Origin of the sequence: Chryseobacterium sp. SIMBA_038, from assembly GCF_046535115.1 — a bacterium.
Taxonomy (GTDB): Bacteria; Bacteroidota; Bacteroidia; order Flavobacteriales; family Weeksellaceae; genus Chryseobacterium.
In genome coordinates this window covers 288357-346027 of sequence record NZ_JAWRXH010000002.1, presented here as the reverse complement: position 1 = coordinate 346027, position 57671 = coordinate 288357, and the positions used below count along the sequence as shown (strand labels likewise).

Genomic DNA, 57671 nt, shown 5'->3' with positions numbered 1-57671 from the left:
TTGGCTGTCTCAATTCATCTACAATAGACATATACATCGGATCTCCGATTACAGGAACTTCACCACCGTTCCAGATTCTTCCGGTTGTTAAGAAGAACTGAACAGCATCTTCGAAGCCAGGATTAACAGTTACGATCACTCTCGCCATACCTGCTTGTAAGAAACTTCTGAATAATGGATCTGTACTGTTTGACAAATACATTTTCTGCCACTCGGTACGATTTGCCCAATAATAAGGATAGAATGTATAATCCATAATGCTCCATTCAAAAGCCTGCTCCATAAACTTGGCTAATGCTGTGTATTGATCAAGATTATCATCTAAAATGACACTGAAATCCTGCATTGTTTTCGCACTGTTTGTCATGTTTTTACCCAAAGCAGAATAGTCCTGAAGTAAGAAAGCAATACAGTTATGCTTAAGAATCACATTCTCCATATCACGATAGAAAATAGATACTTTTTCCTGGTTTTCTGCTTCCTGCTCTTTAAGAGCTGCTTCTAATTCTTTTTGCTTTTCTAAAAATGCAGCATATGCATCTTGATATGCTTTAATAATTGCATCAAAATTTTCCTGTTTCCAAACAGCCATATATGCATCGGAAAGCTTACATGTGACTTCAAAATTGAAGTTGATAGAATCTATATTATGCCCTTGATATACAAAATCATAATCTCCTGTTACATTTTGAGGATCATAATCTACAATGAAATCATCAGAATCAGAATAAGTTTCAAGAAGTAAAGGCATAGAGCCGGTAAAGTTGCTTGCATATATTTTTGCGATACCTCTTACGTCCTTTTCATATCCATACCACATTTTTATATGGCTTGCCTGATAATTTGTTGGAATACTAATTGTAATGTGTTGATATTGATTATTTCCATCTAACTTCAGCCAATGAACACCAGTGGTAAACTTCTTTGTGGCTTCAACAAGTTCGGTCAATTTTACATTGTAATAACTTGCCCAATATTGTAGTTGATCTAAAGTTGCAGTTTTAGCATCTTTCATTGTTTGTGGAGAAGGTGCTGTTCTTGGGTCGATTGGTGCGGTTAGTGTTTCTGTAGCTGTAGCTGCCATTGCTAAGCGGTGAAGTTGTGCAGGTTCAGGAATCATGAATTCAAACATGGTACGTTTCCCATAGTTGTAAATCTGATTCTTCATCTTTTTATCAACCCATCTGTAAACTCCTGTAATATGCTGTGGTGCAGCTCCACCTTCTTTACCTCTGTTATCAAACTCATGAACATTAGTTTCAGTAAACTCTCTGATAACTTTCTGAATACGTTCTTTATTAATTTTCGTCAAAACTCGCTCCATAGCACGCTCAGTAAGTTCTTGAGATTTAGAAACGGCTTGTCTGGTACTATCATGCTGAGCGGAGTTATTAGCGTAGCTTCCCCCAACTTCAAGCGTCCAAGCTTTACCACCCGCTGTAAACGATGTATGTGCTTCAATACTTTGTTGTTTCTCTAGTTCTTTTGCAACTTCTGTCTGCATTTCATTCCTTTCAGTTTTTGTAGTATCTGAAATTTTTTCAGTTTCAATTAATTCTGAAGTAGTATCGGTGATCTCTGAATAATCTCTTGCGACAGAAGACTTATGACGAAGTTCGCTTGCCATGACGTTTTCAATATTAGAAACTTCGCCCGGAACATATGCGTGAACACTTTGTTCAACTTTCAAATAATCTGCAATACCCAATCTTTTCACCCCGAAATGTTTAGGGAAGAAAGTTCCAGGCTGAGGAGTTTCACCTCCTTCTCCAGGATTTTCAGGTTCTTCAACGGTGATTTCTTCTGAATATAAAATACCGGTATAGGGTGAGTCGATAAGTATATCTGTATGCTCTACAGTTGCTTGCTTACCATTATTGAAGAAGATTTGAATTTTTAATGATCGAATTAATTTTCCAAATTTATTAACTAAGATAGGAGGGAACGTTACCTTATTATCTACAATTGGAATATTAGAATATGTTTCTTCAAAAGTTCCAAAATCTGTAATACCCGTTACTTTTGCCGAACCTAAGCCATAAGAATTACTTTCTGCCTGATAATAGAATGTAAGGGAAGCAGGCGCTCTGGATGCAATCGAATCATAACTTGCTTTTAGATAATATGTTCTTGAAATAATTTGTGAAAGATTACTTCTGGAATTACTTACAGGAACTAAAACATTTCCAAGGTTAAGATATTTCTGTTCTTGAAGTGGTGATTTTTGAAATAATAATTGCGTGTTTGCTGATGATTCTTCATCTAATTTTTCGAAAACCTCAACATAAGTGTCGTAGAAATCAATCATCTCGACGGTCACATTTCCTAATTTTAATTTTCTGTCGGATAATACTGTAATATTTGAGAAATCAAATCCATCGGTAGGTATTTCTCCGCTTTCAAGTTCTGTGAAAATATTTACAAATAATTTTAAAGAATCTAATGAAAGTTTTGCTTTAAAATCTCCAAAGTTAAGTTGATCTTTATACACAAATTCAAAGGGTGGAATTTCTAATGGCTGAAGTGCTTCATACAATTCATCAATTTGTTCCTGCGTCATTCCTTCTGTGATCTGAGATTTTATTTGTCTCAGCTGCGAATTGTAAGCATCGATCTCATCTTTGTATTGTTCTTTGTAAGCTGCATAAGCTGTTTCATAAGCTTTGTTTTTCGATTTGACATAAACAACTTGAATTTTTTCTAATTCAGCCTTTAATTTTGTAAGACCTTCTTTTTCGAAATTCAGCCTTGATAATTCTGTAATTTTATCACCTTCGGCGGTTAACTGATGTTGAATTGAAAGTGGAAGGGCAGTCCCATTTATTACACCATCTGTAATTTTAGATACATTTACTTGGAATGCATTCTTTGTAGAACCAGATCCTGATCCTGGATTAGAACTTACACCTTCATATCCGTCGCCAAAAAACTCCATAGGTAATACAACTCTTGCTTCCAAAGCCTTAGCTTTTAAATCTTCTCCATTAATCTTTATTAATTCGGGAGTTACTGGTAAATCACAAGCATATCCAAAATGAAGCGCTTTTAAGATATGAACCAAGGCTTCTTTTACATAAAAATTGTTTTCTGTGACCGTTTGATACATTAAATTATCCCAGATTGCAGGAACTTTAGCCTGAATACTTGCAGTATTATATAGGCTTTTTGCAGTATTTTCGTCAGCAGTAGAAATTATTTCTCTTTTTGAAATTTTTCTACCAATTTTTAAAGCTTCTGATAAATCTCCTTCCTCAATTTGCAATTCAGTTTTATAATTTGTAGTGTCAAAATTTTTTGAAGCACGTTCAACGGCTTGAAATTTCGCAAGTGCCGTATCATTAGGATTAACGACTGAACTAAACGCACTTGGAAGTTGAGAAGATCTTAAAATAAATCCTAAGTTATCTTTTTTAGTTTCTGTTAATTGTGGATTTCTTAAACTTACAAATCTAAAAAGAGTTTGTGAAGCGTTATTTTTTGTTTCGTTTGTTATCATTTTATATTTGTGATTTTTATTGATTAATCTGTTGTTTTGGTATATTCAAGAGTAAGGGTAAATGAGTCAATTTGAGAATAATCTATGGCATTGACATCTTCAAATGCAACCATATTTGATTTTAAAGTAATAAAGGTTACTCCTCTCCAATGGTTTCCTGCAAAAGCGAAATCTCTAGCCCACCATTCTGTAAACATCTGATTAGAAACGATTACTTCAATATCAGGAAAGTCCGTTGTAATATCAATTTCCCCATTTGAAGGTATTGTATCAAAAACAACGGTCTTTCTATAGATGGGTTTATCATTGATCCATGTTCCTCCTGTCTTCTCTTCATGAGTAGAATAAGAATGTTTTTTATCTACATATTTCTTTTGAACATAATCAAGCTCTTCCAAGTTTTTCGTATGATCAAACTGTCCTATGATACCCCTTCCATCAGGTTTATAACATGCAATAGTAAATTCACCTTCAAGAGTTGTAATACCTGTCTTAGTCATGCCTGCTGCGCCTGCTGCTCCTTCCATAAACTTTATTGATGAGCTACTCATAACAGTTTCGTTGCCTGTGGCATCTGAAACAAATACATATCCGGCTGAAAGTCTTGTGCTACCAGAATTGTCTTTTATAAGGATATTTCCTGTAACAGGTTTTGTATCTTCTGTTCCTGTTAGTGCAATATACTCTACCTTGTTTTCCCACCCAAAAGTTCCATCGGGCTTTGCTACAATGTTTTTGGTGTAATTGCTATCTGCAGAAGGCATTTTTCCTGAAGTAACTGAAAATACACCATTGATATTTACATATCTGTCAACAAAATCTCCTGAGATTAAGGCGTCAGAAACAGTTACATTAGGAGTTGAAGATGAAGAGTGGATATATAATTTGTTTGAGAAAATAGAACCGGAAAAATTTGAATTATTTCCTAATATTAAATTATTATTGGATCCTGACCCAAGAACTCGTCCTGCGCTATATCCAATAATATTATTAAAATTTATTGAGTTACCTGAACCTGTACCTGCGTTAGTCCCAATCACGTTATTCCCCTGAGCGTATAAGGAATTATTAAATGTATTAAACCCAATAGCAATATTTTCATTTGCACCTAGTGCGTCTTGCATTGCATAGTGTCCTAATCCTATATTACCTAACCCACTTGAATCAGAATTATTCATAACTCCTTTTCCTATTCCAATATTGTCAGTGCCCAGTGGTGTAGCATAAGCTCCGATTGCAATAGTATTTGTAGCATTGAGGTTTACATCTTTTGATTGATTTCCGATCACGATATTCTCAGAAATATCATTTCCTCCAAAATATATTCCCTGAATTTTAATATTCTCTGATGTTTCACTTCCTCTTTCAGTAACTTTTTGTAGTGTGCCAACATCACCTTGAGTAATATCAACATATCTGGTTCCCGTCCATCTATAAAGCTTGTCATTGTCTGTAGTAATATAAATTTTTCCGGCTTCACCCTGTGCAGGTAATGCAGAAAGAGAATTAAATTCTAGTACATCATCAACATAACTAGGAAGCTGTGCTGCAGGAACTTTTCCGTTCACTAAGTCTGCTTTTTGAGATAAATCAATGTCAATTTTATCTGAAGATATTTTTTCGTATTTATGCCAATAAGAATCTTGCCACTCCCAAAATTGTTCCTGATTAGGGATGTCTCCGTTCTCGAAGTATTTTTTTAATTCTTGTTTTGTTTTCATTTTAATATAATTTATCTGTATGTGATTATTGCTGTTTCTGGTATACCTGCATTGTTTAGATCTAATCCTATTGGCGCAGAAACGGTTTGTAATGATGGAATCGTAAATGCTCCCTGACCAACAGAAATAACAGAGCTAGGAATAAATAATTGCTTAATGATAGTTGCTCTAGGACAACTAAATGCATAACTTCCAATTGTTTCCAATCCGTCATTCAGCTTAATGCTTTCTAAAGAATCTGTTCCATTAATAGTGTTTGCTTGATTACTAAAAGCGGAGGACTCAATAGTTTTCAGTGTTGATGGTGTTATAATGTTTTTAATATTTTGGCTATTGAATGCTCCTAGTCCGATTTCTTCGAGTCCCTCATTAAATGTAACTTCGGTGATTTGATATGACATTCCAGTAAAAGGATATGCCCCGCTTCGAATTTTTTTAGTATTAGTAGGGATATTTAAAGATATAGATGAACCTAATAATTCATCATTAATCATAAATGGGATGATTTTTTCAATAGAATCAACAGAATTTTGAGATATTTTTTCCTCTTTATGCCAATAAGAATCTTGCCATTCCCAGAAATGATTTTGTGTCGGTATATCTCCGTTTTCGAAATAAAGTTTTAATTCTTGTTTTGTTTTCATTTTAAGATAATTTATCTGTATGTGATTATTGCTGTTTCTGGAATACCTGCATTGCTTAGATCTAATCCACTAGGAGCCGAAATGGTTTCAAGAGAAGGGATATAAAATGCATTTAGTCCCACAGATTTTACGGAACTAGGAATGTATAAATTCTTTAAACTTGAACTGTTAAATGCATAATCTTCAATTATTTCTAATCCTTCGTTTAAAATAATCTCATCTAGAGAATCAGAAGAATTGTTGATATTCGCCTGTCCACTAAAAGCACCATATCTAATAATTTTTAATGTCAAAGGCATTTTGACTTTTTTTATACATTGAGCCCCAAAAGCAGATCTACCGATTTCTTCAAGCCCTTCATTTAAAACAACTTCTCGTACTTGATATAAAAAACCTTGGTAGTTGTATGCATTATTTGCTATTTTTTTTATAGTATCTGGAAATGTAACTGATAAGAAAGATCCCATAAATTCGTCGTTGATAATTAATGGAACTACCTTTTCAATATACTCAATAGAATCTTGAGTAATTTTCTCCTCTTTATGCCAATAAGAATCCTGCCATTCCCAGAAATGATTTTGTGTCGGTATATCTCCATTTTCGAAATAGAGTTTTAATTCTTGTTTTGTTTTCATTATTTTTGATTTGGTTAATTAAATATTTGAAGGCTCTTTTTATTAGAGTTACTTCAGATTGTGCCTTGTTTTTTAAGTGGTTTCTGGCGAAATTTCCCACATGGATTTTTAATTTTTCATCTTTATTGTAATTTTTAGTTCATTAGGTTGTTTTTTAAACACAGTTCTGGCTGTTCAACATTTTGTGAATGGTGAATTCAAAGGCGTTTTGCGAATTTTAATTGATTATTTGCTTGTGTTTTATTGTTACTTCAAAAGTAGTGTTGAGAAGCGACAGAACTTGACGTGTTTAAAGTTTTTATTAATAAATTTCTTCTTCTAAAATATCATTTTCGAAATCTTCTCTGAAAAAATTTTCAATATCATCGAGATAGTTTTCATAGTCTATCTCTGCGTTTTCGATGTCGCTCCATTCTACGGTGTAGAGCTCTTCATCAAAGGGTATATCTGGATTGTGATTTGGTGCTTCCATGTCTTGTGTTTTGGTAATTTGATTAAAATTTGAACATATTTCTGGCTGTCCAGCATTTATAAATGTTGAATTCAAAGGCGTTTAAAAGTTTTTAAATGATTATGTTTTGTGTCTTTGTTTATACTTCAAAAGTAGTTCTCAAAAGCGACAAAACTTGACGTGTTTAAAATATTTTCGAAAAATTTATGATTTTCTTTTTAGATATTTTCTGATCAGAATAAAAAACAAAATTGAAATAAAAAATGTAATTATTCCTGAATATAAAACATTTCCAATCGGCATGTATTTATGTCCGTCATCTGTAATTGGAGGATTTAAAAAATCAAATAATAAATATAAAATGACATAACCAAAAATGAAAAATAATGTACTCATAAGAAGAGATGCGAATGTTGCTTTCATTTTGTTATTCATTTTTAATTTAAAATCAAATATAATCTAAAAAGCTTATAATGGTTTGTTATAAGTAAAAACGCTTATATTTTATTTCTGATTAGTTTCTGAACGATTTGGTTCAGCGTTTCTCTGTTGTCGTCAATGTAGCTTAGTCCCGCTTGAATAAGATTTTCGATGTTTGATCTTCTTACGTTGTCCATTCCCGGAGAAGCATTTTTTAAGGATGGATTTAAACGATAATAATTTTTCTGATTTCTTAAACCTAAAGTCTGAAACATTTGACAAAGCTGATAATCAACGGTTTCTGCGTTGGCGGACATTAAAATATCAATAATTGGATTTACCCAACCAATTTTTCCGGCTTTTTCCATTTTTTTAAAAGAATAAGGTCTTGCTTCAATTCCTGTTCCGATTGAGACAACGATCATATCGTTTACCATTGGATGATTAGCTTTCTGATGATTCTTCAAAACCTCAGCAAACGGAATTTTTCTCGCTTCTGCGTAAGCGCAAAGAGCGGGATTATTAGCAAACATTCCACCATCAATTAAGCTGAAAATTTGTCCGTACATCGATTTTATCTGAACCGGACTAAAATAAGTTGGCGCCGCTGAAGTTGCTCTACAAACGTCTTTTACATAAAAATTATCTGTACTGATATTGGCTTCCCAGGAATTAAAAAGTTTTGCTCTTCTGTTTTCGATGTCATAACTTGTTATTAAACAGGGTTTTATTAATTCTTTTAATTCAAGATGACCAAAAAAGTCGTTCAGGTTTTTTTCAAGGGCTTCCTGAGAGATTTTTTCATTAAGCAAACCGAAAGGATTGATCAATTTCTCCCAAAAAGAAACTTGAAATATGTCGCCACCTTTTTCAGCATATAATTCCAGTCCTTTTTGGATGGAATATTTTGCTTTTCGGTGTTCATCGGGGCAAAGAATAATAGACGCAATCAGTCCTCCTGTACTGCTTCCTGCCACAAGATCAAAATAATCTCCAAGTTTTGCGCTTGGCTTATCATAATACTGAAGCTGCTCTTCTATGTAGCGTAGAATAATACAGGTGATAATACCTCTTATTCCGCCTCCGTCCAAAGAAAGAATTGTTGTCTTTTTCATGATGTTTTTGGTTGTTTTTTTTAACTTATTTACAATTTTAGATAACGAAACCAACAGTTTTTTATAATTAACTGTTGGTTTTCAGCATTAAAATATCATTGCTTTTAATGTTTTTCTTGTAAAGTAAAGGTAGGCGGAGGAGGCGACAGAACGTGTCGTATTAAAAATAAATTTCAAATAAAAGAGAATTAAATTATGATATAATTTGATTTATCCCGAGCCATTTTTGCAAGCGTTCTCCAGCTCGTTTTTATCACGCCTTTTTTTGTTGGAATGCTCTTTTTTTCAAAGTGGGGAAGGTCTTTGAAGGTTTTCCAGTTTCCGCCCCAGTCCCAGCCGTATTTGGCGAAAATTTTCACACATTCGTACCAATCGGCTACTTTGTCGTTATCCCAGTCTTTTACGGTGTCCCAGCTTGCTGTTTTTCCGTCGATCATTAAGCAAATATCAACCGCAAGACCGTAATTGTGAATACTTTGTCCGGCTTTGGCATTAGTTACTTTTTTCCCGCTTGTAATTCTTCCGATGGCGTATAGTTTTTCCTGTTCTTCAAAGCTTCTTAACCCTTGTGTGATTCTTATTTTTGCCCTTCCGGTAAGGGCTTCATCGCAGTCTTTAATGATTTGTTTCACTTCCTCCCGGACGACGGGGTGAAGTTTTTCTATTCTTTGTAAAGTCACTTTATCCATAATATAAATTTTGTGGTTTTGAAAAACAAAAGTAGGCCTGAGGTGCGACAAAACTTGACGTATTTTTTATAAATATTATTTCATTGAAATGGTATTAAAAAAAAAAGGTTACCCAATCGAGTAACCTTTTTTGTATAAATTAATATTAAATATCTTTTACAATGATGGTGGTTTCATTTGTTGTGGAGTCATAATACCATTTAGCTTCTGTAACTACACCATGTATGTAATCCTGAGAAGTTGTGTCGCCACAAAAATGTTGATCTCCCATAGTAAAATCAGGATCACCGGTATCGAGTGAAGTTCCTGCAACTTTGGTTTTAAACCAATAAAAATGCCAACGCGTAAGATTGCCCATAGTTATTAGTAAACCTGAAGGTACAGGCACATTCATTACGGGAGTAGAGGTTCGAACTGCCCATGAATTGATCGGTGGGTTAGCTAAGTTACTAAGATTAAATGATTTTATATCCACCATTGTTCCTGCCGGAACTTTATAAAATGTAAATACTTCAGGAGTACAGTTTGTAAGATTATTAGCAAATAATCTTCCTTCAATATCATAACTTGAGTGGTTGTAAATATGCAAAATCCCTTGCGCTGAACTTGTAAAACCTAAAAATAATGCAATAAGATATATTAGTTTTTTCATATAAATAAATTTAATAATTATTGATGTTTTACTTTCTGAATTAATGTAAAACGCTTGATGTGATTGATAAATTAATTTTCAGATTTAATTTTCTTCTGAATCTCATTATACTTTTCGAAGTATATCTTTTGGGCTAACGAAATTGCTTGTTCTTTGCTATTGGAAGTTCTTGAAGCAAGTTCCTGCTCAGAAATTCCGTTTGCGGAGATTAATTTTTTTGAAGCTAAATAAAGGATCTCTTTACTTCTGTCATTAAGCTCTGTGGAATTCCTGTTTTGTGCTTTCTCTTCTGGAGTAGAAAGGTTTTCCGGGTTCATAAGACTTTTCATGGCTTTGTCGAAGTTTACCATTTCATCAGATTTCATACTTTCAACATTGTTCACTGCCATATTTTCAGTTGAACAAGAAAGCATACAAAATCCGCATAGTACCAGCGATAAAATTTGTTTTTTCATAATTATTTTTGATTTTGTTTAACGAGTCTAAAATTAATATATTTTTCATCAAATGGTGATATTTTGCGATTATTTTTTTAAATAAATTATTAATAACCTTAAAATTTTACATTTGGTGTAAAGAGTGTGTAGATAAGAGGTACGATAAAACTTGACGTATTTTTTATAAATATTATTTCGTTGAAATGGTATTAAAAAGAATAGGTTACTCAATCGAGCAACCTTTTTTTGTGTGAATTAATATTAAATATCTTTTACAATGAGTGTCGTCTCATTTGTTGTAGGATCGTAATACCATTTGGCTTCTGTCAGTACACCATGTACGTAGTCGGTGTTAGAACTCCAGCTGCAAAAATTTTCACCCATCGGAAAATCAGGATCGGGAGTTCCATTATTTGTTCCGGCATATCTTGTCTGGAACCAATAGAAATGCCAGCGTGTGAGATTTCCCATTGTGATAAATAATCCCGAAGGTACGGTCTGATTTGTACTTCCTCCACTTGTAGAGGTTCCTACTGACCATACGTTAATTGGCGGATAGCTTAAATTACTTGTATTAAATGATTTTATATCCACCAAAGTTCCTGCGGGAACATTATAAGAAGTAAAAACCGTTGGAAGGCAGTTTGATGAACTTGGTGCATTAGCAAATAACCTGCCTATAAGATCATAACTGGAATAATTGTAAATATGCAAAGGACCTTGCGCGAAACTTGTAAAACCTAAGAATAATGCAACAAAATATATTAGTTTTTTCATATAAATAAATTTAATAATTATTGATGTTTTACCTTCTTAACTAATGTAAAACGCTTGATGTGATTGATAAATTAATTTTCAGATTTAATTTTTTTCTGAATGTCATTATACTTTTCGAAGTATATCTTTTGGGCTAGCGAAATTGCTTGTTCTCTGCTGTTAGAAGTTCTCGAAGCGAGTTCCTGTTCAGAAATTCCGTTTGCAGAGATTAATTTTTTTGAAGCTAAATAAAGGATCTCTTTACTTCTGTCATTAAGCTCTGTAGAATTCCCATTTTTGGCTTTCTCCTCTGGATTAGACAGGTTTTCCGGGTTCATAAGACTTTTCATGGCTTTGTCGAAGTTTACCATTTCATCAGATTTCATACTTTCAACATTGTTCACTGCCATATTCTCAGTTGAACAGGAAAGTATGCATAATCCACATAGTACCAACGATAAAATTTGTTTTTTCATAATTATTTTTGATTTTGTTTAACAAGTCTAAAATTAATATATTTTTCATCAAATGGTGATATTTTGTGATTGTTTTTTCAAATAAATTCATGATAATATTAAAATTTTGCTTTTTTACAAGATGAATCTTCGTGGAAATGATTTGGTTTAATTACAATTTATGCACTTGAAAGTCATATTTCATGGTTCAATAAAATCAAAATAAATTTTTGCTTATAGAAATTAATTGATGACCAGTATTTTAGGTGAAATTTGCCTATTTATTTTAAATTAATGTTGAAATTTTTTTAAAAGCGTCAAGTTTTGACGCTTTCCATATTCATCTTTGCTTCAAGAAAAACACGAGGTCTTATACACAGAATAGATGAAAACAGAAATTAATACAATTCTGAAAATTCCTATTAAAAAATAAACAAAGCATCTCACAAATTACCTTACCAACACAATATTAATTTGAATTTAAAACAAAATGGAAATCATTAATTATGAAAATTCTACCCTTGCTTTAGACAGTATTTATAACGTCTTAAGCTGGTACGACAGGGTATCGTTACATACCTATATGCAGGGAAAAACTTTAGTAACAGAAAAAGCGACAAAACTTTTAAAATTTGTAAAAAAAATCGAATGGTATTCTCCAAAGATGAGGTACAATCAAAATAACGCCTTAGAATATTATGATCCTAAAACCGAAAATTGGTTGCTCGCTTCACAATATATTAAAAATCATCCGAGATTAACCACTCAAATACAGGAATACCTGAATCATTAATTCTTATAAACTAAAAACCTAGTTATCAAAAAAAATATAAATATGAAAGGCACAAAACAATCTTTGGGAGCGCAGAGAAATAAATTACTTCGATATCAGCAGGTGATGGATGAATTTAACAAACACGACTGCAGATATACTCCTATTACCGTTATCTGGAGGGAGTTTATCTATCCGAAGTTTCACATCAGCAGAGATACACTGTATCGTATTCTAAATACTCCAATAGAAGAGGAGCTTGAAAAAACAAACGCTCCTCATTCTTTTTCCTGATTAATTAAACATTAGTTACTTCAAAAGTATAGATTACTTTATACACAACCATTCCATTCATGCGTTTTAAACGTTTATAATTCTTCCTTTTAAGAACGGAACAATTTTCAGCAGGGGAATAACCGTGTAATAAAGTATGTACTTTTTCCATAAGATCATGCTCTTTCCAGCTTTCAGCGGGCGTATCCAGTCTTGGATTTGCGATATTGAGTTTCAGTCTAAATATTCCGGTCTGCCTGTTTTTAGGTGTTTTCGTTTGGTCTCTACCGAGGTCATTATAAAACCCTCTTGATAGATTAAATAGGCAGCAAGGCCAAGTCATGGTCACTTCCGGATTTGCATTTAATTGTCCCCAATCTTCTCCGATATAATTGAATTCTGTGATGGTGGAAAGGCGAGTCTGAATACTCTCTAAAATTGTCTTCATAATATATATGTATTGTTTTGAATGATGCAAAGCTCTGCTAATTTGATTCGGGATAAAATATTGAATATGAGAATCGTACAGCTACGTAAGAACGTCTTACAGATGTGTCTGCAAATCTGACAACTCTTTCCATATGAAGATTTAACGTCGCAACTTTGCCTCAGAAAACAAGAGATAATTATCAAAATTTAAATTTTTAAAAATGCTCAAATTTCAAAACGCAACTCAAAATAAGTTGCACAATTCTGTAAAAAATAATTTTAAAAAACTCGTAAAAACAAAGTAAATGAACGGAGTAAAATTTGTAAGAGAAAATGGAGGTCTAAACAGATTATTATCTGGTGAAGATCACATTTCAGGATTAGTAGTTGTCGGCGAAGAGGCTCTTGAAAGCCAATTAATACTATCAGTTGAAGAACTGGCCGAAAAAGGAATCACGGTTGAAGATATGCCGGTTACCTTTTATCAGATCAGTGAATTTTTCAGGATCAACCCGGGAGCAAAATTGTACGTAAAAGGAGTAGCGACTTCCGATGGAACGTACTCAGAAGTAAAACAGTTGCAAAATTTTGCTGAAGGTAAATTGAGAAGAGTTGCTGTATGTGATTTTAAAAGAGCGGCATCAACACTTGGTGCGGCGGTAGGAACTCTTAACCAGGTTGCAAAAGATCTAAGAGCGCTGAACATTCCTTTAAGCACATTCTTATCTGTGAAAGTGACGGCTCAGGATATGACGGCATTACCATCTTTACATACACTGAATGCTGAAAATGTAAGTGTAGTATTAGGTCAGGATATGGGAGGTTTAGGACGTTTCTTATCAGGAGCAAACCCTTCTTTAAGCGCAATCGGAGCTGTATTGGGAGCAAGTTCAAAAGCAAAAGTACATGAATCTATTGCTTGGGTAGAAAAGCAAAATCTGGTTTCTGCAGCGTATTCAAAATTATTGGCTGATAATAATGAATTGGCAAGAGAGATGGATGTTTTAGGATTCTGTGACGGATCTTTATTAAGCGCTTATACACCTGAGCAAATTCAGGCAATGAATGAGAAAGGATACATTTTCGGTATCAAATATGCAGGTCAGGCGGGATCTTATTTCAATGACAGCTTTACAGCAACTACAATGGATGATGATTTTGCCTATATCGAAAACAACACAACTGTTGATAAGGCGATCAGAGAGATCAATAGAGTTTTAACACCAAAAATTTCTTCACCTGTATACATCGATCCAGATACCGGATTCCTAGAAAATTCATCTGTATCTGCTCTAGAAGCATTATGTGATGACGTTCTTGACCAGATGGTGAGAGACGGAGAAATCAGCGGGTATAAAGTGTACATCAACCCTGCGCAACAAATCTTGAGAGACTCAAAACTTGAGGTTGTATTAAAAATTGTTCCTGTAGGAACGCTAAGAGAAATTACTGTAAAAATAGGTTTAACATTAACAACTAACTAAAAATGGCATTAGAATTAGAACCATTAATCAATGGAAGAGAATACGGCTGGAGTGATATCGTAGTAAATATTGGCGGAGTGCCGGTAACAGGTATCAGAGCTGTAAAATATGAAGAGGAACAGGAAAAGGAAAATATTTATGGTGCAGGCAGAAACCCCGTAAGCAGAGGTTACGGAAGGGTAAAAGCTACAGCATCTATCACATTACTTTCGGGGACACTTTTCGCCCTGAAATCTAAAGCTCCCAAAGGACAGCTTCACAGAATCGCACCATTTACTGTTGTGGTAAGCTACCAACCGGAAGTGGGCCCTGTTGTAACTCACTTATTAAAAAATGCAGAATTCAAGAAAACAGCTTTTGACTGGAAAGAAGGAGACATGAGCAAAGAAGTAGAATTAGAACTTTTAATCTCTCACATCGTAGATAAATCTTTATAAAAAATGAGTACAGAAAAATTAATTTGCGGGCTTACAGAAGCTCAAATCACCGAATTAAAAGCCCAACACGGGCTTTTAATTGAGGGAACAGTGAAACAAGGCGATAACGAATACAAGGCTATTTTCAAAGAGCCCAATTTTAAAACACTGGAAGCAACCGGTGCTATCGCAAAAAACAATGAAATCAAAGGAACAAAAGCCCTTTTCGACAATTGTATTGTTGCTGCGGATGACGCTATCAAACAAAGAGATTTTCTTCAGTTGAAAGCGGTTGAGTGTGTAGCCAATCATATGAATTCTTTTAGTGTTTCAGTAAAAAACTTATAAGCTCGCTAAATGGCGAGCAAAGTGAATACGAACGCTGGAAAGGTGACGCTCTTATACGATCCAATTTTCATATGGATCCCGAAGAGCTGAAACTTTCTCAATGGGCAAAACTTTACGCACAAGCTATGTGGCTGGAAAAATGGAAATTAGAAAATCAGGCTGAAATTTTAAGCAGCCTGTTTGGTAAAGAATAATAAAAAGAATTTATGATAAAAAAATGGATACAATATTTAATTTAGAGTTATTACGGAGCGTATATGTTTTTAAGGACTTAAATAGTTCTATTAAAGATGTTAACACTTCTCTTGAAAAAACTACAAGCAGCATTCGGTCTTTATCTGATTCTTTTTCTTCTTTTACCAAATCTTCTATTGAAAAAGTAAAAGATCTGTCGAAAGAGTTTAAAGATCTTACTAGTAGTATAGCTCAACCTCAAGTTGCTACAATATCTTTTGATACTTCAGGAGCTATGAATGAGTTTTCAAAAATCAGTTCAATGGCTCAAAACTTTTCTGAACTGTCGTATAAAGAAACTATTAGCCAATCTGCAAAAATCCTCAGACCTACTTCTGAAGAAAAAGGAGAAGAGAAAGAACAATCTCTTTTTGATAAAATTATAGATGTCATTAATAAGCTGGGAGAAGCTTCAGAATCAATAGGTAAAGTTCTGGATCTTATAGAAAGGATCACCGGAAAAAGGAAAGATAAAGATTCTTCATCTGGTTCCGGAGGCGGAGCGGAGCTTATACCGGCTATTGGAGAAAGTATTGGAGCTTTAATACAGAGAGCTTTACCGAAATTAAGAACTGTATTTACAGCAATGAGAGCCGGATTATCTGGTGTCATGGCTTCAATTACAGAAATCGGAATGGCATTATTAGCTATTCCCGGAATTGGAGAAATTATTCTGGTGGTAGCGGCAGTTGTTGCTTTGGTAATTGCAATTAAACAGCTTTGGGAACATTCAAAACGTTTCAGAGAAATGATTGGATATATAGAAGGAGCAGGAAAAGCGGTCTTCCATAATATCGGTATTTATGCAACAAGGCTTTGGGAATTAGCAATAAAACCTCTTATAGAAAATGTAGTTTCAGGTTTCATTGAACTTTTTTCATTCGTTGGAGCTGTTGCTAAAGCAGCATGGTCAGGTATTGTTACAGCTTTTAATGTTGCTGTTTTAGCACTTAAAATGGCTTGGGCAGGAATTGTTTTGGCGGTTAAAACCGCAGTTTCAACAATTACAACTACAGCAAAAGCAGCCTGGTCTGGGATTGTTTTGGCCTTTAATATTGTTGTTTTATCATTGAAAGCAACATGGAACGGATTTGTTACAGGTTTTAAAATAGCTATTTCAGCTATAGTAAATACTGCAAAAGCAGCTTGGTCTGGGATTGTTATGGCTTTTAATATTGTTGTTTTAGCATTTAAAGCTGGATGGAATAAAATTATTTCCGGCTTCCAATCAGTGTTTACTGCTATCGGAGGTCTTGCTGAAGCTGTTTGGTCTGGGATCGTCTCAGTCTTTAGCAGTGTCTGGAAATTCATTGTATCTCTTTTTAAAAGTGTTGTTATGGTATTCAAAACAATATGGGGTGCAATTGTTTCAGTATTTAAAGGCATTTGGAGCGTTATTGTCGGCGTTTGGTCCGGAATGACAGAGATTTTCTCAAAATTCAAAGCCTGGATTTATGATTCTATCTTAAACCCAATTATAGAAGCATTTAGCGGTGTCTGGACATGGATTACCGGACTTATCGACAAGATTATCAGTCGTCTTAGCAGCTTATTCGAACCTGTGAAAAAATTATTAAGGGAGATATTTTCGTCAGAAGGTACTGTCAATATAAATGAAGGAGGAGAAAAAGGAGCTAAAAGAAGAGGCGATGAATTTGATGCTGAAAAGCTGAGAGATAAAATTGAAGAAGATAGAAAAAAAGCTGACGAAAAAGGAGAGAAGGGGAAAGCTGGAAACGGTAAACCTAAATCAAGCGATGCTTTTGGAGGAGAAATTTTTAGTAGTAAACATGAAAGACAATTGGATTTCAAAAACTTTGGAGCTTCTGCTTTGAGCAACGTTCAGTCTAGAAATTCCGCCTTTGGAGGAAAAGGAAGCATGAGCGGAGATGCCGGAATGGGCGGACAAAAATCTGTAGGAAACCTTAACATCACAAAACTAATTGAGAACATGAATATCTACAACCAAAACAGTACGATGAGTAAAGATGCAATCATCCAAATGGTAAGAGAAGCATTATTAACGGCGGTTGCAGATTTTACATTGGCTCAAAAAGACACTTATTAATATGGAAAAGTCAAAATCATTTCAGTTTCCACCATTGGAACAAACGGTTAAAAGTGCAGGCGTAAATCTGGCCTATAAATTTGGGATGCAGACTTCAAAACCCCTTGTACCAAAAGATAAAATGGAACCTTATTTTAGCGAAATTTCTGATAATATGGGAGTTCCTACATTATCCAATCTTATTATTACAAATAAAGCAAAAGATACATTTGAGTTTGTAGACTGCATCATTACAATAAATCAGGAAAAAAATATTGTAACGACTCCTTTACAAGGTAGAGACGGAACTATTAAAGAATATATAAGTAAAGGTGATTTTAATATAAGCATCATGGTTGGTATTGTAAATTATGAAGATATATACATTCCTAATATTATTTCCGGTTTAGGTACAGAGGTAACATACGCATCAGCTGAATATCCGCTGGATAGAATAAAAGAATTTCAGAAGATTCTGGAATCAGATGAAACATTGACTGTTCATTCAGAATTTTTATCAATTTTTAAAATATATTCTGCTGTTATTAAATCTTATTCTTTAGAACAGGAAACCTTTGGTAACAGACAGAGCATCAAGATAGAAATGTTGTCTGATTATCCTTACGAAATACAATTAAAAGAGCAGAAAGATGTTGAAGCTAAGTAGTAAGATTACAATAGAGGGAAAAAGAACCTGGGAATTTTATTCTGTCAATAATTGTTCTATTGTTCAGGATATTACCAGTCTTACAGATACCTGTGAGCTTACTTTACCTAAAAAAATAGTTTGGCAGGGATTAGTGAACGACAATTTCAAAACTCCACTTAAAAGAGGCGACAAAGTAACGGTTGAGCTAGGATATGACGGAAAACTGAAAACCAGATTTACCGGATTTATCAAAACAGTAGATGCCAAAACACCGGTTGTCATAAAATGTGAAGACAGTATGTTTCTTTTAAAACAAAAAAAAGTAACTCCAAAAGCTTTTAAAAAGGCTCTGTTAAAGGATGTTATTAAATATATATTAGAAGGAACGGGAATCGATTTTAAATTGGTTGATGATACCCTGAAAGTAGGAAATTACAGAACCTCAAAGCCAACCATCGCCGATGAACTGCAGGAATTGAAGGAGAAATATATGCTTAATTCTTATTTCAGAACAATTGACGGGGAAAATGTTTTGTATGTAGGATTGATTTATCCTTTGGATAATCGTGAAAAATACAAATTCGTTTACGGAAAAAATATTATTTCCGAAAGCTTTGAATATCAGGATCGGGAAGAAATTAAGGCTAAAGTTGAGGCTATAAGTTTCGACGCCAAGCATGTGAAGAAGACTGTAGAATTGGGAGACAAAGATGGAGACGTTATTAAGATAAGAATTGACGGATTAACAGAAGCGGAACTCAAAAAATATGCACAGGAATCGCTGGACAGATATAAACAGGGAGGTTTAAAAGGATCTTTTGAAACCTTCGGCCAGCCTGAAGTCAATACATGTGATATCGTTGAAATATTTCCCAGCGAAGAAAAGAACGGAGTTTATTTAATTAAAAAAAATGAGATCTCATTCGGAATCAATGGCTATCGCCAGAAAATCGAATTGGGACAGCCATTATCACCATGAAAGATATAATTCAGGCCTTGGCCGCTACAGGAGATGAGGTATACGCAAAGATTTGCGAAGTACTGGAGATAGATGATGATAGTAAAACTGCAGATCTGAGACCTTTAGACGGATCTGCAGACATCCTGGATGCCTACCTGGTAACTGATGACGCAAACGGATCAATGTATCTTGAGCCCGCCAAGGGCTCTTTAGTTTGCGTTGTCTTTATCAGTAAGCAGATTGCATGTGTTGTGAATCCTTCTGAGCTTAAACAGTTTAGAGTTAAAATTAAAGGAGTTGAATTTCAAATGGATAAGGAAGGTTTTTTACTCAAAAAAGAATCCGAAACTTTAAAAGCATTAATGACAGATCTTATCAAAGAGATCCGAATGATGAAGTTCACCACCAATACCGGAAGCACAATACAGCTTATTAACGAACCGCAATTATTAACCATTGAAAACAGATTTGCAAAATTTTTAAAAGATTAAAAAATGGCTATTTCAGAACAAAGACTTAAACAAACCATAAAAGAGGCAATGGAAACATGTCAGCTTGAAGAAAACGATCCCAATGGTTCTCTTGATAAAATAGCCGGAGCAATTGCAAAAGCTGTCATTGATGAATTAAAAGCGGCGATCGTTACAGGCACATGTCCTTCCGGCGGAGGCCCATTAACTCTAGGAAAAATAACATAAGATGAAGGATTTTATTTTAGAAGATTATGATCTAAACATATCAGGAGGAGATTTTGAGATTGGCGAAAGCGACTCTCAAACCGTAGAATTTGTATTGATGAGCAAACAGGGCGAATGGAAACAGTATCCCGAAACGGGATGCGATATAGCAAAAGCTCAGTTTGGAAGCATCAATGTACTATTGGATCGTAATATCAGGGTACAGATGCAGGCAGACGGATTCAATATAGAAAAATTGAAAATAATAGAAACAGGAATAGAAATTAATGGAAAATACAGCTGATTTTAAAGTATACGATCAACAGATCTGGGAAGACATTTCTATCTATCTGTACGGAAAAGTAGATTATGCAATGGACTTGGCAGTATTGAACGGAAGTTCTGTTACCGACGATATTATGCCCGGAAAAACGATCAAAATATTTACAGATAAAGAACTTAATAGGTTGGTTCTGTATAGTTTGCAGAGTAACAACTCTATTCCGGCCACTGCGGTAGACGTTTCACAGATGGTCGTTGAGCCCGAAGGCATCGGATATTGGATAATCAAGAAAAACTTTATAGTAAAATAATGGCACGTAAAATAGAAGAAATACAACAAAGCATCCTTTTTGCCAAAAACACAGAAAAGGCATTACAGGATCTTACAACAAATAGTAAAACGGCTATCTGGCAACTTTGGATCTATATCGTATCTGTTGCTATCTGGACTCTCGAAACACTTTTTGATAAACATAAAGCTGAGGTTAATGATGCATTGGCTCAATTAAAACCACACTCTCCAAGATGGTATCGCAACAAAGCATTGGCATTTCAGGATGGTTTTGATTTAATTGAGGACAGTGATATTTTCCGAGATGATTATTATGTTGTTCAAACAGATTCCTGGGTAAAAGCAACGGAAGAGCAGATAGCAAATTCAAAGATCATAAAATACTCTGCAGTCACGGAATCTAGCGTTGAAAGTAGATTAATTATCAAGATCGCGACAGAAAAAGACAATGAACTGAGCCCGATTTCAAATGACAAGAAAACGAATTTCGAAAAATATATTAATGAAATTAAAGATGCCGGAGTTAGAGTTACGGTTGTGAATTATGAACCGGATATCTTAAAACTTCAATTAAAAATATATCGAAATCCTCTCGTATTAGACGAAAACGGAACCCTTGTATTAACTGGTGGAGGCAGTAACCCTGTAAAAGATGCCATTAGACAATACATGAAGGATCTTCCTTTTAATGGAGAGTTGATTTTAGCTCATTTGGTTGATAAGTTACAGAAAATTGAAGGAGTAGAAATCCCTCATATTGTAGGAGCTTCCACGAGATGGATAGATTCAACTTCAGGAGTTTATGGGAATTTCACAGGAGTAGATGTCAAGAAAATACCTAGCTCAGGATATTTCAAAGTAGTATTCGAAGATGAGCTGAATCCAGATGATCCGGAATATCCAGAAAAATATGATAACTCAAGCACAATAGAATATGTGGTATAATGTAGATTTTGAAAAATTACCTGTCCGCTTTTTACCAACATTTTTACGTAAAGAGAAAATGGTAGCTTGGGTAAAGTCATTGTGTTATCCAATTGAAGAACTATATATTTTATGGAGTGCTAACCGTACCGATAATTTATATAAACTTGGACATAATGGGCAGATCTGTTATCTACGCGGAGCTCTAAATTTTAAATTTGATACTGAAAAAAAACGTATCAGAATTGTGGAGGGAAACCAATATAAGTATCAATATATTTATTTGGATAACATCCAGCCACGATTTTTAGGGACAATGTTTCTTTATCAGGATTCAGATTACGGAGACACGGGAGTAGATTTTATTGTAGAAGTTCCGGATGGATTAATCTACGATGACTACTCGATGAGAACAATGATAAATTTTTATAAACTGGCGTCTAAACGCTATAAAATTCAGAAATACTGATGAATAAATTTGATTTTAATCAGATAGGAGGATTTCCTCTTTCAACAAATATATTGGATGGCATGCAAACAGCTTATTCGTTGTTTAATGCCTTGGGCGAGATCGCGGGTAATTTTGCCATTATTTCAGGATGTAACATCAATGGAAGCACGGTTTCCGATGGGGTAGTATACATTAACGGTGAAGTATTGGCTTTTAAAGGAGGACTTTTAGGTAGTAATGTTATTATCTCGGAAGACCCGGAAAACAGAGTTTTCGAAAGTGGAGAAAGCAAGACGGTTCTACGTAAACGATTTGCTACTTTCGGATCAAGTGTGACAAACTATCCGTGGGCAGATTTCAAAAGAGTTTTCCCAACCGTACAGATACAAAGCTTTAAAGATAATTTTGAAGCCAGAATTGCAGCTCTTGAGAACAGACCATCACCAATTCCTGTCGGGATGATCGCTATTTGGAATAAACCGGCAACTACAGCAATTCCTACAGGTTGGCAGGAATGTACTGATCTTCGTGGGCGAGTTCCTGTGGGCTGGGATCCAAACGATAATCTTGATTTTGGTATTGTTGGTAAAGCAGATGGAGCAAAAACACATAAATTATTAGTGTCTGAAATGCCAAGTCATAGTCATACAGAAAGAGGACCGGGCAACGTAGGAGGTCACCCAGGCGGAAGTGCCGGATACGACAGACCTAACGGAGAGCAAACGAATAATACTTCAACCGTGGGAGGAAATCAGGCGCACAACAACCTTCAGCCTTACAGAGTTATTCGTTTCATTGAATTTATAGGATAAAAAGCATGAGTACAGATAAAACAATATTAAAAAGCTGGTTTGTTACAGGTGAAAAACCTACACAGGATCAGTTCTGGGCGTGGATGGAAAGCTACTATCATAAAAATGAACAACTTCCGATGAATGCTGTTTATGGGTTAGAGAATGTATTAGCTAATAAAGCCGAAGCTTCTTCTTTACAATACTTCGCCATTAAAGATGGAAGTAATATCACCAACATCGAAGATTGGAAAAACAAATTGGGAGTCGGAGATTTACCTCCAAATATTGCCACCAATGACGGAGAGGATAGCGCAGGAACACCCATTTCCGGAACGTCCTATACCAAAGATCAAAGTAATGAAAGATTTTATAGGAAAGTAGAATCTCAATATTTTAATTCCGACTATGTTCTTCTTGCGGATGGAACTCCAAAAGCAGCAGGAGATTTAGGTAAAAACATTGCTAATTCATCTCTTACTTCAATTGCAGGAGCAGGAATGACTTTAGGTTCTGCTTATACGTGGAATACGGCAGCTCAGAATTTCAATATTACAGGACTTGCCGATAAAGTAAATGAATCTTCTTTTACGAATATGTTGGTTCAGAATAACTCCGGACAACTAGCGTATGCAAATCTTACTCAGTTATTTATGAAGCTCCCTGAGTATATGACTGTAACACAGAGAAATGACTGGATCTCCAAAATGAATGTAGATATTGCCAATACTTATTTACAGCTGATTACTGTAATTGACGGAAATTTCATCAACGGAACTCAAGATCATGTTGTTACAATTTATGGATTGAATATCAATAAATTACAAGGTTTAGATCAAGTAACTATGGAACTGATTGGTCCCGACGGAAATCCTGTTCCGGATAATATGTTTGATGTTACTTCTTACTCTGTAAACAGTAATAGCGAATTGGCTGTAAGTTTTCATTTCGAACCTTCTTACACATTTATGACCGGAGAATATACCTTAAAAGTTATTCGAAAGCTTATTATTCTTGGGGAAGTAGGTATTACAGCTTATAATAGCTTTACAGATGAGGTAATTCCGGATAATGAGTTTATATTAACAAATAACGGGATGTCAACTGCAACTTATACAGGAGGATCATTCACTGTATCTGGTGTTAATTCTGGAAATACGGCAAAAATAGTAAGTGCAAATCCACTTTCAACATCTTCAGATTATGATATACGATTTACTATCTCAGGAGTATTTACGGGACAAAATTCAGGTGCATCATTCTTAAACCGAGCAATTGTATTTGGAGCAGGACTGTCTCTGGATGGCACGAATGTTCACGTTGGAGCTGGTGGTGGAGTTCAAAGTGAGGGCCTTGGTTATATATATGGTAATGCACTTAGAATTATGACAGGAGCAGCTAACACCGTTGGATATACTGTTTATTCGGATTCGGGACAACAGCAGTCGGTAACAGTTAAAGTATCCTTACAAAAAAGAGGAAACAGGTACAAAACTATTTTATATAAAGCGTCTGATAATAGTTTGTTGTATGCAGGAACATTCAATAATTCTTCTGTAGATCCTTTAAAGATTTTAATCTCATTTACTAAAACGGGAGTTGGTTATGGTTTAACAACTGCTGCAACGGGAATAGCGAAGAGAATTTATATCTAAAATTTCATACAAAAATACCTAATCAATTAATCTGATTTAATTTTTATCATCCGTTGCTTAATCTGAAGTAGCGGGTGATAGATCTTACATTTTAATAAGAATAAAAAATCAGAGTATAACATAAATAAAAATCATGAGTACAGATAAAACAATATTAAAAAGCTGGTTCGTCACCGGAGAAAAACCCACACAGGATCAGTTCTGGGCTTGGATGGACAGCTACTATCACAAAAACGAACTTCTTTCCATGAATGCTGTTTATGGATTAGAGAACGCTTTGGCCAATAAAGCAGAAGCTTCATCTTTACAATATTTTGCCATTAAAGATGGAAGCAATATTACAAACATAGAAGATTGGAAAGATAAATTAAATATCAATCAATTAGAGGTAAAAAAAGCAAATAAGGATGCTTCAGAATTATCACAAGACAATATAACCGCTTGGAAAAGTGTGCTTAATGTAGGTGAATTACCCGACAATGTTGCTACCAATGATGGAGAAGATGATAACGGAGATCCAATTTCAGGAACATCTTACACCAAAGAACAAAGTGACGAAAAATATTATCAAAAAGTAGCTCCTCAATATTTTAATTCTAATTACGTTTTGCTTGCAGATGGAACCCCAAAAGCTGCGGGAGATCTGGGGAAAAATGTGGCTAACTCTTCCTTGACTTCCATTGCCGGAGCCGGACTTAATTTAGGAGCAGATTGGTCAATGAATACGGCAGGATTGCCATATTCGATTACGGGATTAAGCGATGTTTCAAATAATACTGCTTTCAACACATTATTGTCTCAAAATGCAGCCGGGCGTATCGGAAAAACAAATGGAAAACAACCTTTTTTAAACTTACCTTCAATACTTTCTGATGCAGAAAAAACAGCCTGGAAAACAGAAATGAACGGAGGCTGGACTACCAATATGATGAGTGTTGCCAATGTGTTTCCAAATGTAATTAAATCAGTTGATTACGGTATTTTTATTACTGTTAATGGAGCCAATCTAAATATTAGTCCTACTTCTGCTGTAATCAGTATTATTAATAATATTTCGGGAGTAGAAACAATTATTCCTAATTCGCAGATCACATATGGAGATCCCAACTTAATTTCTATTTGGTTTAAACCTAATACTTTTGCAGATGGTGAATATAGCATCAAAATATTTAATGGAGTTGCTACAGTCCAAACGAGTGGTCTTAACAATATTATGATTACCAGTAATGCTAATTCAGTTGACGTAAATGCGTTTGTATGGGATAAAATAGCTTATACGCAATCAGAAGTAGGGAATGTAATCCAGATTAATGGGGGTACGCTAGATTTCAAAACAAATGTAAATAATAAGCCTTTTGGAAATGATTTATCAGTTGTGTGTTCTGCAAAATCAAATCAAATATTTACAGGAACAGATAATTTTTCACTTAAAGGATATATTATTTTATCAGGAAGTATACACTTAATAGGAGGAGGTTTAATAGGATTAGTGAACGCTAACAATAGCAATAGCTTAACTATTGATGCTTTATCTTCTTTAAAAATTACCATTGAAGGTAATGATTGGGCTGATGTAAGAAAGTATCTAAATGAGCAAACATCAAGTCGTATTTACGAAATTCCAAATTTTAACCAAGTACGTGTAGATTTTGTCATTTCCAAAAGAAACAATATGGTTAGCATAAGCATAAATCATGGTACGGCCTATAACGACACTACTCAAATATATCAAACAATTCAAAAGGTAATTCCAGATAATACGCCTTTATCAATTGCCTTCAAAGGGCTTAATTCCAATAGCTCAGCAGTGGCGATAAAAGCAGTACTGGAAGAAGCATATAAGTTTTAAATTAAAAAAGAGCATAACCAAAAACTATTCTGTAATTAGTCTCAGTTTTGCTGGGACTTTTTACTGAAATTAAATTATAAAAAGAGCAAATATAAATTTTTAATACGACAAAACTTGACGCATTTTAAATATTTAATACTTTGAAAATTAATAATTTATATCTTGTGTTAAAGTCTCAATTAAACATAATATTCCATTTTAAAAGTTATAATTTTGTGTATTCAAATGTTCATTATTAAGTCATGTACGCTTTAGTAGATTGCAATAATTTTTTTGTTTCGTGTTATCAAAAGTTAAATGTAATCGCAAGTTAAATTTATTTAGCACTGTAAAATATTGAATTTCAATGTACCTTGTGATAACATTGTAAGGATAATATTATTGATACTTCATAGGAAGATTAAATTTGTGAGTTATTATTCCGTGCTAAATATATTTTTGTACTTAAACTTCTCTAACTAATTTTTTTAAATTTCCATGTATTAATAAATATTAAATTTTGTTAAAAAAAATATAAAAAAATATTGTTTTTAATAATCAAATTATTAGTTTTGCATGCAAAAACTTAATACGGTGAAAATTAATACTATAGGCTTAAATTTGACCTTATTTTCTAAAGGGCTTTGATATAGTCATCAAATTATAAATATCTCTATACTCTGAGATACATTTCTTTTTAATAAACAAAAAACTATAATCATCTTATGAGAAAAGCATTTACATTATTATTTGTTTTCTTAGAACTGTTTTTATTTTCCCAAACAACAATGTTTGGACCCGTTTCAGGGCTAGCTTTTAGAAAAAATAGTGTAAAACAAACTGTTCTACAGACTGATACTTTACAGGATCGTCTTATAAATTATCATCTTATTAAAGATAATTCTTCTCAGAATTTTTTCAAAAAGCTTAGTGTAAGCCTAAATCAACCAACTTTCTTTATGGTTGGAAATAAATTTGGAGGAACAGAAAATAAGGTCTATGCCAAAATCGGAAGTTCAGTCATAAGTAATCTTGGAATTACGGATTTTAGCGATTCTTTAAAAGTTACAAATCAGGAGATAAATTCTAAAATTTTAACATTTACTAAAAGGGATGTAAACAAAAGAATTAATCCCATCGTGTTTTTTAATAAAAGAACTGATAAAAAAATACTTATTCCTGAGGTTTTAGTATTTGATAATAATTTGTCTGATATAGATACTCAAAAAATTGAGACTTATTTATCAATAAAATATGGCATAACTATTAATAATATATCGGAAAAAAATTATATTTCTTCTAGTGATCAAATTTTATGGGATTCAAAGAAAAATAAAAATTATAATTTTCGAATTACTGGGATTGGAAGAGACGATGCTTTTGAATTATATCAAAAACAATCCACAAACTCTAATGAAGGAAATGTAACAGTAGCAATTGACAGTTTAAAGCTTACCAATAATTTTAATACCGGGACTATTGAAAATGGAAATTTTCTATTGTGGGGAGATAATAATCAGGCTTTAACATTTAAAGAAGCTGATTTGCTTTCGCAACATCCAGGGAAAGATATGTTGAGAATGTGGAAGATGCAGAATCGAAGTGGAAATGGACAAGTCCAGGTGACAAACATGTATGCGGTATTACCAGCTCAGCCTTCTGGTAATTCGATTAGATTAAGAGTATTTCAAAGTGAGACCGATTACCAAAATGACATATCTGCAAATATTACAGGTAAAAAAATAAATGATACACTGTATGTTTTTAAAGATATTCTTTGGGATGTTAATAAAGATGGGATTGACTATTTTACTTTTAGTTTAAATGATAATCAAAGTGATCTCAATATTCAATTAGCAAGCAACTGTGAAGATTTAGGAAATAATTTGATCAAAATTTCAGTACCCGCAAATATTATACCCTTCGATTACTCTTTACAAAGTTTGACAACAAATCAAATGGTAGTAAATATGACGCAGGGGACTAATAATCAATTAGTATTTAATAATTTAAATCCGGATAATTATAAGCTTGTCTTGAAGAAACAAGGGTATAATGATATTGTAAGAACATTTGATCTACAGGGTGTTGTTAATCAGAATATTGATACTAGTTACCTTTGGGAGGGTACACCGATTGAATTGGATTTGAATACAGGGTCTTTTCAATATGTACTTACACGGCCAAATGGTCAGACAACAACGATAGCACCTTACTTTCTTAATGGAACAGGAAATTACCAGCTTAAAATAAAAAACAAGCTTGGGTGTGAGGTTATTAAAAATTTAACGGTACTCAACCGTGCAGATTATGAGTCTCAACAGACGACTTCTTTATTTAAAAAAATTCAGGTGTCTCCCAACCCTTCCCGTGATGGTAATATCAGTATAAGAGTAGAATTGAAGTCTGCAAAACCATTAACTGTAAAAGTGTTCAACAGCATGGGGGTTTTGGTTAAGCAAGGGCAATATAATTCTGCATCAGAATTTACAATTCCTATGTCTATCCCACCTGTTGCAGGATATTATAGTATTAAAGTATTCATTCCTGAAGAAGGAAAAGGTGTCAATTTTATTATTTATTAAAAAAGCTAACGACCTATATTTATCATGAGAAAAAGATTTTTCTTCAATATTAAAAATATTGATTTATTACCGGTTTTTATACCTGTCATACTTTCCCTATGTAGCTGGACTATTTATAAAGTGGCTCATAAGAATGAAAAGATAAAAGCTTCTAAAAATCAATATTTTAGTCCATTTAAAATTAATTGTGACTTTCTCAAACCATTTTCTACCTCTGCTGTAGAGAAAAAAGAGCCATTAATTTCGGAGAGCTCGTCTTCAGATTCATTATTTGCTCCGTCTGCCACCAAAGTTGGAAAAATCAATAAAAAATTGTTTTCGGCTCAATTAGATAACATGCATTATGAAAATAAAGGACTTGTGAATTCGGGTTATATAGGTGAAATTGGAAATAAAGACAATAATTATTGGGACGCCGATCCTTCGGATAACCTCTTTAATATTCCGCTGTCAAATATTAATAAAAATAGTTCTTACACATTAACATATGATGTAGATGGCTATTCGAATATTAATTCTGTTACAAGGAGTATTAATGGAAGTTATGCAGTTGGGGGGTATCTCAAAACAAAGAAATCAGGGTGGACAGAAGTAAAAGAAAATATTGATCCCAGCTTATTAAAGGCTGGAGGTAATATGATACTTTTTAATGCCTTGAATAAAGGAGAATATTACACAATAAAAAATGTAAAGATTACTGAAAATAAAATTTCTGAACAAAAAGATTACGAAATTGTATCTAAGATTTATCGGGACAAAGCATTTTATATTCGTGGATTTGTAAATCCAAGCTCTAAAATTGATTTTATTGAAATTGAAAATAAGAGAGTTAGTCTTCGAGGAAATGAGTTTGAATATTTATCCTTGGACGAAAACAAAGAAGCCTCCATAAGAGTGAAATTTGTAAAAAATGATAAAAGTATAGAAGAAGAAATTGTTTCGAAAGACCAAAATCAAGATGTTGTCTCAGAAATAAATTCATATAAAGAATTAGGAAAGAATATTGTATATAAAAATGAGTCAGGAATTGTTTTAGGGCTTAGAAATATAGATTTACCGCCTGTAGACCGTTCAATCTCTAATATAAGCGGAGGTTATTATGGGTTCCGTTTCATGGGAAATACTTCGAAAGAAGCTGTGATACATCTCCCGTATGATGAATCAAAGCTTCCAAATGGTTATCATGAAAATGATATTACGACATTCACATTTGATTATACACAGAAAAAGTGGATGTCAATTGCTGTTGACAGTATAAATTTTAAAAAGAAATATGTTGTTTTTCGGGCATTGTTGGGAAATGGGATAGATTACATTAATGGTGTTATAAAGCAGCCTGAAAGCCCTGAAACGAACGCCTTTACTCCTACCACTGTAAATGACGTTCCTATAGCTAATCCAGCATCAAAAATAAACTTAATTTCCGCACCTTCAGCTAATCAACAAGGCTCAGCAGTGGTACAGTATCCTATTGAAATTCCTAAAGGAACCAGTGGGCTTCAGCCTAGTATAGCAATTACATATAATAGTGATAGTAAATCCGGTTGGGCAGGAACAGGTTGGGATATTCCTGTAGAAACTATTGATATCGATACGCGTTGGGGAGTCCCTGCTTTTGATCCTTTGAAAGAAAGTGAAATTTATACACTCGATGGTGAGCAATTAGTATTTAATGATAGTTATCTACCCAACAAAGTTCAGTTTCAGGAAAATCGAAGCTCTGGGGACACAAGATTTTATTATAGAACAGGGATTACAGAAGGTTTATTCATAAAAAGAAAAGGATCAACTCCGACGTCGTATACATGGGAGGTATTAGATAGAAATGGTATTACAAAAGAATATTCAGAATTCTTAACTGATAATGCCTCCAATAATACTTCAGGGAATAGGATTAGATGGTATTTAACAAAAGTCACAGATCGTTATAATAATATTATTAATTATAAGTACACTGATTCTTTCGAAGGTGGCGGAAAAGGTAAATATTTATCTTCAATTACTTATAGCAACAATACAGTTATTACTTTTGATAATGAAACCGGAGTTAGGAATGATAGAGCTTTCAGCTATAAATTGGGTGTTAAGCTTACGGAAGCCAAGATATTAAATAAAATTTCTGTATTTAGAGCTAATATAAAGATAAGGGAATATCAGCTTTTAAATACTAATGTAGGGCAATTTAATAAAAGGCTTTTATCAGAAGTTATACAGAAGGATGGTAATGGTAATGAATTTAACAGGCATCAGTTTTCTTATAATACAGCAAGAATCTTTGAAGATCAACCTAAAACATATAATACTGGAAGCGATGTTGGAAATGTGGGACCTTTTAATGGCGGAAATGTATCTGCTATTAGTGGAGACTTTAGTGATAACATCAATAAAGCAAGAGGATCACTTACGGTTGGAAGCGGATCAGGGTGTTTCTTTATAGGTTTCAACAAGAAAAATACTTTTGGAGTCAATGCTTCTTATAGTGAAAATAAAACGTATGGCAAGAGCCAATTAATGGATATAGACGGCGATGGTTTACCCGACAAAGTTTTCTATGGGATAAACGGAAATGTTTGGTTTAGAAAAAATGCCATGTTCAATTTTGGAGGAGTTTATAACACTGTTAATTGGCCGGTAGGAACACCACTTTCGAAAACTAGTTCATATGTTGGTTCAGCTGGTTTTGAATTTAATTACAAAAGCTTTGCAGCAGGTGTAAATGTTAACTGGACAAATAGTAATACCCCAGTATATTTTTCAGATGTAAATGGTGATGGTCTTCCGGATTTAATTAGTTATGGAGATGTTTATTTCAGTAGAATAAGAAACGGGGTTCCGGAATTTGAGCCACAGCAGGAAAATGGGCCAAATGTAACAGAAACAACACCTAATGCAATTTTGAGTGGAGTACCTGCTGTACAAATTATTGAACCAGGACAAACAGGGCCGCAGCTTTTAGGTAATATTGTAAGAATGTGGGAGGCTCCTATTGATGGTAAAATTAAAGTAACCACTAATGCAGAACTAGAGGCAAATTCTGTAGATGGAGTTGATGTTTGGATGGAGCTGGGAGGAATGATAAAAGCTTATGAAGATAATCCTTCATATGTCCCGCCACATTCTACCATGATTACCTCACCTGTTACACTTACAAACCAAGGACAACCAGTTTCAATCAGTGAAATGGTAGATGTGAAAAAAGGACAAAGAATTTTTGTAGTAGCAAGTGCAAAAGAAAATCCTGTAAAAGATAGAATTGTATCTAATACGGAAATTTCATATTTTCTTCCGAATAGCCCAACGGGAATTCCTAAAGATGCAAATGGGAATTATCTATATGGTTTCAATTCATCATATACCTATTTGGCATCAAGCAAAAAAGGGAATATGATTGGAGAGAAAGCTAAAGTGAATATTTCGTGGGGTAATATGGGGAATCAGGAATTTACAGATGACATAAATTTTAAAATTTATAAAATCGTTATTCCTAAATCCGATACAACAGGATTTATTCAGCCTTCTATTTCCAATCTTATTTATCATCATAAGTTGCTAAAAGGAGAGACGCTTAATACTTTAGCTACTACGAGTAATTTGATTTCGGGAGTTGATCTTTCAAATTTATTAGTGAATCAAGTCGTTTCTGACTCTACAATTACATTTTTCAATTTTGATGTTTCTGCAGACACCAATGTTTCTTGGGATAAGATTAGATGGAAGCCAGAATTGGAGGTGACTACAGATACTGAAATCCTGCAGCTTAAAGCTTTAGTGGAATATAAGCCATATGGTGAGAGACTTACAGATAACCTTGCTAAAAATTTCAGACAATACGTACCATTAGGACAGTTGTCTAGCTGTAGATATATGCTATATCCTAAATATGGATCCAGTATAAATGATGTAATGACGCTAAATTTGCCTCAACTTCATAATACTAAAGTTACTTTTTCTTTAAAAATAAAAAATACTTCAGGTAAGGTCTATACATATAAAAACATTGTTGATGTAGTAAATAATTCTATGCCAACGCCTAGGCTAAATTATTGCGAGATAGCAGCTGATTTATATGCCAATTATGGAATAAATGATTATCAGTTATATGATATGGATCATTATTTTGAAATAAGTTCTTTAGATTATGATGTTGCAAAATATCTTGCTGCCATTAATCCTGATATTTATAATTCAAACTTTGAACCAAACGGGCTTCAAGTGGGGCAGCCGAATGGAACATATATATTTGTTCCGGCAAGTACAGGACATAAAGCTGACCACTTTGCATATAGGGCAAACAATACGCATTATAATATTACCACTGGCTTAGTATACCAAGGTTGGGGAGGCTTTTCTTATAACGGATCCAAATACAAAGGTGAGACAATCAGAGAAAGTGAATTTAATTCTAGTTTGAGTGGTTTTAATGTTAATATGCAAAACCCTTCTATTCCTTGTTCGGGAGATCCAGCTTCTCAAGCATATCAGGATTGTGTGATCAATTATGTAAGCCAAATGATGAACACAAGGTACTTTACCCCTATTGATTTAAAAGGAGATGCAGAAACTTATACATCTTCTTTAGAGTCGGCAGAAGTAGGCCAGTATCACTTACAGCCTGCTTTATTGGGAACATTTACAGATCCAGATACAGAATCTCAATATCCAGGTTATTCAGTGCCAAATCCTAGGGCAATTATTAAATATTCAAAAGGATCAGGGATTAACATGTATGGAAGTGCATTTATTATAGGAGGTAACGCAGGATTTTCAAAGGACTACACAAAAGATCATTTTGTTGATTTTAATGGAGATCGTTATCCGGATGTAGTGTCAAGTTATTCATTTCAAACTACTAATCTTTTAGGTCAATTAGGAAATCCCGGGAATACATTTGAAAGAGAAATATACAATACAACAACAAATTTTGGTATTGGTTTGGGTGTTCCTGTTCCTACTAAATTTAGTAATACGTCAAATGGAGGATTCAAAACCGGAGGAGAGAAAGCAACTCATACAACAACTTCTGCAAATGCAGTTGGTATAGGATTAAATGTTCAATTAGGACAAGCTCGTTCAAAAAGTAAAGCAATCTGGTTTGATATTAATGGTGATGGACTGTTAGATTTTTTATCTGATGGCATATTATACATTAATAATGGGAGAAACTTTGTTAGTGAATCTCATAATTGGAATGTCTCTGAGCCTTCAAATAATAATTCATCATCTTTATCAGGAGGTGGAGGATTTAGCTGGCCGAATGGAAGCTTATCTTTTGGAGTGGGTCTGTCAAAATCAAAATCTACAACAAACACTGCATTTATAGATATTAATGGAGATGGTTTGGAAGATAAAATTGTGAAATCTGGTAACACTTATGAAATGCTTGTTAATACAGGAACAACATTTACTAACGATATGATGAGTGCAGATTTTGAACTAGAAAATAAGCAAAATTCATCAGGGTTTAACCTGTATGGTACATTATGCTTTTGTTTAGGACTAAAGGTATGTATTGGTTTTGGATATAATAAAGATAAATCAGTAAGTAAGCAGACTGTAGATTTAAGAGATTTTGATGGTGACGGTCTTCCAGATCTTTTGATTTCTGATGATGAATCAAGCTTAAAAGTATATCATAATAATTTAGGAAAGGCCAATTTATTGGTAGGAATCACCAATCCTCTTAAGGGAAAAATAGAATTGGACTATGATATTTATAATACAAAGAAAAATTATGGAAGCCTAATTGGAGGAACCTATCAGATGCCATTTTCAAAAATGGCATTGATAAGAGCTACAGTTTTTGATTATGCCTCAAAAAACACTTTCGTTCAGGGAGTTCCAAGAATAATACCAAAATCTCAAGTAACATTTGAATATGAAAAAGGAATTCAGGATAGAAGAGAAAGAGAATTTTTAGGATTTGGTATTGTAAAAACAATAACATATGGAGGTCTGGAAGATCAATTATTTACACCTTATCAAACATATGTTACTGAATATGAGACAAACTTTAACTCAAGTGACTTCTTTGTTAATTATAATGATTCAAGAGTAAGACAGTATTTTTATAAAAAAGGATTAGTAAGATCAACTTATCTTTTAGATCAAGGTCAAAGAAAACGTTCTGAAACTAAATACACATATCGATATTTTGATCAGTTATCAAATATGGGATATCAATTATCCGAAGGACAGGCTGAGCCTCAATATAAAGATATAGGCAGAATTGTTCCATTACTATACAAAATAGAAAACATAACGACAGAATTTGTAGGTAATAACAGTCATAGTAAGACTCTAATTTCTACGGTAGATCAATATGATAAATATGGAAGTGCTACTTTGTATACAGATAGGGGAACTACTCTTAGTTATACATCAGATGATATAGTTATTGGAATTGGATATCATGATCCAGGAGCTAAAAATGTTGTAGGTATTCCAAGTACGCACACTATAATTGCAGGAAATATTACTAGAGTTACCAATTCTAATGTAAATAGCAATCGTAACATCACTAATATCTCAAGATTAATTAATGGGCAACAGGCCGATACAGATATGGAATATGATTCGTATGGGAATGTTACTAAAGTAACAGAACCAGCGTCTGCTAATACACAAAGATTTACAAAAAGATACGAATATGATCCGATATATAATACATATTTGATTAGTATTAAAGACTCATATAATTTGTCTAGTTCTACACAATATGATTCTAATTATCTGTTCGGTGTTCCAACCGTTATGACAGATGCAAATGGTGCAAGTTCTTATTATAACTATGATGCATTTGGAAGAGTAACACAGTATAGATCGCCAGTTGACAATGATTGGACAATCAAGTTTTATTATTATCCTAATGAAGTTATTCCAGTAGCCATTACTGAAAGAAAAGCACCTATAGTGAATAATGTTACTCCTAGTATAAATTATTTTAGTAGCTTATTTACCAATGCTTTGGGAGATGAGATCTCAGTTAAGAAGTTATTTAATGTAGTGAATAGATATTATTTTGCTAATAATGTTTTGCAAATTAAAGATTATTTAGCGAGACCAGTAAAAACAATTCTTAGGGATAAAGTTACTGTAATTACTGGTAGTAGTAATGTTATCCCAACGCTAAAAAAGTATGATGACTATGTGACTGCTGAGGACCAGGCTGCTAAGATATACATAACAACAACCTATGATGAAATGGGGCGTGAGCTAACTTCAACTCAGAATAATGTGCAGACGAATAATGGTTTGCAGAACCTTGTGAACCAAAACGTATATGGATTTGGGCCTGATAGGGATGGGATAGCTCAGTTTACCAGTACATCTATTAGTCCATTAGGAAATACTGCTGTAATGTATACTGATGAAAAAGGACGTATAACAGCAGCGAAACAGACAGATGGAAGCCAGAATTTATGGGTAAGTAATAAATATGATGCACTTAGCCAGCTAATTCAGGTTAAAGATCAAAATAATAACATTACTTCCTATGAATATGATATATGGGGAAGAAAGATAAAAATAATACAGCCTGATGCTGGAGAAATGAATTATCAATATGATAATAGTGGTAAGCTTATAAGCTCAGATAATTCGGTAATTAATGCTTTGGGAAAAACAATGACATATACATATGATTATAATAGGCTTTCAAAAGTTGTTTTTGGGACTTATGATTTTGTAAAATATGAATATGGGGATGCGGGAGCTGCTGATTTCTCTGCGGGACGTTTAGTAAGTCAAGTGGATAAAACAGGCTCGCAGAGTTTTAAATATACAGCATTAGGACAGGTTAAGGAAAATACAAGAATTGTAGTAGCACCTAATAATGCTCCAAAACTGTTTAAAACATCTTTTGTATATGATGTATATAATAGAATTAATAAAATTACTTATCCAGATTCTGAAGAGGTATATTATAATTATAATGCAGCTGGCTTACTTAAGAATATTTATAGTAAATTGCCTGTAAATCAGCCGTTAGTTCCCATTGTAAGCGATATTTCTTATGATAATCGGGATAAGATGGTTTCATTTACGGCAGGAAATACTACACAAAACAATTATAATTATGATGCATGGGGGAGACTTGCTGAATTATCTTTATTTTATAGTAATACAGTCACACAAATACGAAATAATCAATATACATTTGATGGAAATGGAAATATAGTAAATGTAATAGGAACTACACCAATGGCAGGAAATTTTCCAGAAGGCGGGATTACTGCGGCAAGTCAAAAAAGTTATAAATATGACGGTTTCAATAGGTTGTCATCTTCTGTGATTACAACTCAAGGTAAAGAGTATTCACAATATTATGATTTGAATATGACATATAATAGCGTCGGTAATATTCAGGTAAAAGATTATAGACAAAAGTCTTATGAAAATAATATAACGTGCCAGAATCCAGGTAATATTGGAAAGTTAGGAACTTATTTTTATGATACTCCAGGTCATCCAAATGCGGTCTCTAGAATAGAGTATAATAGGAATTATGCATTCAATTCGCCTCTAGATTGTGGCTTATGGTCAAATATTTTTCCTACAGATGGAGCTGAAGAATTTACTTATAATGCCAATGGTAGTCTTGATAAGGTTTTCAATATTATTGGTGGAAAACCGGATTTATTCAGACAATTATTTTGGTCTGAGAAAGAGGATCTAAAAGCTATTGGTGAAAAAGGTGTTTTGAGTCATTATGTATATGACGCAGAAGGTGAACGTATATTGAAAAGTGATGGTGTTTCCAAAAAAATGTATGTTAATGGAAATGATCCCAAAAATACGACTCAAATGGGAGCTTATACTTATTATCCTAGCGGATATGTAGTGCTTGGAGAGAAAACAATGAGTAAGCATTATTTTATTGGAGATCAGAGAATTGCAACTAGAGTGAGTAATATTCCCACACATATATTCAAAATTGATGAAACCGATGTATATCACGGATTACGTGGAGGGTTGCAGGAAGAAGTTACAGATATTGCTGATCAGGCTCAATATCCAGAAGTGGTTTGGGTTCCAAATGCAGATACGCAAGGAACATATACATCTCCTGGAAATACATTGGTGAATGAAGCAGACTGTGATTATACAATTGAACAATTAATTATCAATTTTTCACAACATGAAGATAAAGAATCTTGTTATAACATGTTATTAGATATGTATAGCAATACATTGACAAGTGGAGGAAGCTTCTGTACATTATTAAATGATATTGTTCAGGATAACCCTGACGGATGTATGACTGGCGAAACCTTGCCGGAAATATTGGATTCAGAGATGTATTGGATATATCCTGATCATTTAGGAAGTTCATCGGTATTAATAAACAGCGGTTCTAAAATCACCAATTGGTACGAATATATGCCGTTTGGAGAATCATTAATGGAATTATCAAACCAGGATTATAATAATCCATATAAATATAACGGTAAGGAATTCGATTCTCAAACCGGATTATATTATTATGGAGCTAGGTATTATGATCCACTAAAAAGTCTTTGGTTGTCTGTAGACCCAATGGTGGAAAAGTATCCAACTATTTCACCATATGCTTATGGAGCGAATAATCCCATATTATTTAAGGATCCAAATGGTGGAGAAATTGTAATATACTATATGGAAAACGGACGTGAGAGAAAGTATACCTATGGATCAAATATGAAAATTCCGAATAATTCTTTTGTAAAGAATACAATATCAGTAATTGATAAACTAATTGAAAAGAATGCTTTTGACAACATAGTGGTTTATAAAGCTCAAACTGATGGAAAAGGAATTAAAATTGATGGGAACTTCTTGAATAAAGTGATTAATGATAAAAAGAAAAATTTAAATATTCTACCTTTCCAGGAAGGACTGAACAAAGCCAATCTTAGCTCTACTTATAAACCAAATGGATATATTCCTAATTCAGGTTTTGCAAAACTTGATACGGATGGCATTTATAGTCCTAATGGTACTTATGGTACTATAAAGTTTAATGATGAGTATGGTTATGAATTCATTAAAAATGGTAAAAAATTTACTAACTCACCTACTTCGGCTTTGGGGCATGAAATTGTTCATAGTATACATGCGAATGGTAGTGCTGAATCAAATAAGATATATAATTCTTATATTGGGAATGATTCTGAAAAGAAAGCTATTGAGGAACAAAGCGCTGTAGATGATAATAATCCAATTAATCTTCTTTTAGGAGAAGAAACAAAAATAGATCACAGCGCAACAAGAAATGTTCGTATGGATAATCCGACAATTAATAAAGAATCAAAAAAATAAAATGAGAATAAAGTGTCAATTAATGTTATTAATGCTTACAATAGCTTGCAATCATAAGCCTTTAAAAGATAATATCCAATCAAAACAAAATGTAAAAGAATGTTTGCTAGATGGGAAAAATGAGCTTATGGGATATAATTTTTTGTACAATAATGATTACAGTATTGCAATTAATGAAACAAGATTTTGGATTTTTGGTAAGCAAGAAAATGAATTTTCATATAGAAAATTACCTTATTCTTATGAGCTTATACAAAAATCTGTAAAGACTTTTGAAAAGAGGGATTCACTTAAAGAATTTCATTATAAATATGCATTTGTAAATAATTGTAAGGATACAATGTATTCGGATTATAGTTTAAAGAAATGGATAGTAAAGGTAGGTGGTAAACCTCATTTTTATGAATATAATAGGAGTTCTCAAGTAAAATCAGATACTTTAGGGGTTTTTGGGCTAAGAATATATGATGTTTTTTTTAAATAAGATTTTATTTTAATTATTGTTACAAATAAAGAAATTAATAAGTACTAAACATAAATGGGAAAAGCTCGCAAAAATTGCGAGCTTTTTTAGGCTTAAATAATAAGTATAATATCCTTAAAAATTATATGGTTTAAAATAGGGAGTCTTATATGAAGATGTTTTTCTATAAAAGTACAGCTTCATACTATTCAACTTTATCATAATTATTTTTTATTCACAGGTTTGAAAACAATAAAATTCTCCATAATTGTAGATATTCCAAAATTGTAATTCATAAACATTGCGTTTATTCTGGAATTTTAAAATAGCAAAGATAGATTGTAAACACGACAAAACTTGACGTGTTTTAAATTTTTAATACTTTGAAAATTAATAATTTATATCTTATGTTAAAGTCTCAATTAAACATAATATTCCGTTTTAAAAGTTATAATTTTGTGTATTCAAATATTCATTATTAAGTCATGTACGCTTTAGTAGATTGCAATAATTTCTTTGTTTCGTGTGAAAGAACTTTGGATCCTTCGCTCGAAAACAAGCCCGTTGTGGTACTTTCCAACAACGACGGATGTGTTGTGTCTCGAAGTAAGGAAGCTAAAGATTTGGGAATTCCGATGGCCGCTCCTGCATTTAAGTATAAAGAGCTTTTCAAGAAATACGATGTTAAAAGTTTCTCTGCAAAATTTGAATTATATAATTTTAAAAGCCAACAGGTTATTGATGTAGCAACCTCGTATGTTGATAAAATGGATTTTGAAGTTTATAGTATTGATGAACTGTTTTTAGATTTAAAAAACTTTAAATACATTAACCTTTATGATTATTGTCTAGAAATCAGAAATGATATTCATAAAAATGTAAATATTCCTGTAAGCATCGGGGTTGCACCCACCAAAACTTTATGCAAGGTGGCGAACAGAATTGTAAAAGATTTTCCTGAAAAATTTAGTGGAGTTTATATTATGGATACTCCCGAAAAAATTGAAAAAGCTCTAAGGTGGCTTAACATCGGAGATGTTTGGGGAATCGGACGAAAGCTTACCGCAAAAATGAATGACAGCGGAGTTTATAAAGCTTGGGACTTACTTCAAAAACCCGAAATGTGGGTTCGAAAAGTGATGGGAATTCATGGTGTGAGAATGATCAATGAATTAAAAGGAATTCGCCAGCTTGAACTGGATTCTCCTTCTCCAAAAAAATCAATCGCAGTTACCAGAAGCTTCATGGAAATGTTGATGAAAAAAGATGACGTACGGGAACGCGTGGAAACGTTCGGAATGTATTGTTCTGAAAGGCTGAGAAAACAAAATACCTGCTGTAAAATGGTTACCGTTTTTGTTCAGACCAATCGTTTCAGAAAAGATTTGCCGGAATATAGAAATGCAATGACCAAAATTCTTCCGAATCCTACCAATTCTTCTATTATTATCGGTCGCGTCGTTAATGAACTTTTCGAAGCGATTTTTAAAGAAGGTTTTCATTATAAAAAAGCCGGAGTTATCGTTAATGACTTTGTTCCTGAAGATCAGAGGTTGATTAATCTTTTCGAAGAAGATACTCAGAACCAGCACTTGCCTGTGATGAGAGCAATGGACGCGATGAATAAAAAATACGGAAAAGATAAAGTTCGTTTGGGGAGTATGAGCGGAGAAAATACTTTCGGACGCGCGCAATTATCCCCTGAATACGAAGCTTTCTTAAAAAATAATACGTTGACGGAAGCTAATTTTAGGTTCCACTAAGGTTTTAGTTTAAAAGTGATGAGGTTATGTTGTTTGAAATAATTTCACCGTTTCATTCACCAGAAATTTCGCCTGATCCGGTCTTCCTCGGTCATTTTTAGGATTATTGCTGTAGCTTCCTGTTCTTACGATCACCATATCATGTTCAGGAACCATAATAATGTATTGACCTTGAAGTCCTAAGAAATAATAATGTTTAATAGGATTGTCATGATTGATCCAAAGTCCCATTCCATAAATTTCTTTAGATTTTTGAGTCGGAGTTCGCATTAAATTAATAAAATCTAAATTTAATAATTGAACATCATCAGCCTTTCCGTCATCCAAAAATAACTGCCCCAATTTTGCATAATCTCTTGCATTGGAATGAATACAGCAGTAGGTTTTTTCCATTCCGCTGTCATCAACGCTCCATTCTGCATTTTGCTCCATTCCGAGTGGAATCCAGAATTTTTCAGATAAATAACTGGCTAAAGACTGATTAATAGCTTTTCTCACTGCAAAACCCAGCAATTGTGTCGAACCACTTTGATATTCATATCGTTGCCCCGGTTCTTCTTTAAAATTCCTTGAAAAAACCGCTTTTTTGAGACTTCTTCCATAGTAGGCTTTAGCATTGGGGCGAAAAGGATTAGCATAATCTTCATCCCAATCAAGTCCGGCTTCCATTTGGGCAAGATTTTTAAGAGTTACATGATTTCCGAATTCTTTAGTTTTAAATTCATCATAAAAATCGGAGAATTGAGCATCAATATTTTCAATTTTACCTTCTTCTAAAGCTTTCCCCAAAAGCATTACTGTCACAGCTTTTGCCATCGAAAAAGAATTGGTTTTTGAAAGCTGATTATAACCGTCCCAATACTGCTCATGAAGAATTTTCCCGTTTTTAATGACAACAAAAGCAGCGGTGTGAGAATGTTTTAAATCTTCAACTATATTTTCAGGGAGTTCTTTTTGGTTGTATTCAGGATCTTCTTCCCAAAGTTTGGGCTCTTCCGTTGCAATAAGATTTCTCGGAAAAAGTTTCCCGTCATCAATATTAGCACTCGTTTTTCCTTTTAGATACGTTTTGGAAATCCCGCTGAATAAGTAATCATATCCGAAAATATAGGCTGCTGCTACTGTAATGGCTGCTCCGCCAATAATATATTTTAGTGCTTTCATGTGAGTTGGTCTTCAACAAATTTAAAATAAATTTGAAAATATGAAACGGAATGATTTATTTTTGTGATTATTTGATGCAAAATATGATGAAAAAACTAATTTCCTTTTTATTTTTCTATTTTTTCATAATGACTTTCGGACAGGTATATAAACCTATGGATACCGCAGATTATGCAAAGAGAAAAGATTTTCTCAGAAATTTTTCTTCAGATATTGAAAATCTAAGCAAAAAAAGCAAATCTAATTTTCCGGGAAAAAAGGGATCCGAATTATCAAAAATCTATAAAGAATTCTCGAAAGAGTTTGAAAAAAAGGTAAAGGAAAAAAGCTTTGTTTTTAACGCTGAATTTGATTCTAAAGTAAAAAGTCTGATAGAAAGATTAAGAAAAAATAACCCTCAAATTCCTCAAAACTTAAAAATTCTTATTGCCAGAGACAACACACCAAATGCTTATTGCTTTGCAGACGGAACTTTTGTGATCAATATGGGGCTTTTCAGTTGGCTAAATAATGATGATCAGCTGGCGGCGGTAATTTCCCATGAGTTGGGGCACAAAATTTCGGAACATACGCTGAAGGTTTTTCTGAATATGATTGATCAGGATCAAATGGATAAAACAGTGGTTCAGAATATTAAATCAACCAAAGAAAACCGTAATCAAAGGGCTTTTGATGTGCTGAAAAACCGAATTTACAGAAAGGGTGTTGAAAATAGAAAACAGGAAATGCAGGCCGATTCTTTGGGCTATGTTATTTTTAAAAATAGTGATTTTAAGAAAACTGAATTTGTTAATACATTAAAAAGACTGGAAGATTTCGATACCATTTCGCCAAGAGTATTAAAAGTAGAAACCTATAAAAAATATTTTGGTCTTCCTAAGCAGGAATTTAAAGAGAAGTGGCTGAAAAAAGAAGATTTTTCGCTGTATAATTATAATAATTTTAAAGAAAAACTGAATAAAGATTCGTTAAAGTCGCATCCAGAAATTGTCCTGAGAATTGATCGGCTTAAAAAAAAATTTCCGGAATTGAAAACTGAAAATGCAGATGGAAAACCTTCGGAATCTTATGCTATTCTTGATAAAATAGCGAGAATGGAAACATTGCCCAATTTTTATTATTCGGAAGATTATGGGGTTGGAATTTATTCAAGTCTTCAGTTTTTACAGGATGAAGAAGAAGAGGAATATTATAAAAAATGGCTCGGAAAATGTTTCGTTAAAATTTATGAAGCTCGGAAAAATTATAACTTAAACCGATATCTGGATAGAGTAGATCCAAAAAATCAAAGTGAAAGTTATCAGCAGTTTTTGAATTTTATGTGGAATCTGAGTCTGGATGAAATAAAAAATATCGCCGATTATTATCAAAATAAAGAATCCTGACGAATGCCAGGATTTTTTTTGTTTATTAATAAGGTTAAAAGTAGGGGAGAGGTTACTATTAGTTATTATAAATATGATATTTAAAAAAGGTTAAGGTTGAATCTTATGTTTTCAATAACTTCCATCTTCTTACTTCCTGTCTTCAAGCCCAATTAATAATTTAATCTTTCTAAACGAATTTTATTGAATTTTTCCTTTTCATTATATTCTCGAAGTAAAATATAGCCTTCTTTCGCAACATACGGCGTTACACTGTAATTGTCTTTCTCTGAAATAGGAACTACTTCCTGTTTGAATTTTCCATCAATAATTGTATTAATGAAAAGATTCCATTTTTTCTCTTTCGTTACCTGATCTTTCTGATAATCCCGGAAGAAAAATACAACATCTTTACCATCATTTAAATATTGAGAAAAAAGATAATCGCTATTTACCCACTTTGATTTTTCTTTTTCAAAAACCTGAACCTCTTTTACTTTGAAGTCTTTATCTGTATTTATATATACTAAATCCGTAGTTTTAGGCGCGTTGTATTGTCCTGCAGGTTTTAATTTTTCAGAAAGAATTCCCACACTTCCGTCGCTCATGAAATACACATCCTTTGTCTGCAGATAATATCCGTTTTCTACCCCTCCGTCTGCACTCAGCTTCGGAATATGATTGGACAGATCCGGTTTGTAGTTTAAGGTTTTGAGATCTACATTATAATTGTTTTTATCAACCATCAATCTTGCAAAACCTCTGTCGTCTTTCGGAACATAGTTTCTTCCTAATAAAACAATTTTATCATCAAAAGTTTTGTCATTATCAATGCTTCCGCTACCGGAATTTAGAACATCAATATTATAAATAGTGTCTGGTGAAAGTCCTGTGATCGGCTTATTGGAAAGTTCTTTACCGGTTTTCATATCAAGAACCAAAAGGGAGAACGTTTTATCGTCGTCATTCACTTTTCTCAGAATTCCGTACAGGCGATTTTCATCTCTTTCAAGAACGGTAAGATCGGAGAATACTTTTTTATCACCATTGGTATTGTAGCTGTATCTCCAGATCTCTTTTTTATTTTCATCAAATTTAATCAGACTGTTTTTGTTGATATATTTCCCATAATCATTGTATTCAGCGGCAAGATAACCTCCTTCTTTAATTTCGCCAACGGCAGAAACGTAATTGTAGCCTTTTTCTTTTTTCTCCGCGCGGTTCTCTTTTCTTTCCTCCTTGAAGCTTTTAGGTTGAGTGATTTCCTTAAATTTGCCATCTTCCTGATAATCGTAATAAACTTTTGGCTTTACAGTATTTGTTTTAGGATCAATGACCATCGAGACAGGAGCTGTCACATCTTTTGCAAAAGCCTGTAGATAATGGAAATCTGAAGGACGAAGAATAATCTGACCCTTAAAATCCACATATCCGTAATAATTAGAAACAAGAGGGCCTGCTTCAAATTCTTTATTGGCAACAGGATTAAGGTTTTTATCTAAAATTACATATTCAAACTTTTGTATTTTTTTATCTGTATTTCCGTAGGAATAGAGAGAAACATAGCCATAGAGATTGTCTTTTGTATCAAACAAGGCATTCATTCCGATATTTTTTCCTGAAGCTAAAGAGGCTAAATCCTGTGTTTGAGAATATGAAAATGTCTGGATAAGGCCAAACATTAATAACGTTATTTTTTTCATGGTTGAAATTTGAATTTCAAAAGTAATAATTTAAGCGTAAAGTTGAAGAAAAATAAAAAGCCTTGAAAAAAATCAAGGCTGTATTTTAAAAAAAGTAATAAGTTACTTATTGTACTCAGTAAGAAATGTATGAGAATTCGTTGGAAATAGAGTGCTTGTATAAGTAGTAACCGTTTTTGTAGGGAAATTGTTATCATTATAGGTATGCACTGATGTATTACTGGTTTGCCCGTTAGTCGGACCACTATAAACACTACTCACTTTTAAAAGATTGTTGGCGGCAACATCTCCCTCAGGTGATAGCAGAAGGTTTATCTTTAAAAACCCTTTTATATTCTTGGTCGGATTGTTTTGCCCGTCATAAGTATACGTGTAGTTTCTTATATGCCCTTCATAGTTGGATGTTCCGGTAATAAGATTACCATTGTTGGAAATGTAAACGTCATACTGGGTAGATTTTATATCTGTATGTACTCCGGTTCCGGGATTGTAGGTAGACGATGTATATTCATTGTATTTCACATGATTATCACTCAAATACTCGAAGTTTTTTGTATAAACCAAAGTTCCTCCTGAATGTTTGTTAGTGATTTTTTCAGCAGTAACTCTTCCGTTGGTATAAGTGAATTCTCTTGTGTAAACTATCGCAGTGCCCTCAAAATCCTGAGTTTTTACGATATTGTCGCCACTGTAAGTATAAACAGTTTTTTCGTTGGTGCCAACATCGTTTGATTCTACTAATTTTGTTCCGTCATATTTAAAAGTAACCACGTAAGTCTGGTTATCCTGAGTAATTTCGGTAAATTTTGTTGGAAGAATGGTTGTTGGATCAACTGGTTGGATTTCTTCTACCGTATCATCCGATGAGGTACAGCTAGCAAGAGCAAATAATGCCAAAGACGAAATAATTAATTTTTTCATAGTTATTATTTAGAGTGTTAAAAAGTTCGCTAAAATAATAAATTCTACGAGATAATTAATGAATGTGGTATAAAATAAAAAAAAGCCCTGATTTCTCAAGGCTTTCATTGTCTATAGTTTAGAAAGTAAATTTCTGAAATTCGTTTTTTCGTCGATAATTCGTCTCAGTTCTGAAACTGGAACTCTTTCCTGCTGCATGGTGTCTCTGTCTCTTATCGTTACCGTGTGGTCTGTCAAAGAATCATGATCGATGGTGATACAATAAGGTGTTCCAACCGCATCTTGTCTTCTGTAACGTTTTCCGATCGCATCTTTTTCTTCGTAGAATAAGTTGAAATCGTATTTTAGATCGTTAAAGATATTTTCTGCGTATTCTGCTAAACCGTCCTTCTTCATTAATGGAAGAATTGCTGCTTTAATTGGTGCTAAAGCCGGTGGTAATGATAAAACTGTTCTTTCTGAACCGTCTTCCAATACTTCGTCTCTTAAACAATGAGAGAAAATTGAAAGGAATAATCTGTCTAAACCAACAGAAGTTTCAACAACATAAGGAACATAATTTTCATTTCTTTCTGGATCGAAGAACTGAAGTTTTCTTCCTGAGAATTCTTCATGCGCTTTTAAATCAAAATCCGTTCTTGAGTGAATACCTTCCAATTCTTTGAATCCAAATGGGAAATTAAACTCAATATCAGCCGCAGCATTAGCGTAGTGAGCCAATTTCTCGTGATCATGAAATCTGTAATTGTCATTCCCTAAACCTAAAGCTAAGTGCCAGTTTAGACGTTTTTGCTTCCATTGTTCGTAGAATTCAAGTTCGGTTCCCGGAGCTACAAAAAATTGCATTTCCATTTGTTCGAATTCACGCATTCTGAAAATAAATTGTCTCGCAACGATCTCATTTCTAAATGCTTTTCCGATTTGTGCGATACCGAAAGGAAGTCTGTGACGAGAAGTTTTTTGTACATTCAAGAAATTAACAAAGATACCCTGAGCTGTTTCCGGTCTTAAATAAAGATCCATCGCAGAATCTGCAGAAGCACCTAATTTAGTTCCGAACATCAGGTTGAATTGTCTTACTTCCGTCCAGTTTTTAGAACCGGTGTCAGGATCAGCAATTTCTAATTCTTCAATTAAAGATTTTACATCAGCAAGGTCTTCATTTTCAAGAGATTTTGCCAGTCTTGAAAGAATAGCCTCTCTTTTTGCTCTGTATTCTAAAATTTTAGGATTTGTAGCTTCAAATTGAGCTTTATCGAAAGACTCACCGAATCTTTTCGCTGCTTTTTCAATTTCTTTATTCTCTTTATCTTCAATTTTCAAACAGTAATCTTCCACCAAAACATCTGCTCTGAAACGTTTTTTAGAATCTTTATTGTCAATCAATGGATCGTTGAAAGCGTCTACGTGGCCCGATGCCTTCCAAGTTGTTGGGTGCATAAGGATTGCAGAATCAATACCCACAATATTTTCGTTAAGCTGTACCATCGCTTTCCACCAATATTGTTTGATATTATTTTTTAATTCGGCTCCGTTCTGTCCATAATCATAAACAGCGGATAAACCGTCATAGATCTCACTTGAAGGGAAAATAAAACCATATTCTTTAGCGTGAGAAATCACTTTCTTGAAAACATCTTCTTGCTTTGCCATAATTTTTTTACGTCTGAAGCACAAAAATAATGTTTTTTATTGGGAAAATATTAATATCGGTAAGAACCTACATTGGAGACAGACATTAAAATGGATCCGCCTAAACCGACAACCAATAAAATACCCGCAATAATCAATAATAATATTCTTATTGTTCGATATTTTTTAGGATCTGTAGCAGCCAAGGTAAGAGCACCTGTAATAATAGAGATGATTATCAGTGATTTGAAAAAATTAAAATAGTCTACCATAATTTTTAGACTTTTCTGTTTCTACGAATGTAAAGAAATTTAACTGAGATTTTATCGGAAATATAAGAATTAAAATTTTCAGGAGCCGGGAACCTGCTTTCTCTACTCGCTATTTTTTGAGTTTCGGCGCGGCGGCTCCGCCGCCGCGCCGAAACTCAAAAAATGAGCTCAAACATGCCGTTCAATCAGGGCTAAATCATCCAAAAATCTCTACTTTTGCCTCATGTTAGAAATTCTTTATCGAGACGAACATCTTATTGCCATCAATAAGCCAAGTGGATTATTGGTTCATAAATCTTTTTATGCCGGAGAAGCGGATACTTATGCTATTCAGGAATTAAGAAACCAGATTGGACAAAAAGTTTATCCAGTGCATCGTCTTGACCGAAAAACTTCGGGTGTTTTGTTGTTCACTTTAGATAAAGAAACCTTGAGAACTATGAGCAATCAGTTTGCATCACGAGAAGTCGATAAGAAATATATTGCAATTCTTCGTGGTTGGGCGAAAGAAGAGGAAACCATCGATTATGATTTAATTAACGAAAATGAAGTTAAGCAAAACGCCATTACCTATTATCATCGTTTACAAACTTCGGAAATAGATTTACCTTTTTTAAAACATCAAACTTCGAGATATTGCTTAGTTGAAGCCATTCCTGAAACGGGAAGATTTCATCAGCTGAGAAAACATTTTAAACATATTTTGCATCCGATTTTAGGTTGTCGTAAACATGGTTGCAATAAACAGAATAAATTGTGGCTTCAAACATTTGGCATCAACAAAATGACGCTTCACGCCCATCAATTGACTTTCAATCATCCTATTTCTAACGAAAGAATTACGGTGAATGCCACTATAGATGATGAGTTCAAAAGAGTAGGAGATATTTTGAAGTTCGATTTGAGTGCGTATTCTTAATTTAAACGCAAAGATTTTATTAATAAATATCTATACTAGAGGGGAAAGTCTCCAGAAAATATCCTTGTCAAGGTTCTAAACCTTGACAAGGATAAAAACTATGTTATCCTTCCACTTTGTTCATAATATTAATTGTCTTAACCGCGCTTGGTTAAATAGAACCATTGTGTCAAAAATTTCTCGTTGATTTCGCAGATTAAACAGATGTTTGTGTTTTATAGACAATGCTTATAAAACATTTTTACATAAAATATCATACGTTAATCAACCATTAATTTTAAAATGAGTATTTTTGTAAAACTTTTTTTCAATGTACAAATCGCTTATTCGTCCGATCCTTTTCAAATTTGATCCTGAAGAAGTTCATCACTTTACTTTTTCGATGCTGAAGAGTTTTGGATTTCTTACCAAATTATTTTTCCCTAAACCTATTAAAGACAAACGTCTGGAAAGAGAAGTTTTCGGATTGAAATTTAAAAATCCTGTTGGATTGGCAGCCGGTTTCGATAAAAATGCAGTGTTGTTCAATGAATTGGGAGATTTAGGTTTCGGATTTGTAGAAATCGGGACGGTAACTCCAAGAGCGCAAGCCGGAAATCCTAAGAAAAGACTATTTCGTCTGATAGAAGATGGCGGAATCATCAACCGAATGGGTTTCAACAACGACGGTTTGGAAGCAGCGATCGAAAAATTGAAAGGCAATAAAGGAAAAATAATCATTGGTGGAAACATAGGAAAAAATACAGATACAAGCCCGGAAAATTACACGCAGGATTATCTGGATTGTTTTGAAGGTCTTCATCCTCACGTAGATTATTTTGTACTGAATGTAAGCTGTCCAAATGTAGGAAGCCACGCAAAATTGGAAGATGTAGAATATTTACGTGAATTGATTAGGGAGGTTAAAAAAATCAACCAGCCAAAATCTGTACAGAAGCCAATATTACTGAAAATTGCTCCAGATTTGAACAATCAGCAACTTGATGAAATTATAGAATTGATTGCAGAGACAAAAATCGACGGAATTGTAGTTTCCAACACATCAGTAAATAGAGAAGGATTGAAAACTTCACCTGAAGTTTTAGAGCAAATAGGAAATGGCGGTTTAAGCGGAAAACCTATTCGTGAGAGAAGCACAAAAATGATCAAATATCTTTCGGATAAAAGCAACAGAGCTTTCCCAATCATCGGAGTTGGTGGAATTCACTCTGCAAAAGATGCGATCGAAAAATTAAATGCAGGAGCGACTTTAATTCAGTTATACACGGGATTTATTTATGAAGGCCCGGAATTGATCAACGAAATCAACAAAGAGATTTTAAAAAGAGCAAGCAGATTACCTAGATAAATTAAAAGAGAGTTTTTTACTCTCTTTTTTTATTTTGACTTTCTACCAGACGCATTTTTTACATCAACCGTAAAAGTGTAAGCTGATGTAGATTCTGTTTTGTTTACTTTAAAAGTTAACATTTTTCTATCTTTTGATTTTGTTTCTTTAGTATCGTAAATATTTTCAAGACAGCTTTCTGTGAGAAATTCTTCGTAACTTTTGTAATTCCAGTCTTTTGTGAAGTACAAAACTCTGTAACCTTTTTCGCCCTCACTTGCTCCGCATCTTCCGCACGCATTGAAATTTGATGATTCTTCAAAGTACAGCAAAACACGATTTCCATTTTCTCCCGAAGCGTAAGAAATTAATTGATTTCCACCATGTTTATTAATAAAATCAAAGGTATTGATCTTTTTATTATTGGGCAAAATCAGGTAATTATTATAACGATAAATCATATCATTGCCGGTGAATAATTTCGCAGGCTGAGTTTTTTCATTCAAATAAAAATTACCCAAAATAGGATTTTCTTTGTCGTTTTGCTCAAAAATAATAGATTCTTTAGGATGCAAAGCTTCTGCGATTTCTGCAGTTTTTTCTACTTTTTGAGGTGAAGTAATACTGTCTCTGAAACTTTTAGAATTCTGCTTTTGCTTGGCTCCAAAATTATACAAAGACAATTTTCCATAATCGTAAATGCCTGTTAACGGAATTTTCTTCTGATATTTATCGTAATAATACCATCCGTCCACAAAATATTGATACAAACTACAATCAGCAATTCCTGCAAAGTAAAGTTGCATTGTGACAGGAACTCCCGCAATTTCTCCTTTGAAAATCTGAGATGAATCTGTTACTTTCTTTAATTCAACTTTCTGACAGAGGAAAAAGGTTAAACTTAAAGAAAATAAGAGCGTTAAAAGTTTTTTCATGGTTTGGTTATAGTTAGTTTAATTTTTTCAGAGGAAGAAGTGTGAGATTGTATAGATAATCAAACCAACTAATCCGCCAACCAAAGTTCCGTTGACACGAATAAATTGGAGATCTTTTCCGACTTCTAATTCCAGTTTTTCGCTTAATTCTTTGCCTTTCCAATTGCCAACGGTTGAACTGATGAGGTTTCCGAATTGATGGGTGTTTTTAAGAATGTATTTGTAAGCGGTGACACGAACCCAATGATCTATTTTGTTTTGAAGTTTTTCGTCAGTTTTAAGGTTTTGTGAAAATTCATTCAGATTTTTAGAAAGATAATTTTTTAATGAAGATTCATCATCCTGAAGTTCTTTCATCAACGTTTTTTTAATGGAAAACCAGATATCGTTAGAATATTCATCCAGCTTATCATTTTTCAGGAAGTTATTTTTGATATCTTTAAATTCATCTTCCCATTTTGGATCTTCTTTTAAATCAGTTGAAAATTCGTAGATTTTTTTTGTGATCAAAGTTCTGATATCATGTTCAGGATCTTCTTCCACTTCTTTGAAAAAGTCTGCAAGTCCGCTGGCAATCTTATCTGCAATTTTATTGTCAACAAAAGACGGAATAAAAGAATAGCTTCCTTCTTTTACACGTTTCTGAATCATTTCATCATTTTCAATGATATAATCTTTGATTTGTTTGGAGAGGTTGGTGATAATTCTTTGATGATCATTTTTGTCTAAAAGATAATTGATTCCGCTTCCGATGATGTTGTTCAGTTTAATATCATCCGTCATTTCCGAAACCTTTTTACTGATGAAACTGCTTACCGTAGAATCATCTAGTTTATTCAGAATATCCAACACAATATCGGAAAGATTTTTAATTAAAACTTCCTGATTTTTCTCTTTAGTAAGCCATTCTCCAACAAAATTAGAGACTTTAAGTTTCTGAATATAAGGACGTATATTTTGAGGGGAAAGAAAATTAGACACAACAAAGCTACCTAGGTTATCTCCAAGCCTTTCTTTGCTATTTTCAATCAAATTAGTATGTGGAATGGGTAATCCAAGTGGATGGCGAAATAAAGCGGTAACCGCAAACCAGTCTGCCAAAGCCCCGACCATTGCCGCCTCAGAAAAAGCACGAACATATCCGATCCAATGAGAATCATTTGATTTTTGGAGAATCGTAGTAATAATAAAGACAATGGCCATCAACACAAAGAGTCCTGTGGCAAATGCTTTATATTTTCTTAACTGTTTTCTTTTCGCTTCATCATTCATATTCTCAAATTTACTAAATTTGGTTGTGAATTTTAGTATTTAATCTAACCACAAAAGTCACAAAAGAATTAAGCACTTAAGTTATTTGAAGTTAAAATTTTATTACAAAGAAGAACACATTAGTTTTTGAAAATCTTTGATTTTCTTCTTATGTGAACTTACTGTTTTCAAAGTAGTAAGCTTTTTTAAACTAAAGTGTTCTAAAGTGTCAAAAAGCTTATGTGTCTTTTGTGGTTTAATTTTTAAGCTTAATCTCAAAAAATATTTAAATTAATCCTATGGAAAATACAGAAGCAAAAAACAATCCATATTACTCAAGAACAGACACTACTAAACTTGATATTTCCAATGAAGAATGGAAAAAGATCTTAGCTCAGGATCTATATGCGATAGCCAGAGAAGCCGCAACAGAAAGAGCTTTCACTGGAAAATATAATGAATTCGACGAAATCGGGGATTATTATTGCGCGGTTTGTGGAAATCATTTATTCCGTTCTACTTCAAAATTTTCGAGCAGTTGCGGATGGCCAAGTTTCTTTGAAGCAGACAAAGAAGGCGTATATTATAAAAAAGACAATGCTTATGGAATGGAAAGAGTGGAGGTACTTTGCAAAAGATGTGACTCGCACTTGGGGCATGTCTTTGATGATGGTCCGAAGCCTACAGGACTGCGCTATTGCATGAATTCTGTAAGCTTGGAATTTGTTCCTGATTAGCAAAAATAAGCCTTTTAATTCACAGAATCAGGAAGTTAAAGTTTCTTAAATTGAGTTAAACTTCTTTCATTTTTAACTGCTTGGTAATTATGTTTTTATAAATTTGCCTACTAATTTGAATTTAACATAATATTGAATGAAAGGATTTTATAGCGTATTAGGTATTGTTTACATGGTTACGACTTCATTTTATCTGTCTCCAAAAGAAGCGGTAGTAAAGAATGAAATCATTACAAAAATTGAAAGATTAAACGAAACTAAAACTGAAAAAATCACTACAGTATCTTCATCAGAAGCATTGTACAAATCAATTACATTTGAAGCAGGGCACGAACTTAACGAAGAAGTTTTCTTTAAAGCTTTAACAGGTTTTGAGAATTTAAAGAAAGCTGGTTTGCTTAATCAGGATGCTCACTTATTAACGGTATGCGATTTTTCAATGTCTTCTAACACGAAAAGACTTTGGGTGATTGACACAGAAGAAAAGAAAGTATTATTCAACTCATTGGTAGCACACGGAAAGAATACGGGTGAAGAATTTGCCACTAACTTTTCGAATACCAACAGTTCGCTTCAAAGCAGCTTAGGGTTTTATATCACAGATGCTACTTATAACGGCGACAACGGGTATTCTTTAAGATTGTTGGGAATGGATAAAGGTTTTAATGATGCAGCTTACAAAAGAGCCATCGTAATGCACGGAGCTGATTATGTAAGTGACGATTTTGCCGCTGTGCATAAGAGGATTGGAAGAAGTTGGGGATGTCCAGCTGTTCCAAGAGATCTTACACAGCCGATCATTAACACAATAAAAGGAAGAAATTGCCTTTTCATTTATTATCCCGATCAGAATTATCTTTCAAAATCGGAATGGTTAAAAACATCAGTTTAAGATGATTGACGCCTCAGAATTTATTTTTGCAGTAAGATTAATGAATAATCCTGATGGGACAAGTACGTTTGAAAATGGGAAAATTCCTGTTTTAAAACCGATGAATACCACTGCTTTTTGGATCAGCAATAAAACTGAAGAATGGGAAAAAGCAGATCATCCGGCTCCAAGACGGCAATATGTAGTGACTTTGAAAGGAAAGGTCAGGTTTAAGGTAAGCGATGGTTCAACATTTCTTATTGAGCCTGGATTTATTCTTTTAGCTGAAGATGTTGAAGGAGAAGGGCATAGTTGGGAAATAGAAGAAGGAGAGAAATGGGAAAGACTATATATTCCAATTGCTGAAAATGCTGAAAGTTTTTTTATTCCAGATTCAAAGTAAAGGATTATTCCAGATTTAATTTTATCTGAATTAATAGTATTATGCAAAAAGCAGTCAAATTTTGACTGCTTTTTTATTTTTAACTAAAATAAGATTTTTCATTAAGATTTTCCAGAGCGTTTGTCATTCTGACGAAGGAAGAATCTAAACCATTATATTTAATCTGCGAGAGACTTTTACGAAGTAAACTTCTTAAAAACCAAAGTCGCATTATGCCCTCCGAAACCGAAAGCATTGCTTAAAGCAAAAGTAATATCCTTTTCTTTAGCTTCACCGAAAACAATATTCACTTCTTTCGGAATATTTTCATCAATATTATGAAGATTGATCGTTGGTGGAATAATTCCATGTTGGATTGCTTTTATAGAAAGAATAGCTTCCGCCGCTCCGGCTGCTCCCAGCAAGTGACCCGTCATTGATTTGGTAGCACTGATGTCAAGGTTTTTACTTCCTTTAAATAATTTATTAATTCCTTTTAATTCAACCAAATCTCCCATTGGTGTTGAAGTTGCGTGAGGATTTAAATAGTCAATGTCTTCTATATTCGCTCCTGCTTCATTTAGTGCCAACTGCATTGCTTTAATCGCTCCAACACCATCTGGATGAGGTGCTGTCATGTGATAAGCATCTGCTGTCATCGCTGCTCCTACTAATTCTGCATAAATTTTTGCACCTCTTGCTTTAGCGTGCTCATATTCTTCAAGAATTAATGCTCCGGCACCTTCACCCATTACAAAACCATCTCTGTTGGCGTCATAAGGACGACTTGCTGTTGCATAATCATCATTTCTTGTAGACATTGCTTTCATGATAGAAAAACCTCCCACAGAAGCCGGAGTAATGGCTGCTTCAGAACCTCCACTAACGATTACTTTCGCTTTTCCTAATCTGATATAATTGAAAGCATCCATTATCGCTGTATTTCCTGTAGCACAAGCTGAAATGGTTGTATAATTAATACCCTGAAGACCAAATTTCATGGAAATCATTCCTGATGCCATGTTAGCAATAAATTTCGGCACGAAAAACGGATTAAACCTTGGCGTCCCGTCTCCTTTTGTAAATTCCATTACTTCACTTTCGAAAGTCCACATTCCGCCTTGTCCGGTTCCCCAGATTACGCCGGTGTCAAACGGATCCATATTTTCCAGTTCAAGCCCTGAATCTTTAAGAGCTTCTGCACTAGAATACATTGCATATTGTGAAAATAAATCACTTCTTTTAATTTCCTGATGAGTTAAATGTGCTTTTGGATCAAAATTTTTAACCTCACAAGCCACATGTACTTTAAATTTTTCTGTATCGAAATGCGTAATTAGATTAGCACCACTGACACCATTAATACTGTTTTGCCAAAAATCTTCGACATTATTTCCCAAAGGTGTAACTGCACCTAGTCCTGTAATGACAACTCTTTTCATATTAGTTATTGATTTTAAATAGATTAGAGGTTCCCCTTGCAATTAAACGCGTCTTATCTGCGTTCCATATTTCGCATTGAGCGTTTACAAATTGCTTACCTCTTTTAATGATTTTCGTTTCGGCTACAATATTATCATTTTCTTTTGCTGTGGAGAAATAATCTATAACATTATTGATGGTTGTTATGAAAGAATTTTCATTTAAGGAAAACATGGTAGCTCCAATGATGTCATCAACAATTGCTGCGGTCACTCCGCCATGAAGATTTCCTATTGGATTTAGCCATTCTGCCCTTACTTTATATTGAAACTCCAAATGTCCTTCTTCTACAGAAAGTACGATGGGGTTGAGCCATTTCATAAAAGGAGAAGGAGATTGACTAAATTCTTTTCCGATGAATTGTTTTAATTGTTCTAATCTGTCCATTTTTCAATTTTTATTTTTCTAAAATCATCGTTACTCCTTGTCCACGAGCAGCACAGATGGAAATAAATCCTTTTCCGCTTCCTTTTTCGTGTAAAATTTTAGCTAAAGTTCCGATAATTCTTCCGCCGGTTGCGGCAAAAGGGTGTGCTACTGCAAGACTTCCTCCTTTTACGTTTAATTTATTTCGATCGATTTTTCCTAATGCTTTTTCTAATCCGAATTTTTTAGCCAAATCATCATTTTCCCAAATTTTTAATGTTGCTAAAACCTGTGCTGCAAAAGCTTCGTGGATTTCATAATAATCAAAATCTTCCAAACTCATTCCTGCTTTTTTCAGCATTCTGTCTGCTGCAAAAACGGGAGCGAGTAATAAGTTCTGTTTATTTTCAACATATTCAATTCCAGCAATTTCTGAAAATGTGATATAAGCTAAAATTGGTAAATTATTGGCTTTTGCCCATTCTTCACTGGCCAATAAAACGGCAGAAGCTCCATCTGTAAATGGAGTTGAGTTTCCGGCTGTTAAAGTTCCGTTTTGTTTATCGAAAGCGGGTTTTAATGAAGCTAATTTCTCCAAACTTGTATCACGACGAAGATTATTGTCTTTGTCTAAACCAAAAGCAGGAGTGATCATATCATCAAAAAATCCTTCATCATACGCTTTTGCCATATTTTGGTGACTTTTAAAAGCTAATTCATCCTGATCTTCACGGGAAATCTGATAGTATTTTGCGGTAATTTCTGTGTGTCCGCCCATTACCAAACCTGTTTTCGGTTCCTGACCTTTGTAAGGAATCGGCATCCAGTCTTTCAGTTTCGGACTTAATAATTGTTTTAGTTTTCCGAAAGCTGATTTTTCTTTATTGGCTTTTAATAATGCTTTTCTTAATCTTAGTGAAGATTCAAACGGGATGTTGCTCATGGCTTCAACACCGCAGGCAATTCCGCTTTCGATTTGGCCTAAAGCAATCTTATTTCCGATGTAAACTGCTGATTCAATTCCTGTGTCACACGCTTGTTGAAGGTCGCAGGCAGGAGTTGCGGGATCAAGAGAAGTATTCATTACTGTTTCTCTGATGAGGTTGCTTTCAGAAATATGCTTGATCGTCGCACCTCCGGCAACTTCACCAAGAAGTTTTCCTTTAAGGTTGTAATGATTGATCAAACCATCCAGAGCGGAAAGCAGTAAATCCTGATTTCCTTTGTCTGCGTAGGCGGTATTCATTCTGGCAA

General features: G+C 33.8%; 51 protein-coding genes (2 of these 51 cut by a window edge). 28 read left to right on the top strand and 23 right to left on the bottom strand.

Translation table 11 applies throughout. The annotated features are described in order from the left end of the window. The 12 genes from SB689_RS07725 to SB689_RS07670 all read right to left on the bottom strand — a co-directional run. Positions 1 to 3496: the 5' portion of a hypothetical protein gene (locus SB689_RS07725; RefSeq protein WP_410691550.1), read on the bottom strand. The gene continues 230 nt to the left of window position 1, outside the view; only the first 3496 of its 3726 coding nucleotides appear in the window; the start codon lies at positions 3494 to 3496; its stop codon lies beyond the left edge, outside the window. A 23-nt stretch (positions 3497 to 3519) separates the two neighbouring features. Continuing rightward, complete coding sequence (locus SB689_RS07720; protein ID WP_410691549.1) at positions 3520 to 5217, bottom strand: hypothetical protein; 1698 nt, start codon at positions 5215 to 5217, stop codon at positions 3520 to 3522. Between the two features lie 11 nt (positions 5218 to 5228). Then, on the bottom strand, positions 5229 to 5861 hold the full coding sequence (locus tag SB689_RS07715) for a leucine-rich repeat domain-containing protein (protein WP_410691548.1): 633 nt from the start codon (positions 5859 to 5861) through the stop codon (positions 5229 to 5231). An 11-nt stretch (positions 5862 to 5872) separates the two neighbouring features. After that, positions 5873 to 6496 carry a leucine-rich repeat domain-containing protein gene (locus SB689_RS07710; RefSeq protein WP_410691547.1) on the bottom strand — a complete coding sequence of 208 codons (624 nt, stop codon included), beginning with the start codon at positions 6494 to 6496 and terminating at the stop codon, positions 5873 to 5875. Between the two features lie 301 nt (positions 6497 to 6797). Further along, the gene (locus tag SB689_RS07705; RefSeq protein WP_410691546.1) at positions 6798 to 6968 is read right to left on the bottom strand and encodes a hypothetical protein; all 171 of its coding nucleotides are present in this window, start codon (positions 6966 to 6968) and stop codon (positions 6798 to 6800) included. Between the two features lie 183 nt (positions 6969 to 7151). After that, the gene (locus SB689_RS07700; protein ID WP_410691545.1) at positions 7152 to 7370 is read right to left on the bottom strand and encodes a hypothetical protein; all 219 of its coding nucleotides are present in this window, start codon (positions 7368 to 7370) and stop codon (positions 7152 to 7154) included. Positions 7371 to 7444: 74 nt separating this feature from the next. Then, positions 7445 to 8482, bottom strand: a complete 1038-nt coding sequence (locus tag SB689_RS07695; RefSeq protein ID WP_066753659.1) for a patatin-like phospholipase family protein — start codon at positions 8480 to 8482, stop codon at positions 7445 to 7447. A gap of 188 nt (positions 8483 to 8670) precedes the next feature. Continuing rightward, positions 8671 to 9171, bottom strand: a complete 501-nt coding sequence (locus SB689_RS07690) for a M15 family metallopeptidase (RefSeq protein ID WP_410691544.1) — start codon at positions 9169 to 9171, stop codon at positions 8671 to 8673. Positions 9172 to 9316: 145 nt separating this feature from the next. Beyond that, positions 9317 to 9823: a hypothetical protein gene (locus SB689_RS07685; protein ID WP_410691543.1), complete on the bottom strand. Its 507-nt coding sequence runs from the start codon at positions 9821 to 9823 to the stop codon at positions 9317 to 9319. A 71-nt stretch (positions 9824 to 9894) separates the two neighbouring features. Next, positions 9895 to 10278, bottom strand: coding sequence for a hypothetical protein (locus SB689_RS07680; protein WP_410691542.1), 384 nt, complete (start codon positions 10276 to 10278; stop codon positions 9895 to 9897). Between the two features lie 243 nt (positions 10279 to 10521). Next, positions 10522 to 11037, bottom strand: a complete 516-nt coding sequence (locus SB689_RS07675) for a hypothetical protein (protein ID WP_410691541.1) — start codon at positions 11035 to 11037, stop codon at positions 10522 to 10524. A gap of 71 nt (positions 11038 to 11108) precedes the next feature. Further along, entirely contained in the window at positions 11109 to 11492 is a 384-nt protein-coding gene (locus SB689_RS07670; RefSeq protein WP_410691540.1) for a hypothetical protein, read from the bottom strand. Positions 11493 to 11961: 469 nt separating this feature from the next. On the opposite strand from SB689_RS07670, the gene SB689_RS07665 reads away from it, so the two are divergent. Both SB689_RS07665 and SB689_RS07660 read left to right on the top strand, forming a co-directional pair. Next, on the top strand, positions 11962 to 12264 hold the full coding sequence (locus SB689_RS07665; RefSeq protein ID WP_410691539.1) for a hypothetical protein: 303 nt from the start codon (positions 11962 to 11964) through the stop codon (positions 12262 to 12264). 42 nt (positions 12265 to 12306) lie between these two features. Further along, positions 12307 to 12537, top strand: a complete 231-nt coding sequence (locus SB689_RS07660; protein WP_072410337.1) for a hypothetical protein — start codon at positions 12307 to 12309, stop codon at positions 12535 to 12537. 4 nt (positions 12538 to 12541) lie between these two features. Here SB689_RS07660 and SB689_RS07655 read toward each other — a convergent pair whose 3' ends face one another. Continuing rightward, positions 12542 to 12964, bottom strand: coding sequence for a hypothetical protein (locus SB689_RS07655; RefSeq protein ID WP_410691538.1), 423 nt, complete (start codon positions 12962 to 12964; stop codon positions 12542 to 12544). Between the two features lie 286 nt (positions 12965 to 13250). Between SB689_RS07655 and SB689_RS07650 the strand changes: the two genes are divergently transcribed. The 20 genes from SB689_RS07650 (at position 13251) to SB689_RS07555 (ending at position 41091) form a co-directional block, all read left to right on the top strand. Beyond that, positions 13251 to 14429, top strand: a complete 1179-nt coding sequence (locus SB689_RS07650; protein WP_410691537.1) for a DUF2586 family protein — start codon at positions 13251 to 13253, stop codon at positions 14427 to 14429. Between the two features lie 2 nt (positions 14430 to 14431). Beyond that, entirely contained in the window at positions 14432 to 14866 is a 435-nt protein-coding gene (locus tag SB689_RS07645) for a hypothetical protein (RefSeq protein ID WP_410691536.1), read from the top strand. Positions 14867 to 14869: 3 nt separating this feature from the next. Next, positions 14870 to 15193, top strand: a complete 324-nt coding sequence (locus SB689_RS07640) for a hypothetical protein (protein ID WP_123982225.1) — start codon at positions 14870 to 14872, stop codon at positions 15191 to 15193. 71 nt (positions 15194 to 15264) lie between these two features. Then, positions 15265 to 15387 carry a hypothetical protein gene (locus SB689_RS07635; RefSeq protein ID WP_262484307.1) on the top strand — a complete coding sequence of 41 codons (123 nt, stop codon included), beginning with the start codon at positions 15265 to 15267 and terminating at the stop codon, positions 15385 to 15387. Positions 15388 to 15410: 23 nt separating this feature from the next. Beyond that, positions 15411 to 17495, top strand: coding sequence for a hypothetical protein (locus SB689_RS07630; protein WP_410691535.1), 2085 nt, complete (start codon positions 15411 to 15413; stop codon positions 17493 to 17495). 1 nt (position 17496) lies between these two features. Then, entirely contained in the window at positions 17497 to 18141 is a 645-nt protein-coding gene (locus SB689_RS07625) for a DUF6046 domain-containing protein (protein ID WP_410691534.1), read from the top strand. Further along, entirely contained in the window at positions 18125 to 19102 is a 978-nt protein-coding gene (locus SB689_RS07620; protein ID WP_410691533.1) for a hypothetical protein, read from the top strand. Before SB689_RS07625 ends, SB689_RS07620 begins: the two co-directional genes overlap by 17 nt. Beyond that, complete coding sequence (locus SB689_RS07615; RefSeq protein ID WP_410691532.1) at positions 19099 to 19575, top strand: hypothetical protein; 477 nt, start codon at positions 19099 to 19101, stop codon at positions 19573 to 19575. Before SB689_RS07620 ends, SB689_RS07615 begins: the two co-directional genes overlap by 4 nt. A gap of 3 nt (positions 19576 to 19578) precedes the next feature. Beyond that, the gene (locus SB689_RS07610; protein ID WP_410691531.1) at positions 19579 to 19782 is read left to right on the top strand and encodes a hypothetical protein; all 204 of its coding nucleotides are present in this window, start codon (positions 19579 to 19581) and stop codon (positions 19780 to 19782) included. Between the two features lies 1 nt (position 19783). Continuing rightward, complete coding sequence (locus tag SB689_RS07605; RefSeq protein WP_410691530.1) at positions 19784 to 20065, top strand: hypothetical protein; 282 nt, start codon at positions 19784 to 19786, stop codon at positions 20063 to 20065. Then, positions 20049 to 20354: a hypothetical protein gene (locus tag SB689_RS07600; RefSeq protein WP_410691529.1), complete on the top strand. Its 306-nt coding sequence runs from the start codon at positions 20049 to 20051 to the stop codon at positions 20352 to 20354. Before SB689_RS07605 ends, SB689_RS07600 begins: the two co-directional genes overlap by 17 nt. After that, the gene (locus SB689_RS07595) at positions 20354 to 21280 is read left to right on the top strand and encodes a nucleotidyltransferase (protein WP_410691528.1); all 927 of its coding nucleotides are present in this window, start codon (positions 20354 to 20356) and stop codon (positions 21278 to 21280) included. Before SB689_RS07600 ends, SB689_RS07595 begins: the two co-directional genes overlap by 1 nt. Further along, positions 21270 to 21728 carry a hypothetical protein gene (locus SB689_RS07590; protein ID WP_410691527.1) on the top strand — a complete coding sequence of 153 codons (459 nt, stop codon included), beginning with the start codon at positions 21270 to 21272 and terminating at the stop codon, positions 21726 to 21728. Before SB689_RS07595 ends, SB689_RS07590 begins: the two co-directional genes overlap by 11 nt. Beyond that, the gene (locus tag SB689_RS07585; protein ID WP_410691526.1) at positions 21728 to 22522 is read left to right on the top strand and encodes a hypothetical protein; all 795 of its coding nucleotides are present in this window, start codon (positions 21728 to 21730) and stop codon (positions 22520 to 22522) included. Before SB689_RS07590 ends, SB689_RS07585 begins: the two co-directional genes overlap by 1 nt. 5 nt (positions 22523 to 22527) lie before the next feature. Next, positions 22528 to 24156 carry a hypothetical protein gene (locus SB689_RS07580; RefSeq protein WP_410691525.1) on the top strand — a complete coding sequence of 543 codons (1629 nt, stop codon included), beginning with the start codon at positions 22528 to 22530 and terminating at the stop codon, positions 24154 to 24156. Between the two features lie 133 nt (positions 24157 to 24289). Next, the gene (locus SB689_RS07575; protein ID WP_410691524.1) at positions 24290 to 26005 is read left to right on the top strand and encodes a hypothetical protein; all 1716 of its coding nucleotides are present in this window, start codon (positions 24290 to 24292) and stop codon (positions 26003 to 26005) included. Positions 26006 to 26709: 704 nt separating this feature from the next. Further along, positions 26710 to 28569, top strand: coding sequence for a T9SS type A sorting domain-containing protein (locus SB689_RS07570; RefSeq protein ID WP_410691523.1), 1860 nt, complete (start codon positions 26710 to 26712; stop codon positions 28567 to 28569). A gap of 24 nt (positions 28570 to 28593) precedes the next feature. Next, a complete protein-coding gene (locus SB689_RS07565) occupies positions 28594 to 38865 on the top strand; it encodes an RHS repeat-associated core domain-containing protein (protein ID WP_410691522.1) in 10272 nt (3423 codons plus the stop codon). A 31-nt stretch (positions 38866 to 38896) separates the two neighbouring features. Then, the gene (locus SB689_RS07560; protein WP_410691521.1) at positions 38897 to 39349 is read left to right on the top strand and encodes a hypothetical protein; all 453 of its coding nucleotides are present in this window, start codon (positions 38897 to 38899) and stop codon (positions 39347 to 39349) included. 464 nt (positions 39350 to 39813) lie between these two features. Next, a complete protein-coding gene (locus tag SB689_RS07555) occupies positions 39814 to 41091 on the top strand; it encodes a DUF4113 domain-containing protein (protein ID WP_410691520.1) in 1278 nt (425 codons plus the stop codon). A gap of 24 nt (positions 41092 to 41115) precedes the next feature. Here SB689_RS07555 and SB689_RS07550 read toward each other — a convergent pair whose 3' ends face one another. After that, the gene (locus tag SB689_RS07550; RefSeq protein ID WP_410691519.1) at positions 41116 to 42255 is read right to left on the bottom strand and encodes a serine hydrolase domain-containing protein; all 1140 of its coding nucleotides are present in this window, start codon (positions 42253 to 42255) and stop codon (positions 41116 to 41118) included. A gap of 83 nt (positions 42256 to 42338) precedes the next feature. Between SB689_RS07550 and SB689_RS07545 the strand changes: the two genes are divergently transcribed. Then, positions 42339 to 43640, top strand: coding sequence for a M48 family metalloprotease (locus SB689_RS07545; protein ID WP_410691518.1), 1302 nt, complete (start codon positions 42339 to 42341; stop codon positions 43638 to 43640). A gap of 152 nt (positions 43641 to 43792) precedes the next feature. Here the strand turns inward: SB689_RS07545 and SB689_RS07540 are convergent, their stop codons facing one another. From SB689_RS07540 to SB689_RS07525, 4 genes are all read right to left on the bottom strand, one after another. Continuing rightward, entirely contained in the window at positions 43793 to 45322 is a 1530-nt protein-coding gene (locus SB689_RS07540; RefSeq protein WP_410691517.1) for a hypothetical protein, read from the bottom strand. Between the two features lie 102 nt (positions 45323 to 45424). After that, positions 45425 to 46243: a hypothetical protein gene (locus SB689_RS07535; protein ID WP_410691516.1), complete on the bottom strand. Its 819-nt coding sequence runs from the start codon at positions 46241 to 46243 to the stop codon at positions 45425 to 45427. Between the two features lie 111 nt (positions 46244 to 46354). Beyond that, the gene (locus tag SB689_RS07530; protein ID WP_410691515.1) at positions 46355 to 47896 is read right to left on the bottom strand and encodes a glycine--tRNA ligase; all 1542 of its coding nucleotides are present in this window, start codon (positions 47894 to 47896) and stop codon (positions 46355 to 46357) included. 50 nt (positions 47897 to 47946) lie between these two features. Beyond that, positions 47947 to 48147: a hypothetical protein gene (locus SB689_RS07525; protein WP_410691514.1), complete on the bottom strand. Its 201-nt coding sequence runs from the start codon at positions 48145 to 48147 to the stop codon at positions 47947 to 47949. A gap of 223 nt (positions 48148 to 48370) precedes the next feature. Between SB689_RS07525 and SB689_RS07520 the strand changes: the two genes are divergently transcribed. Both SB689_RS07520 and SB689_RS07515 read left to right on the top strand, forming a co-directional pair. Further along, positions 48371 to 49066 carry a pseudouridine synthase gene (locus SB689_RS07520; protein ID WP_410691513.1) on the top strand — a complete coding sequence of 232 codons (696 nt, stop codon included), beginning with the start codon at positions 48371 to 48373 and terminating at the stop codon, positions 49064 to 49066. Positions 49067 to 49376: 310 nt separating this feature from the next. Continuing rightward, the gene (locus tag SB689_RS07515; RefSeq protein ID WP_410691512.1) at positions 49377 to 50414 is read left to right on the top strand and encodes a quinone-dependent dihydroorotate dehydrogenase; all 1038 of its coding nucleotides are present in this window, start codon (positions 49377 to 49379) and stop codon (positions 50412 to 50414) included. Positions 50415 to 50443: 29 nt separating this feature from the next. Here SB689_RS07515 and SB689_RS07510 read toward each other — a convergent pair whose 3' ends face one another. Both SB689_RS07510 and SB689_RS07505 read right to left on the bottom strand, forming a co-directional pair. Continuing rightward, positions 50444 to 51328, bottom strand: a complete 885-nt coding sequence (locus SB689_RS07510; RefSeq protein ID WP_410691511.1) for a hypothetical protein — start codon at positions 51326 to 51328, stop codon at positions 50444 to 50446. 27 nt (positions 51329 to 51355) lie between these two features. After that, on the bottom strand, positions 51356 to 52600 hold the full coding sequence (locus SB689_RS07505; protein WP_410691510.1) for a DUF445 domain-containing protein: 1245 nt from the start codon (positions 52598 to 52600) through the stop codon (positions 51356 to 51358). Between the two features lie 278 nt (positions 52601 to 52878). Here SB689_RS07505 and msrB point away from each other — a divergent pair, with 278 nt between their 5' ends. The 3 genes from msrB (at position 52879) to SB689_RS07490 (ending at position 54590) form a co-directional block, all read left to right on the top strand. Beyond that, on the top strand, positions 52879 to 53316 hold the full coding sequence (gene msrB / locus SB689_RS07500) for a peptide-methionine (R)-S-oxide reductase MsrB (protein WP_410691509.1): 438 nt from the start codon (positions 52879 to 52881) through the stop codon (positions 53314 to 53316). A gap of 136 nt (positions 53317 to 53452) precedes the next feature. Continuing rightward, the gene (locus SB689_RS07495; protein ID WP_410691508.1) at positions 53453 to 54208 is read left to right on the top strand and encodes a murein L,D-transpeptidase catalytic domain family protein; all 756 of its coding nucleotides are present in this window, start codon (positions 53453 to 53455) and stop codon (positions 54206 to 54208) included. A gap of 1 nt (position 54209) precedes the next feature. Next, positions 54210 to 54590 (top strand): hypothetical protein, encoded by a 381-nt coding sequence (locus SB689_RS07490; RefSeq protein WP_410691507.1) that lies wholly within the window; start codon positions 54210 to 54212, stop codon positions 54588 to 54590. A 176-nt stretch (positions 54591 to 54766) separates the two neighbouring features. Here SB689_RS07490 and fabF read toward each other — a convergent pair whose 3' ends face one another. The 3 genes in view from fabF to SB689_RS07475 are tightly spaced (at most 10 nt apart) and all read right to left on the bottom strand, a layout consistent with a single transcriptional unit that may run on beyond the window. After that, the gene (gene fabF / locus SB689_RS07485) at positions 54767 to 56011 is read right to left on the bottom strand and encodes a beta-ketoacyl-ACP synthase II (RefSeq protein WP_410691506.1); all 1245 of its coding nucleotides are present in this window, start codon (positions 56009 to 56011) and stop codon (positions 54767 to 54769) included. 1 nt (position 56012) lies between these two features. Beyond that, entirely contained in the window at positions 56013 to 56438 is a 426-nt protein-coding gene (locus tag SB689_RS07480; protein ID WP_410691505.1) for a PaaI family thioesterase, read from the bottom strand. A 10-nt stretch (positions 56439 to 56448) separates the two neighbouring features. After that, a protein-coding gene (locus SB689_RS07475) for an acetyl-CoA C-acetyltransferase (protein WP_410691504.1) crosses the window boundary here: on the bottom strand, positions 56449 to 57671 show its 3' portion. Its footprint extends 46 nt past the window's final position; only the last 1223 of its 1269 coding nucleotides appear in the window; the start codon falls outside the window, past its right edge — the gene reads right to left on this strand; it ends in the stop codon at positions 56449 to 56451.

Excerpts from the sequence above, each read along its gene's own strand:
- SB689_RS07680 (WP_410691542.1), bottom strand. The coding sequence starts at position 10,278 with ATGAAAAAACAAATTTTATCGCTGGTACTATGCGGATTTTGTATGCTT.
- SB689_RS07575 (WP_410691524.1), top strand. The coding sequence starts at position 24,290 with ATGAGTACAGATAAAACAATATTAAAAAGCTGGTTCGTCACCGGAGAA.
- SB689_RS07590 (WP_410691527.1), top strand. The coding sequence starts at position 21,270 with ATGTGGTATAATGTAGATTTTGAAAAATTACCTGTCCGCTTTTTACCA.
- SB689_RS07645 (WP_410691536.1), top strand. The coding sequence starts at position 14,432 with ATGGCATTAGAATTAGAACCATTAATCAATGGAAGAGAATACGGCTGG.
- msrB (WP_410691509.1), top strand. The coding sequence starts at position 52,879 with ATGGAAAATACAGAAGCAAAAAACAATCCATATTACTCAAGAACAGAC.
- SB689_RS07595 (WP_410691528.1), top strand. The coding sequence starts at position 20,354 with ATGGCACGTAAAATAGAAGAAATACAACAAAGCATCCTTTTTGCCAAA.
- SB689_RS07695 (WP_066753659.1), bottom strand. The coding sequence starts at position 8,482 with ATGAAAAAGACAACAATTCTTTCTTTGGACGGAGGCGGAATAAGAGGT.
- SB689_RS07610 (WP_410691531.1), top strand. The coding sequence starts at position 19,579 with ATGGCTATTTCAGAACAAAGACTTAAACAAACCATAAAAGAGGCAATG.
- SB689_RS07625 (WP_410691534.1), top strand. The coding sequence starts at position 17,497 with ATGGAAAAGTCAAAATCATTTCAGTTTCCACCATTGGAACAAACGGTT.
- SB689_RS07665 (WP_410691539.1), top strand. The coding sequence starts at position 11,962 with ATGGAAATCATTAATTATGAAAATTCTACCCTTGCTTTAGACAGTATT.
- SB689_RS07495 (WP_410691508.1), top strand. The coding sequence starts at position 53,453 with ATGAAAGGATTTTATAGCGTATTAGGTATTGTTTACATGGTTACGACT.
- SB689_RS07545 (WP_410691518.1), top strand. The coding sequence starts at position 42,339 with ATGATGAAAAAACTAATTTCCTTTTTATTTTTCTATTTTTTCATAATG.
- SB689_RS07720 (WP_410691549.1), bottom strand. The coding sequence starts at position 5,217 with ATGAAAACAAAACAAGAATTAAAAAAATACTTCGAGAACGGAGACATC.
- SB689_RS07615 (WP_410691532.1), top strand. The coding sequence starts at position 19,099 with ATGAAAGATATAATTCAGGCCTTGGCCGCTACAGGAGATGAGGTATAC.
- SB689_RS07710 (WP_410691547.1), bottom strand. The coding sequence starts at position 6,496 with ATGAAAACAAAACAAGAATTAAAACTCTATTTCGAAAATGGAGATATA.
- SB689_RS07525 (WP_410691514.1), bottom strand. The coding sequence starts at position 48,147 with ATGGTAGACTATTTTAATTTTTTCAAATCACTGATAATCATCTCTATT.
- SB689_RS07655 (WP_410691538.1), bottom strand. The coding sequence starts at position 12,964 with ATGAAGACAATTTTAGAGAGTATTCAGACTCGCCTTTCCACCATCACA.
- SB689_RS07555 (WP_410691520.1), top strand. The coding sequence starts at position 39,814 with ATGTACGCTTTAGTAGATTGCAATAATTTCTTTGTTTCGTGTGAAAGA.
- SB689_RS07600 (WP_410691529.1), top strand. The coding sequence starts at position 20,049 with ATGGAAAATACAGCTGATTTTAAAGTATACGATCAACAGATCTGGGAA.
- SB689_RS07520 (WP_410691513.1), top strand. The coding sequence starts at position 48,371 with ATGTTAGAAATTCTTTATCGAGACGAACATCTTATTGCCATCAATAAG.
- SB689_RS07700 (WP_410691545.1), bottom strand. The coding sequence starts at position 7,370 with ATGAAAGCAACATTCGCATCTCTTCTTATGAGTACATTATTTTTCATT.
- SB689_RS07670 (WP_410691540.1), bottom strand. The coding sequence starts at position 11,492 with ATGAAAAAACAAATTTTATCGTTGGTACTATGTGGATTATGCATACTT.
- SB689_RS07530 (WP_410691515.1), bottom strand. The coding sequence starts at position 47,896 with ATGGCAAAGCAAGAAGATGTTTTCAAGAAAGTGATTTCTCACGCTAAA.
- SB689_RS07585 (WP_410691526.1), top strand. The coding sequence starts at position 21,728 with ATGAATAAATTTGATTTTAATCAGATAGGAGGATTTCCTCTTTCAACA.
- SB689_RS07535 (WP_410691516.1), bottom strand. The coding sequence starts at position 46,243 with ATGAAAAAATTAATTATTTCGTCTTTGGCATTATTTGCTCTTGCTAGC.
- SB689_RS07515 (WP_410691512.1), top strand. The coding sequence starts at position 49,377 with ATGTACAAATCGCTTATTCGTCCGATCCTTTTCAAATTTGATCCTGAA.
- SB689_RS07635 (WP_262484307.1), top strand. The coding sequence starts at position 15,265 with ATGGATCCCGAAGAGCTGAAACTTTCTCAATGGGCAAAACTTTACGCA.
- SB689_RS07640 (WP_123982225.1), top strand. The coding sequence starts at position 14,870 with ATGAGTACAGAAAAATTAATTTGCGGGCTTACAGAAGCTCAAATCACC.
- SB689_RS07675 (WP_410691541.1), bottom strand. The coding sequence starts at position 11,037 with ATGAAAAAACTAATATATTTTGTTGCATTATTCTTAGGTTTTACAAGT.
- SB689_RS07570 (WP_410691523.1), top strand. The coding sequence starts at position 26,710 with ATGAGAAAAGCATTTACATTATTATTTGTTTTCTTAGAACTGTTTTTA.
- SB689_RS07690 (WP_410691544.1), bottom strand. The coding sequence starts at position 9,171 with ATGGATAAAGTGACTTTACAAAGAATAGAAAAACTTCACCCCGTCGTC.
- SB689_RS07620 (WP_410691533.1), top strand. The coding sequence starts at position 18,125 with ATGTTGAAGCTAAGTAGTAAGATTACAATAGAGGGAAAAAGAACCTGG.
- fabF (WP_410691506.1), bottom strand. The coding sequence starts at position 56,011 with ATGAAAAGAGTTGTCATTACAGGACTAGGTGCAGTTACACCTTTGGGA.
- SB689_RS07650 (WP_410691537.1), top strand. The coding sequence starts at position 13,251 with ATGAACGGAGTAAAATTTGTAAGAGAAAATGGAGGTCTAAACAGATTA.
- SB689_RS07540 (WP_410691517.1), bottom strand. The coding sequence starts at position 45,322 with ATGAAAAAAATAACGTTATTAATGTTTGGCCTTATCCAGACATTTTCA.
- SB689_RS07550 (WP_410691519.1), bottom strand. The coding sequence starts at position 42,255 with ATGAAAGCACTAAAATATATTATTGGCGGAGCAGCCATTACAGTAGCA.
- SB689_RS07605 (WP_410691530.1), top strand. The coding sequence starts at position 19,784 with ATGAAGGATTTTATTTTAGAAGATTATGATCTAAACATATCAGGAGGA.
- SB689_RS07630 (WP_410691535.1), top strand. The coding sequence starts at position 15,411 with ATGGATACAATATTTAATTTAGAGTTATTACGGAGCGTATATGTTTTT.
- SB689_RS07560 (WP_410691521.1), top strand. The coding sequence starts at position 38,897 with ATGCTTACAATAGCTTGCAATCATAAGCCTTTAAAAGATAATATCCAA.
- SB689_RS07505 (WP_410691510.1), bottom strand. The coding sequence starts at position 52,600 with ATGAATGATGAAGCGAAAAGAAAACAGTTAAGAAAATATAAAGCATTT.
- SB689_RS07480 (WP_410691505.1), bottom strand. The coding sequence starts at position 56,438 with ATGGACAGATTAGAACAATTAAAACAATTCATCGGAAAAGAATTTAGT.
- SB689_RS07660 (WP_072410337.1), top strand. The coding sequence starts at position 12,307 with ATGAAAGGCACAAAACAATCTTTGGGAGCGCAGAGAAATAAATTACTT.
- SB689_RS07580 (WP_410691525.1), top strand. The coding sequence starts at position 22,528 with ATGAGTACAGATAAAACAATATTAAAAAGCTGGTTTGTTACAGGTGAA.
- SB689_RS07565 (WP_410691522.1), top strand. The coding sequence starts at position 28,594 with ATGAGAAAAAGATTTTTCTTCAATATTAAAAATATTGATTTATTACCG.
- SB689_RS07715 (WP_410691548.1), bottom strand. The coding sequence starts at position 5,861 with ATGAAAACAAAACAAGAATTAAAACTTTATTTCGAAAACGGAGATATA.
- SB689_RS07510 (WP_410691511.1), bottom strand. The coding sequence starts at position 51,328 with ATGAAAAAACTTTTAACGCTCTTATTTTCTTTAAGTTTAACCTTTTTC.
- SB689_RS07685 (WP_410691543.1), bottom strand. The coding sequence starts at position 9,823 with ATGAAAAAACTAATATATCTTATTGCATTATTTTTAGGTTTTACAAGT.
- SB689_RS07705 (WP_410691546.1), bottom strand. The coding sequence starts at position 6,968 with ATGGAAGCACCAAATCACAATCCAGATATACCCTTTGATGAAGAGCTC.
- SB689_RS07490 (WP_410691507.1), top strand. The coding sequence starts at position 54,210 with ATGATTGACGCCTCAGAATTTATTTTTGCAGTAAGATTAATGAATAAT.